Source organism: Chitinophaga jiangningensis (genome assembly GCF_900142605.1).
In the GTDB taxonomy this organism is placed as follows: Bacteria; Bacteroidota; Bacteroidia; order Chitinophagales; family Chitinophagaceae; genus Chitinophaga; species Chitinophaga jiangningensis.
The window spans coordinates 692,056-749,726 of the sequence record NZ_FRBL01000002.1 but is presented as its reverse complement, the minus strand read 5'-3'; the positions used below and the strand labels follow the sequence as shown (position 1 = coordinate 749,726).

Below are 57,671 nucleotides of genomic sequence, written 5' to 3'. Positions count from 1 at the left end.
ATTGGCAAGGGTAACATTGCGCTGCAGGAAGATAGCTCCCACCTGATTACCCTGGAAAATTTAGATCTGCGTGCAAAAAATGGAGCAGATGTTGTTTTTCGTTTGCCCGGTGCCGTTATTAATAGATATACCCTTGAAAAAATCTATGCGCAATATATCACCTCCGAACCCGAAGTTTTGACCAGTGGTATCATTGATTGTATGGTACCCGTAAGCTACAGTAATGAAGGCTTGTACCTGATCACCAGGCGAATGGAGCGGTATGTGGAAACAAAAGATACTTATACCCATGTTAGCCTTAAATGGTATAAGCCAGGTAAGGTAAAGGTTATGCAGTCACTGGATGAGGGGAAAACCTGGCAGCCAGCCCATGCGCGAATGGGGGATTTACAGGCGGAGGTAAATCAGCTTATGCCGGATCGATATTATCGCTTTATGCTGCAGTTCGGGGATGGTAGCCATTCGCCCTACCTGGAATATTATTCCGGTAAACAGGTTTTCCTGCCAAAGGATACGGCTGACTGTACAGATGAACTCAATGCCATGATAGCAGCGTGTTCGAAGGCTGGTGGCGGCACCATCTTGTTTAAACCCGGTACCTATAACGTACGTACTGTTCACCTGAAAAATGATGTATACCTGTATATAGGCAAAGGCGCCACCATCAAAGCTTTAAAAGGAGGCGACGCGCCCGAATCTACCTGGTTCTCCGACAAAGCCTACCGCTCGGGCACATCCCCCACAGATCACGGTCCTTACGATGATCCTGAAAACTACCTCACCAAACAGGATGTAGGTCATCACTATTTCCAGAATGCCATGTTTACCGGCGAACGCCTGGATAACATCAAAATCATCGGCAACGGTCGCATTACCGGCAACGGCAATTTGGTAACCAGCGATAAGGTAATGAATAATGCACCGGATAACCGCAGCGATAAAATGATTTCCCTGAAACTATGTACCAACGTGGAAATCGGCGGTGTTTACCGCAAAGATGATCTCTGGTATGATAAGCAGAAAGATGAGCCTTATTACATCAGCGGTGACCCGGGCACGGATAACATGCTGCATATCGATCAGGCGGGGCATTTTGTGCTGCTGGCCACCGGTACCGATAGCATCTTTGTACATGATACCTATTTTGGTAAGCATAGCCCGAAAAATGCCAGGGATATTTATGATTTCATGGCCTGCAATAATGTAACTGTAACAAATATTTATTCCCGTGTTAGTTCTGATGATATTGTGAAGCCGGGCAGCGATTGCTCACTAGGTTTTACCCGGCCTGCAAAGCATTACAGGGTACGTAATATTATTGGAGATACCAACTGTAACCTGTTCCAGGTTGGTTCCGAAACTGCGGACGATATCAGGGATATTTGTGTGGATAACATTTATGTACTGGGTGCAAACAAAGCAGGCTTCTCCATCTCCACCAATGATGGCGCACATATCAGTGATATCCATCTCAACTGCGGACATACCGGCCCATTGCACCATCGTTCAAAAATGTTGCGTGCTGCGGCGCCGTTCTTTATTTCGATTTCCAACAGAGCAAGGATACTGGGCGCCCAGGCTGCGACCTTCAGTTACAGCGAACATGGTCGTGATCACAAGGAGTTACTGGTTACCAATGTGAGCATAGGTAAGGTGGAAAATATCCTGCTGAATGGGATCGACATTACGGAAGTATACGGCGGCAGTTCGTATAGTGGTAACCGTTGGAAACCATTCGACGGTACACAGCGCCGTTTTGCGGCTATTGTAGCTGGATATGCACTGCCACAAAATATTGGTTTTACCTTGCCTGATGGTCGCGCTACGGGCTATATCTCCAATATTCATTTCACAGATATATACCTCACAGCTAAAGGCGGTAACCCCATTACTGACACTGCACAAGTGCCCCAGGAGCTGGGCGTGGGCCAGTACAATGCGGCTGACCTGAAAATTCAGCCTGCCTATGGACTGTGGGCCCGTCATGTGCAGCAACTGGTAATTAAAAACGCTGCTTTTGCCTTTGAGCAGGCGGATCACCGCTATGGGATTTTTCTGGAAGATGTGGTGGGCGCCACGTTGCAAGGCCTGCGGATTCAAAAAACACGGGAGCAGCAGCAAGCTGTCCGGGTTGTTAACAGCAGCGGCACCCGTTTGTCAAATATTACCACATTCTGAAGAAAATGAGCTAATTTTCGGACTGTCTTTGTTGGGCATGAAAATACGGTATGTATGAATGAAATGGAACCACAGCTTAGGACAGTGCATGTAACCCGCTATATCACTCCATTGCGGGAAGGCGGCTCTATGCCAGGCCTTGCAGAAGCTGACGATGGCTTTATGTATGTGTTGAAATTCCGTGGCGCCGGCCAGGGAGTAAAGGCATTAATAGCAGAATTAATTGGTGGGGAGATAGCAAGGGCCTTGAAATTACGAGTGCCCGAGCTGGTATTTGCCACGCTGGACGAAGCTTTTGGCAGAACAGAGGCAGACGAGGAAATTCAGGACCTGCTGCGCTCCAGCGAGGGACTCAACCTGGCATTGCATTTCCTGTCGGCCGCCGCTACCTACGACCCGGCAGTTACCATCGTAGAACCTATGCTGGCATCGCAAATCGTATGGCTGGATGCACTGCTCACCAACGTAGATCGCACCTCCCGCAACACCAATATGCTGTGGTGGAAAAATGAACTCTGGCTGATAGACCATGGCGCGTCATTATATTTCCACCATACCTGGCAAAACTGGAAGGACCAGGCCGTGCGACCTTTTGCACAAATAGCCAACCACGTATTACTGCCACAGGCTACTGAACTGGAAACCGTGGATAAGCAATATCGTGCTATGCTTACACCGGAAGTGATCCGCGGCATCGTGAATCTGATCCCCGACGTATGGATTACCAGCAGCGGCGACTGGGAAGAAACACCAGACGAAGTACGCAACGTATATTTTGAATTCCTGACTACCAGGATTGCCTCATCAGAAATTTTTGTAAAAGCAGCCCAAGATGCAAGAGAAACGCTTGTTTGAATATGAATATGCGGTCATCCGCATTGTGCCCAGGGTGGAGCGGGAAGAGTTCCTCAATGTAGGAGTGGTGCTGTATTGCCGGCAGAAGAAATTTTTACAGTCGCTCGTAGCGCTGGACGAAGACCGCCTCCGCTGCTTTTCACCACTCACGGATTTAACGCTGATTAAATCCTACCTGGATGCTTTTACCAACATCTGCGCCGCAGCAACAGCCAACAGTCCTATCGCCAAACTGGATGCTGCCGGCCGCTTCCGCTGGCTTACTGCCACACGCAGCACGATGCTGCAAACCTCTAAGGTGCACCCCGGCTTAACCGCCGACCCGGCAGCTACCCTGCAACGGTTACTGGAAACCTTAGTGCTGTAACAGTTCATGTCAACCTAAATCATAAGAACAGTGATACTAAAGAAAACCTTTGCACTTTTAGCTTTCGTTTGTGTGCACCACGCGTACGCACAAACGAAGTGCCCGGTGATACCAATGCCGGCCAGCGCTACTACGTTGGATAATGGAAAAGTTGCCATCTCTGAAAATTTCGAGTCAAATTATTTAATAGAACGTGGTTTCGTGAATAACGAAATACATGATGTAGCCAGGTATCTTGGCAGCGAACGGGCGAAAATTGGCGAATTGTCTGCTGCTAAAAAAGGACCGAAATTATCATTGGCCATCAAGGCACTTCAGAATAATCATCCGGAATACTATGAGTTATCTGTTACGAATAAGGTGATAAAGATTGAAGCAAATACAGGGAAAGGCCTCTTTAACGGTGCTGTTACCTTACTGCAGTTAATTCGCAATGAAAAGGGAAACCTCCATCACTGGATCATCAAAGACGCACCGCAATACGCCTGGCGCGGCTATATGCTGGACGAATCCCGCCACTTCTTCGGAAAAGAAAAGGTAAAATCCCTGCTGGACTGGATGGCCTACTACAAGCTGAACAAATTCCACTGGCACCTGACAGACGAACCCGGATGGCGGATTGAAATCAAACAATACCCTAAGCTGACTACAGTAGGCGGTATCGGTAATTACACCGATCCTAAGGCGCCTGCCACCTACTACACGCAGGAAGAAATCAAAGAAATTGTAAAATACGCGGCAGACAGAAATATCGATGTGATCCCGGAAATAGATATGCCGGGCCACGCCACCGCAGCCAACTATGCCTACCCTGAATTTAGCGGTGGTGGCTCCAAAGGCCATCCTGAATTTACTTTCAACCCCGCTAAAGAAGGCACTTATGCTTACCTCACCAACATCCTGCGGGAAGTAAATCAACTCTTCCCTGCACATATGATTCACCTCGGTGGGGATGAAGTAAGCTATGGCAACGAAAAATGGAATACCAATCCAGATATCCAGGCACTCATGCAACGGGAGCACCTGCCGGATATTAAAGCAGTGGAACTGTATTTTATGCAACGCATGTCCGACTCTCTCTACAAGTTAAACAGCAAGATGCTGGCCTGGGACGAGATGGCAGAAGTTTCCCTGCCAAAGGATAAAACGATCATCTACTGGTGGCGTCATGATAAGCCTAATACGTTGAACACAGCGCTGGAAAAAGGGTATACAACTGTTATTTGTCCGCGACTGCCGCTGTACTTTGATTTTGTACAAGACAGTACCAACAAGCATGGCCGCAAGTGGAGTAAGCAGTATAACGCAATTGAAAGTGTCTATAAATTTAATCCGCTCACCCTGCTGCCATCCGGTGTAAACCCATCGCTGATAGCAGGTATGCAAGGCAACCTGTGGACGGAAACGGTATCTGATACAAAACGCCTGGATTACCTGACCTTCCCGCGCCTCTGCGCCCTCGCGGAAATCTGCTGGACGGCGCCGGACAGGAAAAATGAAGCGGACTTTATGCAGCGCCTTAAACCGCAGCTGAAATTATTTGAAGCAGCAGGCTTGTATTACTATGATCCATTTGATACAAACATACACCCGGAGCCGGTTCCAAAGAAGAAAACTGTAAGTGACTATAAAGACTAAAAAAGTAAGGCATCGGCGAAAGCCGATGCCGTTTTTCATTTGGGGCTAACCGATCATGCATATACTTTAAGTCTTCGCTTTCTGGTATTTCCCGTTGGTGGCTCCCTGATGGAAGTCCACCTGTATTACCTGTGGTGAAGTATATAACTTAACAGGCACCTGTATGAGGTACTGATTATCGGCAATCTCTTCTACCTTCAGTGCATTCCCTTTCGCATCCACAAAGCTGGCCTTGTCCAGCACCATGCCACGCGGTGTGCGCACTTTCAGCAAACCGCTGGATGGCCAGTTAAACACCACCATGTTCAGCTGATTGCTATTTTTCTTTTTCGTGTAATAACCCCAGTCTTCTTTTTTCATACCAGCATAATCACAGTTCCAGATGGCATCACCGTATTTACCCATCCAGTTGCCGATTACCGTAGCAATATCCAGTTCTTCTTTACGGAAATCACCATTGCCGGTAGGGCCAAAGTTCAGGAGGAAGTTGCCTCCCATTGAAGTGGTGTGCACCAGCATTTCCAGGAGTTCCAAAGGCGATTTTACATGGCTTACCGTCCAGTCCTTATGATATCCCCATTGGTTTTCTGGGATGGTCATGCAGGCTTCCCAGTCCCAGCGGGTAACCGCTGTGTCTGTAACAGGATCGGGTAAACGACGTTCGTAACCTGATTCGTAGTCGCCCATGAGCTGCCCGTTGGAATCTTTGTGGCGCTTGCCGTAGTCATCGGCGCGGAGGCGACTGTTTACAATCACACCGGGACTCACTTCCTTCAGCATTTTTTCCACTTCATAGGTCCATTTACCGTTCTTTTTTACGGAGTTATCCCACGTGCCATCAAACCAAAAAGCCTTCACAGTGGGGTAGTTGGTGGCCAGCTCTTTCAGCTGGTTGTAGGCAAAATCGAGATAACGTTTAAAGGCTACACTATCCTGCGGTGATTTAATATCATTGCGCCAGTCGGGATGATGCCAGTCGAGCACGGAATAGTAAAAGTTTACATCAATACCTTCCGCGTTATAGGCTTCCACAAGCTGTTTAAGGATATCTTTTTTATAAGGGCTGCCGGCCACGGAAAAGTCCGTGTACTTACTGGGCCACAGGCAAAAGCCTTCATGGTGCTTGGTGGTGATGGTCATGTATTTCACGCCCATTTTCTTTGCCATTTTAGCCCATTGCTTCGCGTCAAACTTCACCGGGTTAAACTGATACATCAAAGAGTCCCAGGTGGCAGAGGGCACGTTGGCACTGGCTTTCAGAAACTCCGCAGCATAGTTATAGGTTTTCCCGTTCCACACACCACCAGGGATGGCATAAAGTCCCCAGTGGATGAATTGTCCAAATCGGTTGCTGCGCCACTTGTTCATGGCATCGTCTGTACGTTTGCCGCTGTATTGGGCGCCATACTGTAATGGTATGGCGCTGTTTTTCTTTTCCTGTGCGCCTGCCTGGAAAATGCTTCCCAGCAGGGCGGCTGCTATAATTATCTTTTTCATTTTCTTTCAGGGAGATGATATTACCATCCCGGATTTTGGATCAGGTCATTGCTCTTGTTCACTTCGTCAAATGGCAATGGACAGAAGTACATTTTTGGATAGAGGAAAACTGCGTTGAGGACAGCTACCGGCTGATAGGCCCAGGTGTTATCTTGTTGTTTGGTGACCATCATACCCTGTATGGTTCTGTTTTCGGTTACTTCCGCTGTTTTCCATCTACGGGTGTCGTAGTACCAGTGGCCTTCGTAGTTAAATTCCACTTCGTATTCATTGCGGATAATACCACGCATAGCTTCCTTGCTCATACCGGCATCCAGTCCGTACAGGTTATCAGCGCCGGGTGTAATGCCTGCCCTGCGGCGTATTGCAGCAATGATGTTGTATACTTCCTGGGTAGGGCCATTTAGTTCATTGATTGCTTCTGCATATCCCAGCAGTATTTCCGCATAGCGGATTACAGGAAGTACGCGGTTTTGATTGGTGTATCTGCCGGTGCTGTCGTTCGCCATTTTACGGCTATAATAGCCGGTTTTAGTGGAGTATGCCTGTAAGCCGTCGGCGGTGAGCTGTCCCTGCCAGGTTTTATAGATATCCACCGGGTCCATTTTTTTGGTACTGTTGTTAAACACAGTAGCCTGGTTGTAGATAACGGAGCAATAGAAGCGCGGATCTCTGTTGGTATAGGGAAACTTAGGATCGTAGCCGGAACCGGGGGAACTGGTTGCTTTACCGTTTGCCATACCAAAAGCATCCACGAGGTTCTGACTGGGTGTGCTCCATCCGCTGCCACCTCTGGAAACCGGGAAGCGGGAACCTTCGATTTTGGTATTTGGTGAAAACATATATGGCATAATGTATTCGCTGTTTTTACGCAACAGAAACATTTTCCAGTAACTATAGCCAGGGCGTGCGCTGGCATTGGTTTCTGTTTCAAACAGTGTATACTCATTGCTATTGATGATGGCCTTGCAGGCATCCGCCGCTTTTTGCCAAAGCGTTGCATCATAGGCACTACTATAACTTATGAGCGGCTGCAACTGCGGATCGTTCGAAATAGCCCCCCCGTTGAAAAGCGGGCTGGCCGCGTATACCAGCATTCTTGCTTTCAAAGCCTGACACATACCCCGTGTGATGCGGCCATAGTCTGCTGCCGGCTGCTCCATGGCAGATGGCAGGTCTGCAGCGGCTTTATCGCATTCGGCAGTGATGTAATCCACACATTCCTTGAAGCTATTGCGCTTGTATACCATAGGCGTAGCCAGGTCGTAGGCAGTATCGGATACGATCATAACGCCGCCGTATAAACGTACCAGCTGGGAATAGAAGAAGGCGCGCAGGAAGCGGGCTTCTGCAGCTGTGCGCACCTGCATTGCAGGCGACAGGGGCGACTTTTTAACCTTCGCCATGTACTGATTGGCTGCGCGGATTTTGATATAGTAAGTTTTGTAATAGTTATTGGAGAAAAAGTTTTTAGGCGTACTGGCGCCGGTGATAAAGCTGGCCTGCGGGTCACTGTAGTAGGATACAGAGTGGGAGGTCATATCTTCAAAACTGGCGTAGTCATTACCCACCACGGAGGTGATCAGGGTATAACGGTCATGTATAATGTCACAACCGGTATATACATACATATCCGTCAGGAAGCTGAGTGTTTTTGCTGAGTCAGCAAATACCATCTGCTCGGTTAAGCTTTCCGTCTGCCTTTTATCCAGGAAGCTGTCTGATTTTTTGCAGGCGGCAAACAGGGCCAGGGCCATGCATCCTGCGGCGGTATATTTAAGAAGTTGTTGGATCATTTGATAATTTTTGATGTGATAGCTGTGGTTACAGTCCCACCTGGATACCCAGGTTATAGATACGCTGCTGTGGATACTCGCCTATGCTCGACGTTACGGCAGATTCAGGATCAATAGCCACCGGCAGTTTGTTGTATACCAGCGCCATGTTGTATCCGTTGCCATAGATGCGGATGCTCTTAATCAGCTTATGCTTCAGCAGGGAGGCAGGTACGGCGTAGCCGAATTCCACGTTTTTCCACCTTACATAATCACCGCGTCTGAACCAGTAGGTAGAGGTTTGCGGGCTACCCTGACCATCGCCGATGGAAGGATAGGAGGCATCGGTGCTCCATGGCGTCCAACGGCCAAGGTTAAACGGAGTGGATTGTCTTTCAGGGCGACTATAAGCAAGGCTGCCGCGCTGAATATTGATCACATAGTCAAAGGACCCCTGGAACAGGGTACTGAAGTCGAAGCCTTTGTAGGAGAAGCCGAAACTAAAGCCGGTGATATACCTTGGCAGGTTTACACCCATGCCCATCTTATCATTTTCATCGATGATGCCATCGCCGTTGAGGTCCGCGAATTTCAGCGCACCAGGGAACAGGTTTTGCTGCGGGATGCTGGTAACCAGTTTCGGACTTTTGTAGAGGTCTTCAATGTCTTCAAACATGCCAATGTATTTATAGCCAAACTGCTGTCCGATCGACTTACCTGTTTGCGCCATCCATGGATATTTAGCATTGGCCTCGTCCATGTACAGGATCTTGTTTTTAGCGAAGCTCACCTGGCCTCTCATGAAATACTGCACTTTGTGAGAGCGGTTGTTGTACTCGATTTCTACCTCGTAGCCTTTGTTACTTACACGGCCCAGGTTCATCGGTGGCAGGCCGATACCGATCGGTAACGGAACGGTGCCGCGGGTAGACAGGATGTCGTAACGATAGTTGTCGAAGTAATCTGCTACGATACCAATTTTACCATTGAGTAATTTGATATCTACCCCGATATCTGTTTTTCTTTCTTTCTCCCAGGTAACCTCGTCATTACCGAGGTCGCCCTCAACGATGCCGCTGGCGTTGGTAGAGTTTTCACCGAAGTTGTAGCCTTTACCATCTTTATAAATCTGCTCGTAGAGGTATTTGTAGGCACCCACTTTATCGCTGCCTACGAGGCCATAGGAACCACGAATTTTGAACGCATCAATGAATGGAATGTTCTCTTTGAAGAATGGTTCTTCGCTGATGTTCCAACCCACACCAATGGCCGGGAACAGACCATACTTTTTACCGCCTGCAAATCGGTCGGAGCCGTTGTAGCCGGCGTTTACATCCAACAGGTATTTGAGTTTGTAGTTATACCCGATGCGACCTGTAAAGCCACGGAAGTTGTTGGGAATACCGGCATCTACCGCATCAGAACCATTCCAGGAGTTGGTGGTATTGGTGATCTGGTTAAAGAGCGCGAGCGCGGTAATATTATGATCGCCAAAACTTCTGGCATAGTTTAATGATCCCTGCAGGTTTAGTTTTCTGGCGCTGCCGCGATAGCCACCGCCTGCACTGAGGCGGCCCATCCTGTACAGGTTATTTACCGTTGGTTTGTAAGCTTCCGCTACGGCGTCGTAATAGTAGGTAAGGATTTCGTTGTTAGCGCGGGTGAGGCTCTTTTCAAAGGAGTAGTCGCTGGCCAGCGATACCAGCAGGTTAGCGCTCAGTCCTTTGGTTACCTTATCCAGTTTTTGAACGGCAGATGCCACTACGTTGAAGTTATTTTCATAGCTGCGCTTGTAGCCGGAATATTTGAGTACGGCCACCGGGTTCATTTTGGTGCCGGTGGAATTAGCCGCACCAAGGCTGCTGCCGAAAGTACCGTTTTCGTTATACACCGGGTAACCGAAAGAGGACAGTTCCCCGTTCCACATATACTGGAAGGTGGTACCACCACCGTTGAAAGCCTTGTCATTCGGCTCGTTGGTGGTTCCGAATCTACCGCTGAGGTCTACACGAATATGCAGGTCTTTGGTAGGATCGATATCGATATTGGAGCGGAAGTTATAGCGGTTATAAAAGTGATTACTGTTATAGCCTTCACCTTTACTGAAGTTTTTAAAGATACCACCCTGGGTGAGATAACCGAGGGAGATGAAGTATTTGATTTGATCGGAACCGCCGCTGATGTCGAAGTTAGTCCTGTTTTGCAGGCTGTAATCCTTCATGAGCACATCCCACCAGTTTACGTAGGGGTGCAGGTACGGATCGCTGTTATCTTTATAGTATTCCAGGTTATCGTTGGCGAAGAACTGCGGATACTTCACTGCCGGATCACGGAGGCCCAGTGTTTCGTACTCACGCAGGAGGCTCAAGGTAGTATAGCCATCATTCATTTTTGGCGGGCGGGTAGGGGTGAGCGCACCGGTTTCGTTGCGTACGGTGAGCATGGGCTTACCACTTTTACCGCGGCGGGTACTGATCACCATCACGCCGTTGGCGCCTCTGATACCGTATACGGCAGTGGTGGAAGCGTCTTTAAGGATGGAGATGCTTTCAATCTCGTTAGGGTCCAGCTGTGCTACCTGCTCGTACGAAAACTCGATATCATCTACGATGATGAGCGGGTTGTTGGCAGAGTTACCATCAGAGGTATTATACGAGCTGTTACCACGAATAGAAAACACGGCACCATCTTTACCAGGCTGGCCACCACGCTGTTGTGTAAACAGGCCGGGGAGGCGGCCGGCGAGCGCGTTCTGCAAGCTGGCACTGGGGCTCTGGCGGATTTGAGCACCGGAAATGGAGCTGACAGCACCCGTTACAGTAGGTTTTTTGGGTGTGGCATAACCGATGACTACTACATCTTCCATGCCCTTTACGTCAGGACTAAGCACTACCGTGCCCTTGGCCTGTGCAGCAGGTATTTCTCTCTTTAAATAACCTACATAGGAAAAGATAAGGATATGCGATTTACCTTTCAGGTTAAGGGTAAAGCGACCTTTTTCATCTGTAGCCACGCCATTGGAAGGAAGGTCTTTTTCGAATATTGACACCCCAATGAGTGGCTGGGCGCCTTCCGTTACCACACCGCTCACGGAATTTTGCGCGAGCGCAGGCATAGCCAGCATCAGCAGGCAAATGCATAAAACGGGATATATGAATTTTTTCATTGTTAGCCTTTTTAAGTGATTACCAGTTTGGATTTTGGCGCATGTTACCGTTGGAGATCATTTCCTGGTAAGGGATTGGATACAGGTACATGCGGTCGGCGAGGAATTTGGTGGGCGTAACTTCCACTTTGGTATAAGTCAGGCTGCCATCCTGCGCTTTGGTGATTTGTACACCATGGAGTGATCCGTTCAGTACTTTGTCTGCAATCTTCCAGCGGCGTATATCCCAGAAGCGCTGCTCCTCGAAAGCCATTTCCACACGGCGTTCGTGGCGGATGCGTTCCCGCATTTGCTCTTTGGTAAGACCTGCCGGCAGCGTATAGGGGTTGAGTTTAGCTCGCTGGCGAATCAGTTGTACAGCGTCATATACTTCCTTCACCGGGCCACTGGCTTCGTTGAGCGCTTCGGCATAGTTGAGCAGGATTTCGCCGTAGCGGATAATAGGGAAGCAGTGGTCCGCACTGGTGTAGCTACTGGTAGTACCTGCGGTGGTGAGAAACTTACGCATGTAATAACCGGTGCGCGTTTCTCCACTTACGGTATTGCCAAAGCCCAGTGCACGGTCGATGCCACCATCGAATGTTTCCACTGTACGTCCCAGCCACGACATTCCATTATGAAACACTGTATAGTAAAACCTCGGATCGCGACCCGTGTAAGGCTTATTGGCATCATAACCGGAACCAGCTTCCGTAATCATTTTACCATTTGCCATTTCAAACTCGTCCACCAGTTCCTGGGTAGGATTGGTGGCACCGCCATCGCCGCGTTTTGAGCCTACAGGGCCGTTTAGCATTTCTACGGTATAGCCCTGGCCGGTCATATATGCCACAATGATTTCGCTGTTTTTACGCTTCAGGTATACATCATCAAACGCAGCTGGTAAGGTATACAGCTTAGTATCCATCACATCTTTTGCTGCCTGTGCGGCTGCCAGCCATTTTTCGGTGTTGTGCTCAGGGTTATTGAGCTCACTGGCGGCGTATAGCAACACGCGGGACTTCAACGCCATAGCGGCGCCGCTGGTAAGGCGACCATAATACGCAGTAGCATAGGCTGTTGGCAGGTATTTACGTGCCGTATCCGCTTCTTTCACTATGTAGCTCACACATTCGTTATAACTGTTACGGGGGTACGAAATATCGCTGTTGATATCAAACACCTGGTCGCCGATTAGTGGTACACCGCCCCAGCGTTTGGTAAGTTCGAAATAGGCCCAGGCGCGCATCAGCCGTGCTTCTGCTTTCCATTGATCTTTAAGTCCGGCAGTTTTAAGCGGTACCTGGTCTATTTTAGAGAGAAACAGGTTTACCTTCTGGATAATGTTATAGTTCTGTGTCCAGCGGTTATCGGGCAGGTTATACGGGGTCCATTGTCCGTTGGAAAAGTACTGGACAGTGGCCGTGGCATTGTTAGGCACTGCATCGTCTGTACCTGCATCCAAAATGTTACTGGATATGCGGTTGAAGCCACTCGGTAAATCTGCATAAACATTATACAGGTATCTTTCTGCGTAAACACCCAGTGAGTCGAGCTTGTCGAACACGAGGTCGTCGTCAATAAATTCCAGTGGTTCTTTCTCTATCACATCTTTCTGACAGGCGGCAAAGCCAATACAGGCGAGCACTGGGAGTAATAATGTATATTTTCTCATTACTAATTTCGTTTAGAATTACAGGCCAATAGTTATCCCTCCGTTAATGATGCGCTGATTGCTGAGCGGGGTATAGGTCGATTCCGGATCAAGGTCGCCCAGGTGGCTGCTGGTAAACAGATTGTAAGCGTTTACGAATACCCGGAGCTGACTCAGCTTGCTCTGCTGGAAAGCAATGTTTTTGAAATCATATCCCAGCTCAATATTTTTGAGACGCAGGTAGCTGCCGTTCTTAAGCCAAAAGGTGGACAGCTGGCTGTTATTCACATTGCTGCCGAGGGTGAGGCGGGGGAATTCTGCATTCACGTTGTTGGCCGGCGTCCAGCGGTTGAAATGCATTTCCTGCGCGTTGGCGTAAGCCGTGGTGTAGAAAGGCATCATGGAAGAAGGCGACATTATGATCTGGCGATTGGCAACACCCTGAATGAGGAGCTTGAAGTCGAAACCTTTATAGTTTATACCACCTGTTACGCCATAGAATATGGTAGGTTTGGTAGTAACGATTCCTTTTTTATCCAGTTCGTTGATTACACCATCGTTGTTGAGATCTTTATATTTGATATCACCTGGTGCCGGCGTGTAGCCCTGGTAGTTAGCTGTTTTGGAGATGTCAGTGCTGGTTTGGTAAAATCCATCGGCCACTAGCGCAAAGAGCTGGTAATCTGGCTGGCCGGTGCGGTACAGCCATGGATACGGATAGAGCTGATCGCCCGTGTTGATTACTTTACTATAGGCCGCAGAAATGTTTCCTTCCACATAATACTTAAATCCCTGGCGCGCTTCCGGGCTGTAGTTCACCACCGCTTCGATGCCGCTGTAACGGTTGGTGCCAATGTTTTCTAACGGGTACGGCTGTCCGAAAATACCACTGTTTTTACCGCGGGTTTGCAGCAGGTCATAGAATTTGTTGCGGTAGTAGTCTAGGGTTACCGACAGCTGATTATGCAGTAAAGCCGCTTCAATGCCTACTTCCAGCTTCAGTGATTTTTCCCAGGTATATCCCGGGTTAGCCACCTGTGATTTGGTAGCGCCGGAAACCGCGGAGGCAGATTCACCTACGTTGTAGCCGGTGGTATCAATTTTATAATTGGAGAGGTAAGGGTAGTAGTTGTCCGGATCACCGTATGCGTTTTTACCAATAGAAGCGCGGATTTTTAGTCGGTCGATGAGATGACTGCTGAAAAAGCTTTCATTGCTGATCACCCAACCGAGGCCTAATGCTGGCAGGAAAGCGCCACGACTACCAGGCTGGTAGCGGTTCAGCGATCCATATATCAGCGCCAGTTCAGCCAGATAAGTATTTTTCCAGTTATAGTTGGCGTTTACCCCAAAGTTGCTGTACACGGTGTTCAGCTGGTAAAAGCTGGCGATGTTATTATCCTGGTTATAGGTACCTAATACATCCAGCGTGTGTTCGTTCCAGTTATGGCTATAACCCACCATTATATTATAATAGTTCTGGCGGGTTTGGGTGGCTACGCTGGCCCTGCCGGCTTTGACGATTCCTTCGGTATTGTATTGGATATATGAATTCGGAAGTGCGCCGGTACTGGTGTCTGGCTCAAATACAGCATAGGTTTTAGAGCGGTCAATCACTTCGCTATAGAAGTTGTTCATAGAGAGCTGCGCTTTTACCCACATGCCTTTCACAAAATCATCCAGTTTATACTGTAAGCCCATGTCCGCGCTGATGCGGCGCTGCGTGTTCATCAGGTAACCTGAGTTAACGGCCATTGCCATGGGGTTATCCCGGTAGATATTGGTGCCGGCAAAGGAGCCGTTCTTATTATAAATAGGAAAAGCAATGGGAGCAGTATTGGCGATTTTACTCAGCGTTTCGTTTGTCTGCTCACCGGGCTCGTAGCCGGTTGCCAGGGAGCCGAATACATTCAGTGTAAGCTCAATGTCCTTGTTGAATGCCACCGCAGCATTGGTGCGGATATTATACCGTTTGTAATCGTTGTTGGTATTATAGCTGTTCAATGGGGAGGTGGTAAACATGCCTGATTGCCCGAAATGCTCCAGCGAAGCAAAGTAGTGATAGCTCTTTGCTTTACCGCCCATGTTGATGTTGTAGCGTTGCTGGTTTCCGGTAGATTTTGTCACCGCATCCTGCCAGTCTACATCCGGCTGGGTATACGGATCGTTTGTATGATTTTTCCAGGCGTCGAGCATGCTTTGGGTAAAGCGTGGCGTGGTGCCGGGAGCGGTGTTTAGTTGTGCCTCGTTGTAGAGGGAGGCGTAATCGTAGGCGCCCAGGAAGGTAGGACGGTACAGTTGTTCCAGTACGCCATATTGCGCGGTGGCGCTCACCTCAAAGTCCTTACGGCCGCGACTGCGTGTAGTTATCATCAATACCCCGTTGCTGGATCGTTGTCCGTACATGGCGTTGGCCACGGCATCTTTCAGCAGGGTTACGCTTTCAATGTCGTTGGGATTGAATGCGGTAAAGTCGCGCACTACGCCATCGATCACGATGAGCGGCATTTTCCCGCGAAAGATCATGGTGGCTGCATCTTTGCCGGGAGCACCGCCGTATTGTGTGTTGAGCAGGCCGGCGAGGCGACCGGTAAGCACATTTGAGATATCCGCTACCGGTGTGCTTTGTACATCCTGGTGATAGATGGAGCTGGCGGCACCGGTCATGTTGGCCCGGCTGAGCGTTTTATTCCAGAGATACACCGGTTGTGCAAACCAGGCGCTGTCTTTTGCCGGGGTGATTTTTTTGGTAGCCGCGGTGTCCTGTGGCAGTGTTGCCGCGGTGCTGATGCCGGCGGTGGCCATCACGGCCATGCATACACCCGCTGCTTTATATAAGTAATTCATTGATTTAGATTTTAGGGATGTAAATGTTTATCGCAAAGTGCCACGCACCAGTCCATTCGGAAACAGGGTGGAGTGAACGTCTACATACAAAGGGTCCGATTTCAGGGCACGCAGCGGCTCCCCGGTTACGGTCATGTTCAGCTGTTTGTTGTAATCGGCTGCGGTGGTGGTGAGCTTCAGCAGGGAGGCGCCCACGGGTGTATGGATATGTCCTTCTTTCAGCACATCTCCGGACGGTACCCCATTTACATCGATTGCATAATAGAGCACGTTATCTTCTGTCAGGCGCATGGTCAATCTGGCGGAGGCGCTGTTACCGGCGGCAGGTACTACCTGGCCCGGCGTCAGGTTTACGTCCATGGTCCAGGTAATCTTTTTGTCGAGCTGCCCGCGGACGAGGCCGCCGGGGGCCGACTTAGCAGTGATTGTCATGTAGCCGGGTGTTTTCATCAGGCTGTCGGCTACGGCTTTCGGTACGGCCATATTGCCTTTCAGCTTATTACCGGCGAAAGTGCCGTTGATGGTCAGCAGGGGAGTGGCATTGTTCTCCACGGGGCCGCCTATACGAATGTCGATGCCATCAGGCGTAATTCCGGCAGGAAGGGAGTCGAAATAAATATCGTAATACAGTTGGTAATCGTCCCGCAGGTACAGCAGTGCACTGGCACTGGCACCGTTGCCGGGCGTAGCAGGTACCACGTTGATACCTTTCATTTGAATATTCCACAGCTTTTTAACGAATTGATCCGACTCAGGATCTTTTTTACAGCCCACCAATGAGCATGCAAGCAGTAGCACGCAAAAATGGAATAAGGGAATCAGGCGCATTGTTAATTGATTTAAAAAAGTAATGCAATAGCAGGGGCTACAACTGTCCCATGACAGCCGCCTGCAGTTTTTCATTATTCACTTGGAAATAGCCTTGTTGGTGATTTTTCTACATCATGATCGATTCAGGTTGTTATCGAAGTCCTGTAACTTACTTGTGATTTTGGTTCATTTTCCTGTTCGTAAAAATAGGGTCTTCACAGAATCAGGTACCGGTCATATCTGTCTAAACTACCTGTATTTTGTTTCAAAAACAGCGGGTCACCTGTTACAATAACAAGTGACCCGCTGTTTTAAAACATTGATAATCTTTTAATTACGCCCGTACTCGGAAGGCAGCTGGTTAAATTCCTTCTTAAACCATTTGCGGAAGTAGTCCACATCGGAGAAGCCCACCATATACGCCACTTCGTTTACGTTGTACTGTTGGGTGGCCAGCAACCGGGCCGCATGCCGCAGCCGGATGCTGCGTATAAACTCTATGGTGGTTTGATTGGTAAGTGCTTTTAGTTTTCGGTACAGGGTAATGCGACTCATGTTCACCGCTGCCGCCAGGTCTTCCACATTCAGCGTTGGCTCGGCAATATTTTCTTCGATATAGGTCATGACGGTTTTCAGGAAGATGTCATCCGGGCCTGTCACCGGAATCTCGTCCGGCGCCAGGGTGGCCACCTGGCTGTATTTCTCCCGGAGGCGCCTGCGCGAGTCGAGCAGGTTTTGCACCCGTGTAGTCAGCAGCGTTACACTAAAGGGCTTGGTCACATAGTCGTCTGCACCGGTTTCATACCCCTCCTGGATATGCGCCACAGTACTCCTGGCAGAGAGCATGATGATGGGGATATGGCTGGTCCGGTTGTCATTCTTCAGGGTATGGCATAATTCCACCCCGTTCATTCCCGGCATCATTACATCGCTGATGATAATGTCAGGCAGGTGCGTGGTAGCCAGCTCCAGCCCCTGCAGGCCATCGGCCGCCAGATGCAGGGCATAGTGGGTGCGGAACATATCCGCGAGATATTTCAGTACGTCCTTATTATCTTCCACAATCAACATCACCGGCCGGTCATTGTGCTCCACCGGTTCCACCGGCAGCTGCCGGTCTTCGATCACCTCCGGCCGCAGCATGGTTTCCTGGCTGGCTTCCGCCATTTCATCCGCACTCAGGTGCTCATTGCTAACGGGAATGCGTATACTAAAACAGGTATATCCCCTTTCGCTACCGGTTGCTACGCGGCTCTCCAAACTAATGGTGCCGTAATGCCGGGCTACCAACCCTTTTACGAAAGCCAGCCCGATACCGGTACCGCCGGTTTGCAGGTTCTTGAAATCATAATGATTAAACTGCCCGAACACTTTATCGAAGTGCGTTTCAGGAATGCCAATGCCGTTGTCCGCAACCTGCAAAAGCAGCTTGTCGCCTTCGAAATGCAGTGAAACTTCGACTTTTCCGCCCGTTTGTGTGAATTTCAGGGCGTTGGACAGCAGGTTGAAAAGTATTTTTTCCAGCTTGTCGGGGTCAAACCATACGATCATTTCTGGTTGAGCGGCATAAAAAGCAAGGGCAATGTGGCGTGTAGCAGCCAGACTTTCAAAGGCACTCACGATCTCCCTGCAAAACACTACTATGTTGGAAGGAGCGGCCTTCAACGGCATACCACCTTCTTCCAGCCGGCGGAAGTCCAGCAGCTGATCCATGAGTCGCATCAGCCTTTCCCCGTTTTGCTGGATCAGCAGCAGTTGCTGCCGTTCAGCCTTGTCGCTGCCGGTTTGCTGCAACAGCGTTTCCACTGGCGCCATAATAAGGGTGAGCGGTGTTTTAATATCATGGGAAATATTGGTAAAGAAATCCATTTTGTTTTGGGCCAGTTCCCGCTCTTTCTCCCTGAATACCTGTTGCTTCAGGATTTCATGTTTGAGCAGGGTAGTGCGGGCGGTATAGTAATAATACCAGAGCAGCAGGCCGGCCAGCACCAGTACGTAAAACAGGTAAGCATACCAGGTTTTCCAGAGCGGCGGTAATACTTTTATATGGAGAGATGTAGGTATTTTGCTCCATAAACCGTCGTTATTGGCCGCTTTTACCTTAAATGTATAGTTTCCGGGGTCCAGGTTGGTAAACGTGGCGGAGGTTTGATGGCCTACATAATGCCATTTATTATCGGAGTGCAGCCCTTCCATTTTATAGGCAAACTGGTTGGAGGCCGGGTTAATATAGTTCAGTGCGGCGAAGTGCAGCGTAAAATAAGCCTGGTCATGTGTGAGCGTAATATTATCCGTATAGGTAACGGATTGTTTGAGCGGGGAATTTTTATCTGTCACATTCACCGGGATATTTTTGATCAGCATGCCGGTAAGGATTACCTCCGGCCTGGCCGTGTTATTAAACATGGTAGCAGGGTTAAACCGCACAATGCCGTTGATGCCGCCGAAAAGAATATCTCCATTCCGCATTTTTTCGGCAGGATTCAGGTACTCCGTAGTGCCTGCCCAGCTGGCGGCCCCGTAATTGGTAACGGCGAGGCGACTGGTGTCGGTGCCGGGGTTTTCCTGCAGTACCTTCATTATATTATCCTGGCCGCTAAGCCAAAGGTCACCGGCGTCGTCTTCCACAATGCCCCGTATGATAATGTCCGAGAGGCCGGTTTCCGCCTCCAGGCCTTTCAGCATATTTGAAATAGTGTCTACATACATTAACCCAAAATCATGCGTGCCCGCCCAGATGTGCCCATGACTATCTTCCCGGATACAATGGATGTTATTGGGGTTATCGGCCATGCTTACCCAGCGGTTGCTGATCCTTGTAAACCGGTTGCTGCCAAAACGGAGGTAGCAAAGCCCTTCCGTGGTGCCTACCCAAAGGGTACCGTGCGCATCTTCATACAAACAATTTATTTCACCTTTTCTCAGGCTGTTATAGTCTTTAGGGTTATAGTGAAAACTGTAGGATTGCAGCTTTTTATCTAAAAAATACAACCCGTTTTCTGTGCCTACCCACCAGCCGTTTTTACTTTTTTCCAGCGCATAGCAGGCATGGTTTTGCTTCCCGTCCTTATCCCGTATGGATTTCAGCGGTATACGGGTGAAGGTGGCGGAAGGGACATCAAATTGATACAGTCCTTCCAGGCTGCCTACCAGCAAGTGCTGGTCATCTTTTATCAGGAGAGATTTAATGATTTCCGTATTGGCATTGTCCGTGGGTGAGGGTATGCGGAAATATTTAAAGGAATGCGCTACCGGGTTATAATAGTTCAGCCCGGCGGATGTGGCAATCCAGAGGTTGCGCTGCTTATCCTCAGCTACCGCCATGGCAATACGGCTGTTCATTCCGATGCCATCTTTCATCAGCCAGGAGATGTAGTTCATATCGCTGCCGGGGTGCACCTGGCTCACGCCACCCCAGTAGGTACCGATCCAGATGGTGCCGGCCCTGTCCTGGATGATGGAGCATACAGAGTTATAGCTAAGTGATCCCGGATCATATTTATCGTTGGTGTAATGGGCCACCACCTGGCGGTTGCGCAGTACATAAATTCCCTTGCGGGTGCCTACCCAACAATCGTTGCCAATAAATTTCACGGCTTTCACCATTTCATTGGTGATGTTATAGTTGTTATCTCCCGCCTGGTAGTTGATATAGGCAGATGTGGCCGTATCAAACAGGTGAAGGCCGTGGCCCTGGGTGCCCACCCATATTTCACTGTTGTGGAAGGTGATACAATGTATGGTGGATTTTATTTGCAGTTGCGCAGGCCCTGGTTGTGGTATGCCGGTGGCTGGGTTATATTTAAGGAGAGATACACCGTAGCCGAGCCAGAGGTTACCGTCCTTGTCTTCGGCGAGCGCTCGGACAACGGCTGTGGAGCGGTCCTGCTTTAATGGAATGCGCTGCAATTGTTCCGTTGCGGAGTGGTAGCTGAAAAATCTGCTGGCAGCACCCACCCAGATGCGGTTTTTGGAATCCCGGTAGATCGCGCATACATCCTGTACGCCAGGCGCGCCGGTGGCCATGCGGAACACCTCCTTGCGGGTATCGTAAATATTGAGTCCGTTAGCAGTACCAACCAGTATGTTGCCTTTATCATCTTCCGCGAGGGAATAAACGAAGTTGCTGCTGATGGCGTATTTATTGGTTTTGCTGTAACGGAAGATTTTTATTTCATCGTCGCTGTAGCGGCATAAACCATTTTCGGTGCCTATCCATATAAAGCCTTTGCTGTCCTGCAATATGCAATGGACGGTACTTTGTGGCAGGCCCTGTGCAATGCCAAGCCTGGTAAAATTCACCCTGTTTTCCTGCGCCAGGGCAGGCAGGAACCATAAGAGCAGGGTATAAATAAGTAAATATTTCAGCAGTGGGAATCTCCCTACATACATCATAACAGGACGAACAATTTGGTTGATCTACAGGTTGATATTGAAGGTAAGCTGGCCTGATCAATATCAAATCTGCATGATAAGATATTATCAGCAATGGCTAAAATACAGGATGAGTTCCACATTGTGGAAAGAAAAGAAACAAAGCGTAGATAATACACTTGTGCAACCGCATGCTTGAAAACACTAAAATACGCTGTGGACGCAGTTTTTCAAGGATGAGTAAAAAATCGGAATCCAATTTGATAATTAATTAACTGTTGATGCCCGAGATGCTAAAGTGATTAACTGTAACTTTGCGAACCCTGGGAACTATACCATACTCAATCTAAACTATTCTGAAAAATGGAAATTACCTGCTTATTGATTGATGCGGATCAGGACCGCCGCGTACAATATTATTATGCATTGGATCTGTTAGGTAACTGCAAGGCCTGTATCTGTTTTGCAGATATGAACCAGGGGCTGGAATACCTGCAGCAGCATCCCGACTTTCGTCCGGAATATGTATTTGTAAATGTGAACGACAGCTTTCATGCGCGACAATCATTCAGTACAGCCGTGCAGGTGTTGCCCGGCATGACATATGTAAGCATCGTTTTTAGTCAGTACGATGAAGTATATTTCACTTACGACGAATACCGTGTATTTAATCTGATCTCCCGGTTAAAAGTACGCCTGCAGCAGGTGATGGCCCCACGCAGAAAGCCGCTTGCACATGCCGGTTGATCGCTGGTTATAATTTGATAACATACAGGTAACACTAAAAATATTTCTTTGTGCATTGTTTTACATATTTCAGTGTTGCATGTACCGGTTTTGTCAGCTTATAACGATCTTTTTTCTTTCCATCAATGTTGTTGCTAACGCCCAATCCATTCAGGAACCTGCTATTACCGCCGCCATAGCGCTGGGCAGGCAATATCCCGATTCTGCCTTTCAGCTGCTGCGTAATCTTCAGGATGCCGCAGTGAATAAGAAGGACCATCTTACCTCAGCCGTTTGCCTCCAGCAGATGGGCAAGCTTTGTATGGATCAGGGCTACTATTCCAAAGCACTGGAATACTATCAGCAGGCCGAAACCCTGCTGGCCGCATCCGGCAATCGCCGCCTGCATGCCGCCAACCTCAATGAAATGGGGTTGCTGTATTTTCACAATACCAATAAGGCCGCTGCCAAACAGTTGCACGGCCGCGCACTGGCGCTTTATCAGCAAGCTGCCGATACCGCCGGCGTAGCAGCTACCTACGGCTACATTGGCCATCTCTTTGAGAAAAATCAGCAGCACGATAGCGCCTATGCCTACCAGCAACTGGCACTCAAAGCCTATGAAAGCATCCAAGATAATTACGGGATCGCCGGTATCTACGAAAACCTTGGCAGCATCTGCGAGGATCAGGAAGATTACGACTCCGCCCTGGTGCTGTTTCAGAAAGCTCTCGCCATATACGAAGCCAATAACGATAAAACCGGCAGTATAGAGGTAGTGAATAATATCGGCGATGTGTACCGCAAAACCAACCGGTTCCGCCAGGGGATGAGCTACTCCCTGCAGGCACTGGACCTGGCACATGCTACCAATAACAACTACCAGATAGCCGCCGCCTGTAAAGACATTGCCCAAACTTATCACCTGCTGCACCAAAACGACAGCGCCTACCTGTTTATGGAACAGAGCCGAAAGTCGCTCCTTAATATATACTCCGATCAGAACAACCGCCAGATGAACTTCCTCCGCATCATGTACGATGTAAATAAAAAGAACGATGAGATACTCCGCCTGGAAGGGAGTCACCGCATGAATGTAATCATATACAGCGCCCTTGGCGCTGTAGTACTGCTGCTGGGGGTAGTGGGATTATTAGTGATTTCCCGCCAAAAACTCCGGATTTCCGAACAAAAGGCGATCTCGGAGAAGAATGAACAACTACATCTCGCCCAAAAAGACCAGCTGGAACTCAACAGTAAAAAGCTCGCTAACCACACGCTGCAACTCATCCAACGCACACAGTTTATGGACGAGCTAAAGGACAGTATCACCGGCATTGTAAAGGAAGATAAGCGCGATAATAAAAAACAACTTCAACAGCTGCTGCTCAAAATAGAACAGCATCAACACCACGATAAACAGTGGGAAGAGTTTAACAGCATCTTCGGACAGGTGCACCAGGCATTTTTTGATAAGCTCAATGCCTTACATGCTGACCTCACACCCAACGATATTAAACTGGTGGCCCTCCATAAAATGAATATCAATTCAAAAGATATGGCTACCATTTTGGGTATTTCGCAGGACAGTTTACGGGTGGCCAGGTACCGCGTACGTAAAAAATTAAACCTGCCGGAAGGAGACTCCTTAAACACTTTCGCACAGCAAATGTAGGTGTTAACATTCGCTTAATATTGGCTTAACGTAATGGTAATGGTGAATTGTGTAACGGTTAATGTGCTGAAAATTAAATAGTTATAACGTTAATGTATACACGGTTAACGCTTTGTTTACGCCGTTGTTAACGCTGCTAACGATTTGCTTACGCCTGTTTCTTGCCATTTTTGAGGTGCCTCCCCACATTTGCACCGGGTTCGGAAAAACCACCGAAACCTGCAAAAACAACTACCAATGAAATCATTGCTACAAATCTTTCTCTTCGTTTTTCTCGGCATGGCACATGCAATCGCAGGAGGAATCAAAGGGCATGTGTACGACAAAAAATCCGGCGAGTCACTGCCGGGAGTAACCGTTTTATTGCAACCCACCAAACAGGTAGCCGTTACAGGTTTAGATGGCGCCTATGCCTTTAAGGAGGAACCCGCAGGTGATTATACCCTCGTAGTATCACACCTTACCTACAGTTCGCTGAAAAAAGACATTCATATCTTAAAAGAAGATAATCCCCGTTTTGATATTTACCTCAGCGAAAAAAGCAGCAAAGAACTAACGGAAGTAATTATTACCGCCACCGGCAAAGCCTCCTCCGAAAATACGGCCCGTAAAATTGAACAGAAAGCACCGTTTGTGATGAACGCCGTTTCCGGCGCTGCCATTGAAGTATCGCCCGACCTCACCGTGGCCAACGTGATGCAGCGCGTTTCCGGGGTATCCATTGAACGTAGCAGCAACGGAGAAGGACAATACGCCATCCTCCGCGGTATGGATAAACGTTATAACTATACGCTGATTAACGGCGTAAAAATTCCCAGCCCGGATAATAAATATCGCTATGTACCCCTGGACCTGTTCCCGGCGGACCTCCTGGAGCGACTGGAAGTATACAAATCCCTGACACCAAACATGGAAAGCGATGCAATTGGCGGAGTGGTAAATATGGTGATGAAGGATGCTACGCCAGGCCTGCAACTCAACGCAAACATTGCCAGCGGTTACAGCCAGATGACGCACGATAAAGGATATACCGCGTTTACCGCTGATAAGATGAACACTACATCTCCCTATGAAATAAATGGTAAGGGTTACCAGGCCACACCGGGAGATTTTAACAGCGGCACCTTTGATTACAAACGCCGCAACTTTACCCCTAACACCGTAGTGGGCTTCAGTGTAGGTAACCGCTTCCTCCACAACAAACTGGGCGTTATTGTAGCAGCCAGCTACCAGCATAACTTCCGCACCACTACTTCCAGCTTCTACGACCATAGCGTAAATGACGTGCAGCAGTTTGCCGCTATCAACAGTATGAACAACCGCACTTATTATGAACAGCAGCGCCGCAGCGGCTTCCATGGTAAGGTGGATTACGTGTTCAACGACCATAACAAAATCTCTTTCTATAACGCTTTCATGATGCTCACCAACCTCCAAACCCGCGATGGTATCATTACGGAATTTGGTATCGGTGGCTATGATCCGGAGAAAGGGAATGCACAGCTGAAGTATGAAACCCGCACCCGCCGCATCGATCAGCAGATATACAACGGTACCCTGCACGGAGATCACGACCTGCTACCTGGTAAACTGAAGCTGGGATGGTCAGCAGTAGTATCCACCGCCAGAAATGATGTGCCGGATAATACTACCATCACCGTAAACGGTAAACAATCCAATTTTGTATCCACCCGCACCAATGTAGACAGGGCTTCCCGCCGCTGGGAAAGGAATACCGACAACGACCTGGCCGGATACCTCGACCTGACCTATACCACCAAAATCGGAAGCTCCAAAGTAGATTTCAGCGCCGGTGGATTGTACCGCGATAAACAACGCAGCAACTTCTTTAATAACTACACCTTTCTGCCGGCAGTAGCCGCCGCAGCGTATGGCGTGGACTTTACCAAATACACAGACATTAAATGGGATATCCAGAACCCGGGCGGCGCCGTAGCAAACGCGCTGACCTACGACGCTTCAGAGAAAACCGCTGCCGGTTACGGTATGTTTAAGCTGAAGGTAAACGGTTGGGATGTAACAGGAGGTGTGCGTATCGAAAACACCGATCAGGGCTACCATATGTTCTTCCCGCAGGGAGAAAAAAGACCGGTTAACAACCAGGTATATACGGATGTATTACCCAGCCTGAACTTGAAATACGACCTGGGGGGCCATCAGCAGGCGCGCGCCAGCTATTTCCGTTCCGTAAACCGTCCGGGCTTCTTTGAAATTGTGCCGGCTAAAATTGTACTGGAAGATTACATGGAACGCGGTAACGCGGACCTGAAACGCGCCATCGCCGATAACTTCGACGTGCGTTATGAACTGTTTCCCAAGGCAGGTGATCAGCTGCTGGTAGGTGCATTTTACAAAATTATTACTAACCCAATCGAATATACGCTGCAGCCGGATGCTTCCCGTCCGCAGGATTCCTACTACACCCCGGGCAACTTCGGTACTGCCCGTAACTATGGCTTTGAAGCGGATTATATCCACTTCTTCAGCAAACTGGGTGTAAAAGCCAACTATACGTATACCCATTCTGCTATTACTACTAACAAGAGCAAACGAATCCGGGATGAGAAAGGTGACCTGCAAACGATTCAGGTGGATCAAACCAGGCCCATGTATGGTCAGTCGGCGCACATCGCCAACCTTTCCCTGCTTTTCAAGGATGCACGCAGTGGCTGGGATGCACAGCTGGCAGGCGCTTACACCGGCCCGCGTATCAATACTGTTTCACAGTTTCTGGATAATGACCTCTGGCAGAAAGGATTTATACAGATGGATTTGTCGATCGAAAAACATTTCCGCCATCATTTCACCGTATATGCCAAAGCCGGCAATCTGCTGAATACACCTGCCACTATTTTTATTAAAGGCTATAACAAAGAAAATGATGATGTGCCGGGCCAGCCGCTCAACGGCAGGGAAACACTCATCCGCAAAGAAACCTACGGACAAACTTATCTGCTGGGTGTACGCTATAAACTTTAAACATTATAATTATGACTTTCAATAAATATATCTGTTTCCTGTTGCTGGCAGTAATGATGGCCACCGGATGTAAGAAAGCAAATATCGATGTGGATACTACCGGAACGGAAAGCAATACCGAGGGTATTAAAGGTGATGTATACGGCATCTGGACCAAAGGTAGTGTGAAGCGTGTAGTGGGCGACATCACCGTTCCGGAAGGTAAATCCCTCACGATTGAAGAAGGCGTAACGGTTATCATGGATACCCTCGCCAAACCGGAGTTCATCGTAAAAGGAAATCTCTATGCAGTAGGTACACCGGAGTTCCCGGTGAAAATCACCATCGAAGAAGGCTACAGAACGGCTGCCAAAAAATTCGGTAAGCAATGGGGAGGCATCCTCGCGGCGCCTACCTGCCAGGAGTTGCTGCTGGATAATGCTATTATTGAATATGGCGGCGCTACCACTACCGAGGCTTCCGCTTCGGTAAAAGAAGGACTGTACAAGGCGGTGGCCGGCGAAAACCTACCCGCCCTGTGGTTTATCAACAGCAAAGGTAAACTGGTGGTTACCAACTGTATCTTCCGTAACTTCCAGGAAGATTGTACATATATCGAAGGTGGTTCCATCATCTTCTCCAACAACAAATTTTATACAACCGGTTTAACCGGCGGTGAAGGTATTAACATCAAATCCGGCTGTATTGCTGACGTAGCCTACAACCTGTTTTATTCTACCAACACCAACGCTTTAAAGCTCTCTAACTCCGGCGACCGTACGCCGCAGGCGCACGTTGTAGCTTATAACAATACCATCGTTACCACCGGCTGGAGAAGGCCTACCATCAAAGGTGGCAGCGTGTGGCTGGAAGCATCTGTGTATGCAGAGATTTATAATAACCTGTTCGCAAATGCGCGTTTCGGTATTAAACACGATACCAAGAAGCTGGAAGATAGTCGCTCCGTGATCAGTAACAACCTGTACTACGGTTACGATCAAACGACCGTTAACCAGTTTCAGCCGGGCAACGATATTATCGGCGGCAAAAATGAAATCCGCGGTACCAAAGCAGGTGATAATGATCCTAAATTTGTAAACTATCCGCTGTCTACCACCATGAGCAGTCCCGACTTTGACCTTAGCTGGGATTTCCGCCTGCAGTCCGGTTCTCCTGCGATTGGTGCGGGTATTAATACCTTCAGCCGCAACTGGTCGGCCGGTATTGTTATCAATGGTACCCAGTATAGTTCACCGGCGCCATCTGCCAATATCGGGGCATTTGGTGTTAAATAAGCAACTCACGTTTTAAGCTAAAAGCATGAACCATAAAAATAGTATCCTTCTTGCCGGAGCGGCGCTGATACTGGCCGCCGGCTGCAAGAGCGGAAACCGTAATACAGCTGATGCCATCCAGCCTGTAATCGTTACAGAAGCAGTAAAGCATGACTCTGATGATCCTGCTATCTGGATCAACAAGGCCGATCCTTCCAAAAGCCTGGTGATAGGCACTGACAAAGCAGAAGACGGCGCCCTGTATGTATTTAACCTGAAAGGAAAAATTATTCCGGAGCTGGTAGTGCGTGATATTAAACGCCCCAACAATGTGGACATCGCTTACGGACTTATGCTGAATGGCAAACCGGTGGATTTTGCTGTAGCGAGCGAGCGTATGACTGGCAAGCTGCGTTTCTTTTCCCTGCCGGATATGAAGCCCATTGATAACGGCGGTGTGCCGGTATTTGAAGGTGAAACCGGCGAAATGTACCGCGACCTGATGGGCATCGCCGTATATACGTCCCCGGAAGGAAAGCACTATGCCATCGCCGGCCGTAAAAACGGCCCTACCGCAGGTGGCTACCTCTGGCAGTATGAACTCTCCGATGATGGCCAGGGTAAGGTAAAAGCCACGCTGGTTCGTAAGTTCGGGAAATACAGCGGGAAGAAGGAAATTGAGGCAATTGCGGTAGATAATGAACTGGGTTATGTCTACTATTCAGACGAGCAGTTTGGTGTACGCAAATATTATGCAGACCCTGCCAGGGGCGACAGCGAGTTGGCCGTATTTGCCAAAACCGGCTTCACGGAAGATCACGAAGGAATTAGTATCTATAAAACCGCTCCTGATAAAGGCTATCTCCTGGTATCGGATCAGGGTGCCAACAAATTCCAGATCTTCAATCGGGCCGGTAACAACGAATGGTTGAAAACAGTAACGGTGGCCGCTGGCCATAGTGATGGCTCTGATATGGTGAGCACTCCGCTGGATAGTACTTTCAAACATGGATTATTTGTGGTGATGAGCGACGATAAAACATTTCATTTCTATCGCTGGGAAGATATCGGCAAGGACTTGCAGATTAATGAATAGCTTTAGAGACCAGTGCCCGAGGCACTGGTCTCTAAACGTTTCCCAACGCCGAAGGCGTTGGGAAACGTTTAGACATCCATCATAATCTGTTTAATAAACATCGGGTAAGACAACGAATTTGTCGCCGGCAAATTACACTCCGCCACCACACCTGTCAGATACTCCGCATACTCCTGCGGTGCTGCTTCCCCAAACCATTCTATTCCAAAAGTGAAGAATTGCTTGTCCTGAATTTCTAAGGCTGTGTATTCTATCTGGCATCCGCTTTCTAATTTTTGGGAGATGTCAAATACGTTAAAGTCAGCGGTTCCGTTGCGGGTCACCTTCACGCCTGTACGCCGTTTATGCACCCGAACACGCAGATAGTTGTTATTGGTATTTACATCGTCCAGCACGCGATTGGGGATTTCTTTACCGGTCAGCTTTTCCCAGGATTCAATGATGCCCTGTACCGTAGCGGAGAGGCGTACCATTTCAGCAGGCGTCACGCGTCTTTTTAGTTCCATATTACCTTCCCGCAGTTTAATGCTGGAATGATCCATGTTTGGCAGGTAAAAGTAGGTGTCCGTACGCGGTACAGCATCGGAGGGCAGTTTCCCCTGCTGCGCAAACCAGGCGTTGATACCGGGGTCATCTTTAGTAAAAAACCACCTGATTTCCTGGCTGCGGTAGATTGATTTTGGTTGAAAGAAACGGCGGAGGAAGAGCAAAGTCTTTCTCCACCAGGGTATTCGATATGTGTCAAGGGTTTGCATTAGTAATAAGTTACTAAAAAATGCTGATCAATAAAAAAATATTGTTCAGCGGCGTAACGCTGCAAGTGCTTATGAAAAACATGAAAATTGTTGATTGATGGTGGAATACCAGGATACAGTCAATTACGCTGAGATTGTTGATTATCGGTGGAATACTAGCATGCTGTCAATTACTTTGAATTGTTGATTACTGGTGAAATACTAACATACTGTCAATTACATTGATTAGCGGCGTAGAGACGGCTGGCTAGCCGTCTCCTCGAGTCAGTCTCCGCTTAGGTCTTCGATAATGTGAATTGATCATTTGGGAGATTATGTAGTAGATTGAAGCGTAGAGACGGCTGGCTAGCCGTCTCCTCGAGTCAGTCTCCGCTTAGGTCTTCGATAATGTGAATTGATCATTTGCGAGATTATGTAGTAGATTGAAGCGAGGAGACGGCTAGCCAGCCGTCTCTACGCCGCCATGCATTAAATCCTCGTTCCACCTGTCGGTCTACCGCCCTTTCTTATTCAACACACCCTCAATCGGATTCGATCCTTTGATGTCATCATAATTCACCACACCGGTTTTCTTAGCCCAGGCAAAATATGCAGCCGATAGTTCGTTCACCACCTGTGTGTTTTTGGCCGCTACGTCATTGGTTTCTCCCCGGTCAGCTTCCAGGTCATACAACTCCCAGCGATACGATGGATAAATAGATACCAGCTTCCACTTGCCTTTGCGCACGGCCCGGTTGCCTGCCCGCTCCCAGAAAATTGGCTCCACCCGATGGAGGACGCTGTTGTGAAAAAACAATCCTGTCAGGCTCTTGCCAGGCAAAGGATTGGTGGTAACACCGTTATACTGCTGCGGATATTTAACACCAGCCAGGTCATAAAAAGTAGGCGCCAGGTCGATCAGGTGAGCGGTGCCCTGGGAAATGGTGTTAGCCGCTATCTTTCCGGGGAACCATGCAATCAGCGGGGAGCTGATGCCACCTTCGTACATAAAGTTTTTAAACGCACGGAAAGGTGTGTTGGATACATACGACCAGTTTTTCCCCTGCGACTCAAAAGAGCCGGAAGTGCCCACCGGCCCCAGGTTGCGGGCAGCCTTCGCACCGCCATGTGCTACGTCTTCCGCCGGAGCACCATTGTCAGAAATAAAAACGATCAGTGTGTTGTCATCTTTTTTCAGCTCTTTCAGTTTAGCGAGCACCTGGCCTACACTTTTATCCATGTGGTCCACCATGGCAGCGTAGACTTCCATTTTTGCTTTCCAGAGTTGCTTTTCATCCCAGGTGAGACTATTCCATTCCGGAACATCTGCATCGCGCGGTGCCACGGTTTGCCCTGCCGCCAGTATGCCCAGCTGGCGCTGTTTGGCAAGTCGCTCTTCGCGGAGGGAATCCCAGCCGATGTCGTACCTGCCTTTGTATTTTGCGATGTCCTCCGGTAAGGCCTGCAATGGCCAATGCGGCGCGTTGAAGGCGAGGTACAGAAAAAATGGTTTGCTGCTGTTGCGCTGCTGTTCCAGATATTTGATGGCGTGCCCCGCAATCTCATCCGTGAAATAATAGCTATCGTCTGCAGGATGCAGGCGCTTATTATTTTCTTCAATGATCACCGGATACTGGCGGCCAAACAGCGGCATAGGGTTGGCGTTGAAGTAATTGGCGCCACCGCCTATTACCCCAAAAAACTGGTCGAAGCCGCGCTGGTTGGGCCACGACAAGCTATCGTTTCCGATATGCCACTTGCCGGACATCAGGGTGTTATAACCGCCGCTGCGCAGCACTTCCGCCAGTGTGAGGGATTCCCTGTTAAGATATCCCTGGTAGGCTGGCAGGCCAAGGTTTACATCAAAGTAGCCAACACCTGCTTTGTGCTGATACTGCCCGCTCAGCAGCGAGGCACGGGTAGGCGCACAAATGGAGTTGTTGTAAAATTCCTTTAGTCGTAAACCCTCGCTGGCAAGGCGATCCAGGTTAGGCGTGTGTATCTCGGAGCCGTAGCAGCCGAGGTCTGAATACCCCATATCATCCACCATAATCAGGATGATGTTGGGTTTCTTTTGTTGGGCGGTCAGGTAAGCAGGAGTGGTGAACATGCCTGCCATGGCCAGTATCATTAATTTTTTCATGTTGTTATCGGTTTGGTCTTTTATTGTTTTGCGGGGCTGCTGCGGTGTTGGCACCGGTAGGTGCTGCAAAGCCCTGGTTACCCTGTGGTTTTATTTTATCATAGTCCACTACATCATTGGCCTTAGCCCATTGATCATAATCGGCCGCAAGCTCTTTCACTACTTCGGGATGTGCAGCTGCAAGGTTGCGTGTTTCTGCACGGTCAGCGGCAATGTCGAATAACTCCCAATCCTTCGATGGATAAGACGATACTATTTTCCATTTACCTTTACGCACGGCCCGATTGCCAGCCCGCTCCCAGAATAGCGGCTGTGGGCGGCTGATTTCCTGGCCTTCGCGGAAGAGTCGCGCCAGGCTTACCCCTTGCAGCGGATTTGTTTTTACCTGCTGGTAGGTAGCTGGATACTGTGCGCCTGCGAACTCATAAAAAGTAGGTGCCAGGTCGATCAGGTGAGCAGTGCCGGTAGCAATGCTGCCTGCTTTGATTTTATTCGGAAACCAGGCGATGAGCGGGGAACTGATGCCACCTTCATAAGCGCTGGCTTTATACGAACGGAATGGCGTATTGGAAACATGCGCCCAGCTTTGTTCCTGGTAGTCGTAAGAGCCGGCAGTGCCTATGGGGCCTGAGCTGCGTTGCCGCCTGCGGCCGGTAGGAATAAATCCACCCTGCGCGCCGTTGTCGGAGATGAATACGATCAGTGTGTTGTCGTCTTTCTTCAGTGCTTTCAGTGTTTCGAGGATCTTACCTACGCCCTGGTCCATCCGGTCTATCATGGCAGCATATACTTCCATTTTCTTTTGCCATAGTTGTTGCTCATCCCAGGTGAGACTAGCCCATGCCGGTACTTCCGGATCGGGAGCTAACGTACTGTTAGGAGCTATCAGGCCCAGCTGCTGCTGTTTGGCGAAGCGCTCGCTGCGCAGGGAATCCCAGCCAATGCTATATCTGCCTTTGTAGCGGGCAATGTCTTCCGGCTGCGCCTGGAGTGGCCAATGTGGCGCGTTATAGGCCACATACAAAAAGAACGGTTTGTTGGTTTTGCTTTGTTCTTCAAGAAACTGTACGGCGTGGCCTGCAATTTCATCGGTGAGGTATTTGCCCGGTGCGAGGTTGATACGCTGGTTGTTTTCTACCAATGGTACCGGCGGTGCCTTGTCCGTGTAGCCGTTGATGTCATAATAGTTACTGGCGCCGCCAATAAAGCCGAAGAAGCGATCAAAACCGCGCTGGTTTGGCCATGCAATACTATCATCTCCCACATGCCATTTGCCGGACATCAGCGTGCTGTAGCCCGCCTGCTTCAGTACTTCCGCAAGTGTGAGCGATTCCCGGTTCAGGTAGCCCTGGTAAGCCGGCAGCCCGAGGTTGACGTTGAAATAACCTACGCCTGCTTTGTGATTACTCTGCCCCGTGAGCAGGGAGGCGCGGGTAGGTGCACAGATAGAGTTGTTATAAAACTCTTTCAGCCGCAAGCCTTCCGCAGCAAGGCGATCGAGATTAGGCGTACGGATTTCCGATCCGTAGGCGCCAATGTCTGAATAGCCCATGTCATCCACCATAATCAGGATGATGTTGGGTTGTGTTTGTTTTTGTGCAACACTGACAGCACTAAATCCCAGTAGTGCCAGCGACAGGATTTTTATTTTCATATCAGGTAATTGGCAAGGTTAGTAGTTGACCCACAGGGAGTCTTGTTTCAGGTTCGGGTTAAGATTCAGTTCCCGCTGCGGTGTAGGGAAATGTACATGCCGCGGTGCTGCCAGTGTTTTACCGGCGGCCTTCAGCACACGTACATAATAATCCGGTCCACGGCGTACCAGGTCAAACCAGCGCTGGTGTTCATATACAAACTCTTTTCTTCTTTCCTGGAAGATGGAATCGCGGAAGGCATCCACGCCCAACCCTGGGGCCGCATCCGCGAGTTTAGGAATGCCGGCGCGGGTACGTACCTGGTCTATGTACGTATATGCTTCTGCGTTAGGGCCGTGATTAATTTCATTGAGTGCTTCTGCATAAATCAGCAATACGTCCGCATACCGTATAATCGGCAGGTTTACGGAAGATTGCCCCTGGTTGCCTACTACAGCCGGATCGTAGTACTTGTTGAAATGTGGATCAAACGTATACAGCTTTCCATCAACAGGGCTCGTCATCTGCGTAATAAACGTAACCGCCTTACGCGTATCTGTATTACTGAAAGATTCGTATAGTCCTCCCTGTTTGTGCAGGGCATCGGCATAGTCGCCGTTGATGCCGGGTACTTCATTGGCTGCGGACCTGCTACCAAGGCTGTTTCCCTGGTAACCGGCATTGCCCTGGAACTGTGCACTGAAGATGTGCTCTTTCCCGTTTTTCTTATTCACGGCAAACACATCTGCGAAGTTGTCGAACAACGCATACCAGTTTTTGTCGATCACCTCCTTACTTTTAGCGGCTGCCTGCTGCCAGTTTTGTTGTGTGAGGTATACTTTGGCGAGCAGACTTTTAGCGGCACCGCTATTTGCGCGGCCCACACCTGTTGCGGCCGGCGCAGGCAGGTTTTCCGCATCCTGCAGGTCTTTTACGATTTGCGCATATACTGCTGATTCAGTCGATTTGGCCACGTATAGTGCAGATGGATCAAGGGACGCCGGGGTGTGTAAAATCAACGGTACACCGCCAAACCAGCGCACGAGGTTAAAGTAATGTAATGCCCGCAGGAATTTTGCTTCGTTGATAAGGCGTGCCCTGGCATCTTCCGCAATATTTTCTTTTGTTATGGCAGTAATCTTGTCAATAGCCAGGTTGGCGGTGTTAATACCATCATAACTTTGTTTCCAGAGTTGCTCCATGCGATCGTTGGAAGCATCGTGGGTAAGCCCTGAGATAGCGCGTACATGCGCATTGCGGGCACGCGGGCCGGCCTCATAATCATCCGTGGCCATTTCTACACCAATCTGAAACAGGCTGTTGTAAAGGGACTGCCCGGTTTCATATAATTTTCTGTAAGATGCTACCACCGCGGCATCCGCCTGTGCCTCGTTTTTGTAAAAGTTGTCGGATGAAATAATCGCTTTGGGATTTTCATCCAGGCTGGAGCAGGCGGAAAGCACTACAGCCAGCAGGGGAATATGTTTAAGTTTCATGTTGTAAAATTTGAAGCATTAAAGTGTTACACGAACGCCTGCACTCAGCGTGCGGGATACCGGATAAATGCCGGCATCAGTACCCGGCGAAACGTTGCTGCCACTGGTGATTTCAGGATCAAAGCCCGAATAGCTGGTCCAGGTAAGCAGGTTTTGTGCGGTTACATATAGGTTGATGGCAGAGATCTTTCCGGAGATAGCTTTCGGTAGTGTATACCCCAGCGTTACGTTACGCACACGAAGGAAAGAACCATCTTCTATGAAACGATCGGAGAAAACCGGCGCCGGGTCAAGCTTTGCGCGTGGGATGGTTTGACTCGGATGTTCAGGCGTCCACCTGTCGAGTGCGGAAGCCGCAGCGTTTTGCTGGCCGGTAAACAGTTCCAGGTTCTGACGGTTGGTATTCAGGATCTGGTTACCATAGGAGCCTTGCAGGAATATGGAGAGATTAAATCCATGCCATGCAAAATTATTCGTGAGTCCGAAAATAAAATCCGGTTGTGCATTGCCGATAATCGTACGGTCGTTGGCGGTAGTAAAAGTACCGTCCCCGCTGATATCTTTATACAGTCTGTCGCCCGGTTTGGGACTGGCATTGCCGGTATATTTCCCTTTGTCTTTTTCTTCTCCCGTTTGCAGGATACCATCCGTTACGTTGCCATAAAAGCTACCCAGTGGTTCTCCTACTTTAATGATGTAATTGCCGCTGATGTAGGACGATGCGCCGTTGCCGATGGTGAGCACCTTGTTACGATTAAAGGAAATATTGAAGTCGGTGTTCCAGTTGAAATCGCCGATAAAATTCTTACTGTTCACCGTTACTTCCAGTCCTTTGTTGCCTACGGTACCAAAGTTTTGCAGTGAGCTGGCAAAGCCGGAAGTCCATGGTATTTCTACGTTTAGCAGCAGGTTGGAAGTGCGTTTGTAATAGGCATCCAGGGAGATGTTAAGGCGGTTATCGAACAGCCCTACGTCGATGCCACCATTGTACTGATAGGTGGTTTCCCATCCGAGTTGGTCGTTGGGAATACGGGAGGGGGCGAAGCCGGTAACCACGTTGCCGTTAAATAAATATCCCAGGGAATATAAGGTGGCGAGAGACTGGTATTCACCAATTTCCAGGTTGCCCGTGGTACCAAAGCTGGCGCGTATTTTCAGATCGCTGATCCGGCGTGACCATGACTTGAAAAATGGTTCATTACTCACCCGCCACGATGCGGCGGCGGATGGGAAGTTGCCCCATTTGTTGCCTTTTCCAAAGCGGGAAGAACCATCAGAGCGGATGCTGGCAGTTAAATAGTAACGATTATTGTAGTTGTAGTTTACGCGTGCCAGGTAGGAGTGGAGTACCCAGGCCGAAGCGTCGGAGCTGGGGCGGTCAATGGTGGCGCCGCTTTCGAGACTGTTGTAACTCAGGTCGTCCGTTACAAACAGGCGGGAGCCTGCCGTTACCTGCTCCATATTAAATTCCTGTTGGGTGAAGCCCGCCAGTGCATCCAGGTGATGTTTACCGAATGCATGGCTGTAGCTGATGGTATTTTCATTCAGCCAGGAATAAGCGTTATAGGTGCCTCTCGCTGCAATGCCCTTTGTTTGTGAACCTTCGTAGATGTAGGAAGGCGTATAACTTTTTTCCACGGTGTTATTGACATCTGTTCCAAATAGAATTTTAATATTTAAACCGTCGATGATGCTGTATTCTGCGAAACCTGTTGCCAGTAAACGGTTTGCGGTGGATTTATTCTGCGTTTCGTTGAGTGTGGCAATGGGGTTGGCGAAAATATTCTCAAAGGGATTACGCAGCGTATAACTCCCATCCGGTTCATAAATGGTAGCAGTAGGAGGCATGATCAGCAGTGAATTGATAATCCCGGAAGGCGCCACGTTGGCATCGGATTTACTGGCGGTGAAACTGGCACTTATTTTCAGGTTATCTAACGGGTTCGCATCTACGTTGGCCCGTAAGGAAATGCGATCAAAGTCCGTATTACGAATGATACCATCTTGTGTAAAGTAGTTGCCGGACAGGAGGTATCTTGTTTTTGCATTACCGCCGCTGATGCTCAGCTGGTGGTTTTGCGAACCTGCCGTTCGGAAGGCGGCGTCCTGCCAGTCAGTACCGGCGCCAAGCTGGTCTATCTGTTGTTGGGAAAGGTATTGATATTTCCCTTTGGCAGGATTAGTATCATACAAGGCATCGTTGCGGAGAATGGCAAAGTCGTGTGCGTTGAGCACATCCACTTTTTTACGTAGTGTTTGCGAAGCGTAGCTGCCTTCGTACACAATATTATTTCTGTCGGCTTTACCTTTTTTGGTGGAGATGATCACTACCCCGTTGGCACCGCGGGAACCGTAGATGGCAGTGGCAGAGGCATCTTTGAGGATGTCGATGCTTTCAATGTCAGCGGGGTTGATGCTGGCGAGTGGATTGGCAGGTACACCACTGATCACCCCAGCAGTAATGCTGCTGTTGTAGATAGGAAAACCATCGATCACATATAAAGGCTCATTGCCGCCCTGTATTGAGCTGCCACCGCGGATCCGGATGCTCACGCCACCACCGGGCTGGCCGGAAGTTTGCGTTACCTGCACCCCTGATACCGCGCCTTTCAATGCCTGATCAATGGAGCTCACGGGCTGTTTGAGCTGCGCATTGCCTACGCTGGCTATGGCGCCTGTGAGGTCACTTTTCTTTTGTACGCCGTAACCTACTACCACCACATCGTTTAGCTGTGCCTGTACGCTTTCCAGCGCGATGGTGATACTGCCGGTATTGGCAATTATTTCTGCTTTTTTGTAACCGATATAACTAACGATGAGCGTGTACGGAAATTTTTGTCCGGTTACAAAAGCGAAACGTCCTTCTGCATCGGTGGCTACACCGTGGGTAGTGCCTTTGATGTTGACAGCTGCGCCGGGTAAGGGTTCTCTTGTTTTCGCATCTATTACGATCCCGCTTAAATGTGATTTGATAAGGGGAGTAGTGCCTTGTGCCAGCAATAGTGCAGGCAATAGCAATAGCAGTGATAATCCGGTGAATACCAGATTACCGCCATGTATAATTTTTTTCATGGGTGCAATGAGTTTTGTACACGCTGTCTATCCCGGGGTATACGATGGCCGAAGGCCATCGTATACCCCGTTGATCTCACGCGCCTTCGGCGCGTGAGATCAACGGGAATGCTTAACAGCAGCGCCTTAAAAGAATTTATTTATTACAGTAAAATAGTAATGGGAGACAATTACATCTTACAACAACATACAGAACAGCACCTGGCTCCGATAAAGTGGATAGTGAATAGAGTGGTTGACATCTTTTCAATTTTTAATGATAAATCAATGTTGGGGAAACCAGGCCTGCTATAGCGCATTTTATCGGGTGGTGCTAAAAATGTGCTATCGTTCCAGCTGTAAATGGGTACAGTGCCTTTACCTTACAACGTCGCAAAAGTAATACTATTTTTATTAGTACACAATATTTGTGGACTAATAGCAGGAAGAATTATTGAACCTTATCTCCGTTCCATTGTTGTAATGCTGTTGATATTTAACGATGTATGTATGGAAAGCCCCTTATTGGTGGCTGTGATGGAAACGGCCTGTTTTATCCTGGAAGCCTTTGAAATAAACGGAACCTAGTCTATGTTGACCACGATGTATCTGCCGTAAAAGAAACTCTATGAAAAAATGCTACCCGGCCAAACTTTGCTTATTACTATTTGCTTTGCTCCTTGGTATCGTTAATGCATCCATGGCGCAGTCCTGTACTGGCTCCCTGGGTGATCCGGTGTTCCTCGAAACCTTTGGCGACGCAGGTACCACTGTGAAGCCTACACTGGGTGCGCCGCTGCCAAATGGTATCACCAATTATACCTACTATAGCCCGGGTACTGCCGGCCGGCCTACAGGGCCTTATCCCGGGCAGTATACCATTTCCAATACTACCCGTGGTTATAACAATACTTACTTCGTAGATCGCCCGGACCATACTACGGGAACGGGTACTGGCTATGTGATGGTGGTAGACGCGGATGCTAATCCCGGACAATTCTACCAACGCACTATTACAGGTCTTTGTGCGGGTACTACTTTCGAGTTTTCCGCCTGGATTATGAATATCAACCCCCAGCTGACAAACGTAAGTAATCCCAGCCTCCGCTTCGATATCCTCGACGCAAATAACCCAAACGGTGCGCCTATCGCACAGGTTTCCACGGGAAATGTACCGTATCAGTCGCCCGGCACATGGGTGCGGCTGGCAGGTATCTTCCAGATGCCCAGCACCACCAGTTCCGTGATTCTGCGTATTATCAGTAATACGCCCAGCAGCCAGGGTAACGACCTGGCTTTAGATGATATCGCCTTCGCTGCCTGTGGTCCTCCTATCACCTTTACACAAGCTGCCGGAACAGTATGTGCTGGCGGCGATACAGAATTGTCTGTAAGTTTGCCTGCAGGTAGTTATGGTTCCTACTTTTTTCAGTTGCAAAACAGGCAGGTGGGTACCGCGGACTGGAACAATGTTGGCGGTATTATCAATAATGGCGCTAACAATACCTATACCTTCCCTGTTTCCAATGCGCAGGCAGGCATGGAATATCGGGTACTCGCCGCCGGTGGCACTGCAGAAATCAATAATGCCAACTGCCGGGTAACTTCTGATCCGGTAACCCTCAATGTGGTCGATTTCAGCATGTCGATCAACGGCCCATCCAGCATATGTTATAACACCAGTACCACACTCACCGCGGTGGTTACCCCGCGTAATAACAGTAACGTACCTACTACCAGCAGAACATTTATCTGGGAATCAAGTCCGGATGGAAATACCTGGACTACCATATCCGGCCAAACCGGTCCTGCGCTGGCTACTGACCAGTTAACTGCAAATACTTACTACCGGGTAACTGGTATAATTGTAGACTGCCGGGGTGCCGGCGTTTCGCAGGTATTTACCGTCAATGTAATACCACAAATCATTGGTGCCCTGGCGCCACCTAACCCTATCTGTGAAGAGGTGGACATGGCCAGCATCAGTTATGCTATTACTTCCGGAACGGCTAACCGCTATAGTATTACCAGTACTATTCCTGGTTTTACTCCCGTAACAAATGCGATCCTGGGCTCATCACCGTTAACCGTAATTCTTCCTGATAACACAGCTCCCGGTACCTATCCGCTTACCTTTACCTTTAGCAATACTACTACCGGTTGTGTATCTGACCCGGTAAGTACTAACCTTACCATAGTGCCGCTGCCGGGTGCACCGAATGCCGGTAACGACACTACTGTATGTAATGTAACCAGCCTGGCGCTGCAAGGTAATACACCCGTAAACGGAACCGGTCGCTGGACGGAAGCCTCAGGCCCCAGTACGGTGAGTTTTGCCAATAGCGCCAGTCCGAATACCACCGTCTCCAACCTGGTGCCCGGGACTTATACCTTCATATGGACCATCGGTAATCAGGTGTGTTCGGAAGAGTCTGACCAGGTACAAATCACTGTCCTGGCTGCACCTACTACTGCCAATGCCGGCCCTGATCAAACGCAGTTTAATACCGGTGCATTTCTCATGAATGCCAACACGCCGGTAAATGGTACCGGCAGCTGGTCAGTCATCAGTGGTAATGCATCCGTGGCGAATACGGCTGCGGCTAATACCACAGTTACCATTCCTGCTAACAGTAGTGCCACCCTGGTGTGGAGCGTGGCCAATGGCATTTGCCCGCCAAGCACGGATACCGTTGTGATCAACTACATCAGCAAAGCGGATATTCAGATAGTAAAAACCGTTCAGCAGAATGGACCTTACCTGGCTGGTCAGGATTTCGACTATCACATAGTAGTAACGAATGTAGGTCCGAGCAATGCAACCAATGTACGCATTACTGACCTGTTGCCATCCACCTTTATCGCTACCAGTGTAGATGTAAGTACTACAGGTGCGGCGAGGATCGTTACCAATAATTCTACGCTTACCAATATTGATATTACTGCAGATATACCTACGCAAAATGCAAGTGTGGTAATTGTAGTGAAAGGAGATTTGTCATCCTCCCTTAACGGCGATATTACCAACACAGCTGTAGCGGTATCACCGGATGTGCCGGATGATAATGGTGCTACCAGCACTATCACGGTGCCGGTTGTACGTCGTCCGTACCTGAGTAATGTGAAGTCGGCCCCGGCAACTGCTGTGGCTGGTGACGCTATTGCTTTCGGCGTTACGGTGTATAATTTCAGCTTGGGAGATGCCGTGAATACCGTTATCTCCGATGTTGTTTCCCAGAAAGTAACCAACGTCAGCTGGACTGCCGTTGCTACGGGGCGCGCTACCATCAGCGCCGGCGCCACCGGCACAGGCAATAATGTGAGCGTAACTGCCAGCATGCCTGCCGGCGATACAGGTAAAGTATATATCTCCATTCATGGTACCGTTGCCGCAGATGCTACGGATCATATCACCAATGAAGCAATTGCAACACTTACAGAAGACGTGGATCCTATTCCATCCAACATTACCACCACACTGATTAGTAGTTCTCCAGGTTTACTGATTCAGAAAAACCATGTGGGAAATATTGTTTTGATAGCAGGTAAGCCGGTGGAATATGTGATCCAGGTAAATAATAATGGCCCCAGTAACGCTGTGGGTACGGTTATTACGGACGCCATCCCGGCTCAGATTTTAAATCCCACCTGGACTACGGAGGCACAGGGCGCAGCCACCATCAGTTCCGGTGCTAGCGGCAGCGGTAATGCATTAAGCGTAACTGCTGATATACCTGCAGGTAATTCCAACATCGTGCTGATTCATATTAAAGGCACTGTAGATCCATCGTTTAGCGGAAGGCTTTCAAATATTGGTACAGCCACACCTGCAGAACCCGGAGTAAATCCTGTGTCGGACGATGATAATGCCCTGGTGTTGAAAGATGTGAATTTCACGGCTGTGAAAAGTGGTCCTGCCACTGCTGTGGCAGGCGGTCAGGTTGCCTATGTCCTGGATGTAACCAATACGGGTCCTAGTAATTCCACCAATACCAACATTGCCGATCAGGTACCTTCCTCCTTATATAATGTAACCTGGGCAGCAACTGTGGCAGATGGTACGGCAAATATTGTTAGTGGTGCTACCGGTTCAGGAAATAATGTAGCTGTTACCGCAAATCTAAATGTAGGCGCCACCGTTAGGATACTGATCAACAGTTATGTACAGCCAACCACCCTCAATCCGATCATAAATTCGGCGGTGGTCACACCTTCGGAAGTGGGTATTCAGCCTGTTAACTCCAATCAGGTAACTACCATCATTGCAGCACAGGCCAACCTGGCTATTACTAAAACAGGTGTGGATACTATACAGGCAGGTAATACCATTACCTACACCATCTTTGCCACCAACAATGGTCCGAGTAATGCACGCGGTGTTACCATCGCCGATGCCGTGCCGGCAGATATCCAGAACGTTACCTGGGTGGCCAATGCCACAGGTAATGCCAGTGTACTCACTGGTGCCAGTGGCTCCGGAAACAATATCACTGTTACCGGCGATATCGCAGCGGGCACGCTGAATGCTATCCGCATTAATGTTACAGGAACCGTCTCAGCTTCTTACAATGGTAACCTGGTGAATAATGCCATTGTAACACCATCAGAACCTGGCAGCACAGGAGATACTGCTACCAAGGTTACGGTGGTACAGCGCCTGCCGCGACTCTCCGTCACCAAAGCTGCGGTGGACCAGGTGCTGGCTGGCGACAGCTTAACCTACACAATTGAAGTAGCTAACCTGGGCGTGAGCAATGCCCTGGGAACAGTGATCACTGATACCATTCCTGCTGCCATCCTCAATCCTTCCTGGACCACCAGCGTACAGGGGGCAGCAGCAGTGTTGACCGGCGGCAGCGGTACCGGTAATATCATTCGTATTACCGCTAATATTCCAGCCGGTGCCGCTAATAAAATCACCATTACGGTAAAAGGGAAAACCAATCCTGCTGTGGAAGCGTCGACCACTAACACCGTATACGCCACGCCAACAGAGCAGGTACCACCGGTAAGTGCCACCAAAGCTGTAAGGATCCGCAAAATCCCGGTGGTGGCGATTTCCAAATCGGGCCCGGCTACTTTGTCGGCCGGTGAAAAAATAGTGTATACGCTTACCGTTACCAACACCAGTTTGTCTAATGCCGACAACCTGTTGATTACAGATGACATACCTGTTCCGGTGCTCAATCCAACCTGGCAGGCAGTGGCCACCGGTGCGGCACAGGTAACCAACAATGCTACCGGTACCGGCAACACGCTCAGTGTGGCGGGTAATATTCCGGCAGGAACTGGTAATAGTATTGTGATTACCATTGTAGGCCAGGTAAATCCTGCCTTCGCAGGTTCATTTACCAATGGTGCCAGTGCCTTCCCGGCAGAACCAGGTACCACACCAGCAGGAGCTCAACCGGTAACTACTACCGTTACCCAGGAACCGAAAATCCGTATCCGTAAATCCGGTCCGGCTATCGCTAACGCTGGCCAGACAATTACGTATAACCTCACCGTTACCAACCTGGGTCCATCCAACTCTTCCAACACGGAAATTACTGATGCGATTCCTGCTGAGCTTACCAATGTGACATGGACAGCTACTGCCACCGCTCCGGCATTCATTACGAGCGGTAATAGCGGCACAGGGAATGCCCTGCGGGTATTAGCCAATGTACCGGCCGACAGTGGTGCCGTGAATATAGTGGTAACCGGTACCATTCCCGGTGAAAGCACTGCTACATCCATATCTAATACGGCGGTAGCTACGCCGTCAGAGCCAGGCATCCCGCCGGTAAATGCGGATACAGTTATTACTACCATTAACCGCAAACCAGGGTTGCTGATTACCAAAGCAGCACCTTCAGGCGCATATGCAGGAAGCCACATCATCTATGGCTTCCGGGCTATTAACATCGGCCCGAGTGATGCACGCGGTGCCATGATCCGTGATACCGTACCGGCAAATGTCTCCGTTATCAGATGGGGTGCAGTAGCCTCCGGTGAAGCTACCGTGCTCACCGGCGCCAGCGGTACAGGTAATATCATCGATGTTAATGCGGATATTCCTGTAGGTGGTGCAAACGGTGTGATAGTACTCGTAGAAGGAAGGGTGAACCCTGACTTTGAAGGTACGATAGATAATACCTCCTGGATATTCCCGGCAGAAGCCGGCGCCGATACCGCCAGGTCCATCGTGCAAACCACGGTGACCAAACAGGCACGACTGGAAATCAGCAAAGCGGGGCCACCAACAGTAGCGGCGGGTAACCCGATCCAATACACGATCGAAGCGGTGAACAGCGGCCCAAGCAACGCTAAGAATGTTACCATTACGGATGTGATACCTGCGGGCATCCTTAATGCTACCTGGACAGCCACGGCAGTAAACGGTGCATCAATCACTGCAGGTAACACCGGTACCGGTAATATTGCGCTTACCGCAGATATTCCGGATACCACGGGTGCTAAAGTGGTGATAGTGGTAAATGGTACGGTAGATCCAAACTTTACCGGTACCACCCTTGTGAATACTGCTGCTGTCCTTAATCCGGCAGGCATACTGCCTTCTGGTGATACGGCTACAGTATCCACAGCGATTACACGCGAAGCGGATCTGCGGATCGTGAAATCAGGTCCTTCCAGTGGTGCAGTCGGACAGCCTATCCAGTATAGTTTGCGTATTCAGAACTTTGGCCCAACCAATGCAGCAGGGGTAAGTATATCCGATGTGTTGCCGGCAACCATCCTCAATCCTACCTGGACAGCCACCGCTGTAGGAAATATCTCAAATCTCTCCCCAACCACTGGCTCAGGAAATGTAAACCTTACAGCAGATATGCCGGCGGATGGCAGTTATATAACCGTCACTATAAATGGTGTCGTTGACCCTTCAATGTCGAATGGCGCCACATTAACCAATACAGCCACTGTAACTGCACCAGCAGGTATTATAGATCCAATCACCGCGAACAACACCAGCACTGTGGTCGCCTCCATTGATAATGATCCGGTGGTGCGCATCGCTAAGTCTGGCCCTGCGGTGGCTAATATCGGGGATACTATTCACTATACGGTAGTCGTTACTAATGGCGGTTCAGGTAATATTACCAATGCTCTGGTGGTGGATAATGTGCCAGCCACTGTTGGCGTATACAACTGGACGGCCACCGGCACCGGTACTGCTACCATTACCGGCGCTACTTCCGGGGCTACCAATAGTATCTCTACCACAGGAGATATTCCGGTGGGTAATAACTCAATTGTAATAGATATATATGGTGTCATCCTCAACACAGCAGGTACCACCATCACCAACACCGCCTCCGTAACAGCCGGTTCACATAAAGAAACTTCCGTGGTTACCGCAGTGAATAACTCTGTGGATGTGCGCATCGTGAAAAATGCGCCTTCAACAGTAGTAGCAGGTCAGGCGGTCAACTTCATCTTACAGGTATTTAACAGTGGTCCGCGCAATGCGGATAACATCCGTATACAGGATGTGATTCCGCCAGTGGTGACCAAAGTTACATGGACGGCCATTGCTACCGGCAACGCCTCCATCATGGATAGTGTGCGTATCGATAGCAGCGGCAACCTGATCGACCTGCCGGCGAAAATTGCTGCCGGCAGCGGTAACTTCATCACCTTCCGCATCAATGGTGTCGTAGATGGGGCTACTACCGTAGGCAGCATTATTAATACTGCTACCGCACTGGAAAGTGTACTGGTAGATGCAAATCCTGCCAATAATGGTAGCGTAACCAATACCACCATCACCAAGGAATATGGTGTTACGGTAAATAAAGGAGGTCCGCAAAATGCTGTGGCGGGTAACACCATCGCTTACACGCTCACTATCGGTAATGAAGGGCCTTCGGATGCCATCGGCGTTAATATCGCCGATGTGATTCCGCCAATGATTACCAATGTATCCTGGAACGTGCTGGTACAGGGCGCCGCCAGTGTTACCGGTCCGTTCTCCGGTACCGGCAATGTTAATACTACTGTTGATATCCCTGCGGGAGATCAGAATCTCGCGGTGGTAGCCGTAGCAGGATTTATCGATCCGGCATTTAACGGTGACATCACCAACGTGGTATCCGCAGGCAACGCCAGCATACCGGCAATTACCGATACGCTTATTACGCATGTACGCCGACTCACCATATTGGACATCAATAAGAGCGGCCCGGCTAAGGTAACTGCCGGCGAAAGCATGACTTACACTATCCGGGCTACTAATAATGGTCCGAGCAACAGCGCCGGAATCGTGATCAGTGATACGATAGATAGTCGCCTCACTAACCTCAGCTGGACAGCCGTAGCATCCAACGGGGCTACCATCAACAGCGGCGGTTCCGGAACTACGCCACAAATCCTTGTAAACGCTGATATCCCGGCTGGCGGCACCGCTGATGTAGTGGTTACCGTTACCGGAACAATAGCTGCCAATGCTACCGGCACCATCAGAAATACCGCTACCGCCACACCTCCGGATGATGGTGTTAATACACCGGTGGTATCTCCGGAAGTAGTTACGTTGATTGAGAGCAAACCACTGCTCACCATTCGTAAGAGTGGGCCTGCCGTAGCCGATGCAGGTCAGCAAATTAGTTACCAGCTGCTCGTTACTAACCAGGGAATCAGCGATGCGCTGAATGCCTCTATCACGGATGTGGTGCCGGCCGCACTTACAGGCGTTACCTGGAGTTCCCAGGTAGTGACCAAAGATGCTACCAGCATCATAAGCGGCGGTACAGGTGCAGGTAATAATGTGGCCATCACTGCAAACATCCGGGCGAAGGGCAGTATCCTCATCAGCATCACTGGTAAAATTGATTCCACATTTGCAGGTACTATCAGTAACGTAGGCAGGGTAACACCGTCCGAGCCAACAGGCACCGGTGATACTTCCGTGGTAAATACGCTGGTGGTGTTGAACCCCGGACTGGATATCGTGAAATCCGGGCCATCCACCATAGAATCCGGACAGCCTATCAGTTATACCATTACAGCGGTGAACTCAGGCCCAAGTAATGCGCAGAATGCGCTGATCCGCGACATGGTGCCGGCAGCTATCCAAAACGTTACATGGACCGCCGTAGCCGGTGGTGCTGCCAGCATCATCGATGGTGCTAACGGTACTGGTAATACGGTGGCCATGCATGTGAATATACCGCCGGGTGCGGGTAATAATATTACCATCACCGTAAATGGTAGTGTAAACCCTGCCTTCAGGGATACCATCCGCAATATGGCTACCATCACCCCTGCAGAAACAGGTAAAACAGATTCCTCGCAGTTGGTGGAAACGGTAGTTACCGCAGTGCCGGTACTCACTATCGCCAAGGTAGGACCTACCAGGGCTATTGCCGGCCAGCAGGTGTTCTATACCATCACCGTTTCCAATACCAGCTTAAGCGATGCTGTGAACCTGAATATTACCGATGTGGTACCATCTGTCTTAACGAATGTACTGTGGCTGGCTACCTATAACGGCAGGGCATCCATCACCGGTGCCACTAACGGTAGCGGCAATAACATCTCCCTGAATGGTAATATACCAACCGGCGCAGGTAATAATATTGTGATTGCCGTGCAGGGCACAGTAGATCCATCAGCTACGGGTAATATTGTAAACACCGCTACGGTAACACCATCTGAGCCGGAAGCCACGCCTAAATCCTCTACGGTAAACAGTACCATCGTGGTGGATCAGCAGCTGCATATCACCAAAACGGGTCCTGCTGCCATGACGAGAGGCGGCCAGGTGACCTACGTGGTAACGGTGAATAACACTGGCCTCAGTCCTGCAATAAATGCAAATATTTCGGACTCCATACCAACGGTGCTCACCAATGTAACTTGGACGGCTACTGCCAGCCGCAGCGCTACAATTACTGCCGGTGCCACCGGAAGCGGCAATCAGGTAAGCATTACAGGTACCATTCCGGGAACGGATTCCAGCAGTATACAAGTGGTGATCAGAGGTACGGTAAGGCAGGATGCCGCCGCTGGTACGGTAGTGAATATAGCCCGTGTACATACCGCCGCTACTACGGTGGAATCCAATGCGGTGTTTAGTATCATTGGTAGTCGCGCCGACCTGGCCATCACCAAAACCGGTACGCCGCAGGTATACGTTAATCAGCTGATTACCTACCAGCTCACGGTTACCAATAATGGCCCGTCAAACGCAAACGGTGCAGTAGTGCAGGATGTGCTGCCAACCGCCCTGCTGCAGCCAGCCATTTCGGTGGTAAGTACCGCCGGCGGAGCCGCTAATGTGCAGGTGGGCATCACCAATGGTGCGGCCGGGGCAATACTGGGGACATTCCCGGCAGGCGCACAGGCAGTGCTGCGCATCACTGGCATAGCCCAGCAGCCCGGAACCCTGAATAATACTGCCGTGGTAAATACCCCTACCGGTATGCCGGATGCAGATAGTTCCAACAATACGAGCCAGACTGTTGTTACCAGGGTACTTCCAAAGGCACAACTGGATGTGAATAAATCCATCAGTCCGGCAGGACCTTATAAGATCGGGGATCAGGTAACCTACACCCTGTCGGCCACCAATAACGGTGAAGCAGGTGTGAACCCGGTAGTGGTGGTGGATACTTTACCGCCATCCTCCGTATTGGGAAATCCTGTTTACACCAATCCGCCACGTGGCACCGCTACGCTCAGCAATGGGGTGCTCACCTGGAACATCGGCCTGCTGAACGCACATGAAACACTGAACTGGAGTTACAACGCTACGGTAACCGGTAGTGGGCAGATCAGAAATGTGGCCGTAATAACTGGTCCACCTGACGTAACAATTCCGGATACTTCTGTGTTAATTGTAGACAGTGATCGTTATGCAAACCTCAAAGTGACAAAACTATTTAATACGGCATTGCCGTTGAAGGTGGGCCAAACGCTTGAGTTTACGGTTAACGTCACTAATAACGGCCCTGATACAGCCCATAACGTTATCATGACTGATCACCTGGAAAGCATGCTGGGCGCGCCGCTGAGCTTCAACGCAAGTAAGGGCGCCGCTACATTCGATCAAAACGCTGGCAACATTATCTGGGCAATTCCGGAAATGCCAAGCGGCACCACCGAAACACTCACGTTTACGGTTAAACTGATCAATGGTGGGGATGTAGGTAACACGGCTACCGTAACTGGTGATGAAACAGACATAGATCTTTCGGATAATACGTTTACCATAGCACGTGTGCCTGTCACCGGGGAAGACATCTTCATCCCGAATGTGATCACACCAAATGGAGATGGTAAAAACGATACCTGGTTTATTACAGGACTGAGCAGATACCCTGGATCGTCTGTATACATCTACAACAGGTGGGGTAATCAGGTATACCAGAGCAAGGACTATGATAACAAGTGGAATGGCAATGACCTCAATGAAGGCACCTATTTCTATATTCTGAAATTAAACGCTCCAACAACTGGTATACGTGAATACAAAGGTTGGATTGAATTGATTCGTTAAAGATTACTATTGGCATAAAAATGAAACTCCTATGGGAAGAAGTCTAATTAAGGGACTGAGTGCAGTGGTACTATACGCTTCAGTGTATCTGTGGCCCAATAATACCGCTGCGCAGCAAAATCTTCAGTTTAGTCAATATGTATTTAATATGCTTGCCGTTAACCCCGCATATGCAGGCTACAAGGAAGACTTGTTTGCTAACGCCATTTACCGCAAGCAGTGGGTGAGCTTTCCCGGCGGCCCGCAAACAGGCGGTGTTTCCGTGGATGGCGCACTCAATTCTTCCCGGGATGCCAGAGTGGGGCTGGGAGCGCAAATCATGTATGATAAACTAGGCCCCCAGGATGCGACCTCTATTTATGGTATGTACTCCTACCGTATTCCGGTAAATGAAGATGGCGACAAAAGATTATGTTTCGGTATAGGCGCCGGCGTTACCCAATACGCCATTGATGGTTCGGTCCTGGTCTATAATGACGACAATGACCCGAGCATCCCCATGGGCCGGGCTTCTACGTGGGTGCCTGATGCACGCTTCGGGATCTACTATTATACCCCCACCTGGTACGTGGGTGCTTCCGTGATGGACTTATTCTCCCTGTACACGGATGCTTCCAGGTACTACTGGAAAGGATACCAGTATAAAACCATCCGAAAAACCCAGCACCTGTATGTGAATGCCGGAGTGATGTTCAATTTCTCTGATAACCTCAAACTGAAACCTTCCATTCTCATTAAAGAAGATTTCAAAGGGCCTACCAATGTGGACCTCACTGCACTATTCCTGATTGCTGACAGATTGTGGGTAGGTGGTTCCTACCGCACCGGTGTGAAATTATGGAGCAAACCTGCACTGGATAAAAACCTGGAGCAACTGGATGCGGCAAGTGCTATCGTACAGTTTAATGTAACCCAGCAGTTAAGAATAGGCTATGCATATGATCTCACCATCAGTAAAATGGCTTCTTACCAGAGTGGTTCACATGAGCTGTCCATCGGCTATTTGTTCACCGGAAAACGACCAAGGGTAACCAGCCCCCGTTACTTCTAATTCCGCTTGATTCTTAAATAAAGACTATGAGAAGAATTTCAGTTTTACTCATCATATTTTTTTCCAGTCTGGTAGCCCTGGCGCAGGAGCAAAAAACTTTACAGGCGCAGGCGGATATATTGTATGACAAATACGAATATGCCCGCGCAGCCTCCATGTACAAGCGGATTGCAGATAAGAAAAAAGATAAGACCACGACCGCCGTGCTGGTGAAACTGGCAGATTGCTACCGGCAAACCAATAACTACACAGCCGCCGCGGAATGGTATCCTAAATTGCTGGCACATAGCGATGCTCCGCCTGAAAGCCGTTTGTTTTATGCAGATGCGCTGAAGAGCTTAGGCCGCTATGAGGAAGCAAAAACAGCTTATGGACAATATGCACAAAGCAATCCGCAGGCGGTGCTGGTAAATGAAAGAATAGCGGGTTGCGATTCGGCGGTGCTATGGATGCAGCATCCGGTGGATGCGAGCATCAGCAACGTGCAGCGGCTCAATTCCTCGCATTCCGACTGGGGCGCCACGCGTGTGCCCGGAGGAGTGGTGTTTATGTCTGACACGCTGATGAAGAATAAACTGAAACCCGGGAGTAAGTTTAACAGAAATGATTATGGTCGCACAAACCGCCCTTATTATACATTATATGTAGCCGATACCGGAAGTTATGGCAATGTGTTTATTGATGATTATTCACCTTCGTTTAATGATACCCGTTATCACGTGGGGCCCATTGCATTCGACAAGTCTTTTAACAACAGCTTTGTCACCTTCACTTTCCCGGATAAGAAAATGCCGGCGCAAAAATCTGATACCCGTCCCAGAATTAAATATGGTTACAGGCGGCTGGAGCTTTTTACATCACAGAGAGATGCAAACGGCAACTGGAGCGAGCCAAAGCCCTTTCAGTACAATAAGCCTGATCAGTACTCACTGGGCCACGCAGCCCTCAGTAACGATGAGAGCGTACTCTATTTTGCATCTGACATGCCTGGTGGCGCCGGCGGCACGGATATCTGGTATTGTGAAAGACTATCCGGTGGCAGCTGGGGTACACCCGTGAATTGCGGCCCGGCCATCAATACAGCCGATGATGAGGAGTTTCCTACCGTGGCGCCGGATGGTACCTTGTATTTCAGCAGTAAAGGCCATACCGGCATGGGAGGCTTTGATATGTTTAGCAGCGGTGGCAGTAAAGCGCAGTGGAGTACGCCGCAAAACCTGCGCTATCCGTTCAACTCTTCCGCTGATGATTTCTACTATATGAATTATGGAGATAGTGGTGGCTACTTTGCATCCAACCGAACCGGTGGCTTTGGCAGTGACGATATTTACGCTGCTTATGAGATGGAAATCATTCATCGCTATGTGCCGCCCGGACTTACGATACCGTTCACCGGCAAGGTATGCCCGCCATTAACCGGCGCCTGCATTTACATCTATAACCGGCAGCGGGATATGGGCTGGTGCTTTAACGGTGACCCGAACAGGGAGATTCATCTCACCCTGGAAAAAGAAACAGATTACGTGATACGGATAGTGGAAAATGGAGTAAGGGTGGATTCAATAGAATTCAATACGCGCGGTATGCAGGATGGCGAAACGATAGAGAAAATTATTTGTCGTGATAAACCATTAAAAGCTGGTACCAAGTTCGTACTGGAAAACTTCAACTACGATTTTGATAAGTGGGATATTCGTCCGGATGCCGCGCTGGTGCTGGATAGCCTGGCAAATATTCTGCGTGCGCATCCTACGATGCATGTGCGACTGGTATCGTATACTGACAGTCGCGGTTCATCTGCCTATAACCTGCAGCTCTCCAAAAAGCGTGCTGCCTCAGCAGTGGAGTACCTGATTAATCACGGTATCAGCCGGCAACGCATCAGTTCTGCCGGCAGGGGCGATACTAACCTGCTGAATCATTGTAAAAAAGGGGTGAGCTGTACCGATGCAGAACATGAAGTAAACAGGCGAACAGAAGTAGAAATACTAAAAGAATAAATTGAAATACCCCCTACGGAAACGACATGCTGAAGCACTAAAAATCAAAACTGGCTCCTTAGGGAGCCTTTTTTATTAAGCTGCATGATGGACATCGGTTTTATTGCAGGCAGCTATGCTGCGGTTCCGTAGGTTGTAAGTAGTTGAGTAGCTGTCGCCGGTCGGGGCCAGCCTCCGAATTTTCTCTGTCACCTAAGGTGGCAGAGAAAATTCGGAATTGCTATTATCTTTATTCCTCAGAAAGATAAAAAGCAAACATTGAACATATGAAAAAGAGACTGCTTAGTTTGTTGCTGATGGCTGGCCTGGTACATGGTGCCACCGCGCAAAAGCGACCCAATGTAATCCTAGTACTCACGGATGATATGGGGTACAGTGATCTGAGCTGTTATGGTAATCCGCTGATCCGCACACCGTTTCTGGATAATATGGCCCGGAAGGGGGTGAAGTCCACCGGTTACATGGTATCGTCCCCTACGTGTACGCCTTCCCGTGTGTCGCTGATGACGGGCCGGTATCCCACCAGGTCGCAGCTGAACTTCCCTATCCCTCCGGGTTATAAGATTGGTTTGCCGGATGAAGATGTTACCATCGCTGAAATGCTGAAAGGTGTAGGGTATCATACGGCCATGATCGGGAAATGGCATATGGGAGATATTCAACCTTACAACCTGCCTACTGCACAGGGTTTTGAACAGTATTTCGGGATGCTGTACAGCCATGACTACCGGTTCCCTTACGTAGTAACGGATACGACCATAAAGATTTTCCGCAACACTTCGCCGGAGGTGATCAGGCCGCAGGACACCAGTTTAACAGGGCTGTACACCAAGGAGGCGATCAAATACATTCAACAGCAGAAAAAGGATCAGCCGTTTTTCCTTTACCTGGCGCACAACATGCCGCATTTGCCCGTGGATGCTTCCAGTAAGTACAAAGGTCATTCGCCGGGTGGTTTGTATGGAGATGTAATTGAAGAGATTGACGGTGGTCTCGCCCAGATATGGCAGGCGCTGGAACAACAGGGGCTGGCGGATAATACCATCTTTATATTCACCAGTGATAACGGCCCGTGGATAGATTTCCCGGACCGCATGTCTAAGGACAACCATACCAAGCCATGGCATGTGGGTAGTCAGGGTATTTTCAGGGGCAAAAAAGGAGATACCTATGAAGGTGGTCACCGGGTACCATTTATTCTCTACTGGAAAAATCATGTACCGGTGGGTAAGGAGATATCAGATGTATTTACCAGCATGGACGTGCTGCCTACCCTGGCTAAATGGACCAACGCCCCGCTGCCTGCCGGTCGCAAGCTGGACGGTGAGCCGGTGGATGCCCTGCTGACGGGTAAAGTGGAGCACTATACGCATTCTCCGATTTATTATGTCAACTACGGTGTGGCAGAGGCTATCCGGGTGGGCGACTGGAAATTCCGCCGTGGAGGCAGCAAGGTAGCGGATAGTACCGTGGAGCTGTTTAACCTGAAGGAAGATGTGAGAGAGCAGTATAATGTGGCGGCGCAATATCCGGAGAAAGTGAAGGAGTTGCAGGCGCTTTTAGATAAGTATGATGGGAATACGCCCAATTAGTTTCGTTTCTGTATGGCCCCGAAGGGGCCATTCAGAAACGAAAGTTCTCGCCCGGCCTCAGGCCGGGCGAGAACTTTCGACAAAACACAAATCTCCGCTGAACAAGGAAAACTTGCCACTTATACAGACCTGCATCTCCGTTACTCCAAATACGTTAGATTTGTTGGCATATAACTAACCAACCACATGAAATCAAACATGAAACCAGCCTTTTTCCTGACAGCTTCCCTGCTGTCGTCCATGACTTTAATGGCACAGGATTATAGCATTACCGGTAAGGTTCCCGCTGCGCTGAACGGCGAAAAAGTGTTCCTCATTAAAGGGGAAGGCCAAACAATGGCACGCACACCGTTCGATTCGGCAGTAGTTACCAACGGTACCTTTTCCTTCAAAGGTCAGACGGAAGAACCTAAAGTAATGACCGTTTACGTAATGAAGCGTGCTGAAGGCAGTAGCCTGGGCGGTAGAAAGGGACTGATCGTTGATAAAAAAGATCAGGTTAAAATTGAAGTGCCTGAAACAGCCACCGGTACAGCTATCTTCGATGATGCCAAAGCTAAAGTAAGCGGTTCTAAACTGCAGAAAGAGTACGATGGTTACCAGGCTTTGCTGGCACCCGGTAACAAGGGTATGGACTCCCTGCGTAACATCGCGATGACTACCATGCAAACAGATACTACCGGTATGTATGCACTGCGTACTAAATGGGAAGAACTGTATGAGCAGAACGATAAAATCAAGGATGAATTTATTAAGAAGAATACCAACAGCTACATCACCTTATACCTGCTGAGCGGCATGGCTTCCCGCAGGATTGAAGATGTGGAAGGTTTCCAGAAAACTTTTAATGCATTAAACAGCAAATTGCGCGCTACTGAGCTGGGTAAATCTGTTGCCAGCCAGATTGAGAAGTCTGCCAGATTCGCTAAAGGACAGGTAGCGCCTGACTTTGCAGCCGAAACTCCAGACGGTAAAACACTGAAACTTTCTGACCTCCGTGGTAAATATATCCTGATTGATTTCTGGGCCAGCTGGTGCGGACCTTGCCGCGCTGAAAACCCAAATGTGGTAAGCGCATACAACGCCTTTAAAGATAAAGGTTTCGATATCCTGGGTGTATCACTGGACAGACCAGGTGCAAAGGATGCATGGGTAGGAGCAATCGAAAAGGATGGCCTGGCATGGCACCATGTAAGTGAGCTGAAATGGTGGAACGGTGACATCTCTAAAATGTACATGATCAATGGTATTCCTGCTAACTTCCTGATCGATCCGAATGGTAAGATCGTGGCTTCTAACCTGCGTGGTGAAAAGCTGCACGAGGTGCTGGCGAAGGAATTGAATAAATAAGCACATTTTTTACAGGTGCTAAATCGAAACTGGTCCGCCTTTGGCGGACCAGTTTCGATTTAGATGGAGACCGAAGGTCTCCATCTAAATCGAAAATTCATTTGATGATATGAATGTCAACTTATAACCAACCATGATGTCACACTTCAAAACAACCGCCTTTATGACGGCTACGTTGCTGTCGTCTGTATCCTTGTTTGCACAAAACGAATTTAAAATTAGTGGGAAGGTACCTGCTGAGATGAACGGTGAAAAAGTATTTCTTCGCAAGGGGGACATGAAAGCTTCCCGGGTGGTACTAATGGATTCTGCTATAGTAGTAAATGGTGCATTTACTTTCAGTGGTGCACTGGATGATCCGCAAATGGTTACCCTTACCATGCGTAAATATGTTGATGGCGAGTTGATTTACGGCGCCAGAACTTTGTTCCTGGATGTAAAGGATAAACTAAGCATCGACGCTACCGGTAAAACCACTGCCCGCAATATTTTGGAACAGGCGAAAGTGAGTGGCTCCAAACTCACGAACGAATACATTGCCTATAACGCCCTACTGGCACCTGCCAATAAAATTATGGATTCGGCACGTGCGCTGCTGATGGATCGGAAACGTACGGATACCACCGGCAGAGCAGCGCAGATGGAAGTAATGGATGTAGCTTTTGCAAAAAATGAAGCGATCCGTGATGCGTATATCCGTACACATACCAACAGTTACCTGGCGTTATACCTGCTGAGCACACAAACTACCCGCAGGATTGTGGACATTGCACCGATGCAGCAAACCTACAACCGCTTTAACGCGAAACTGCGCAACACTGCACTGGGTAAACAAATAGGGGAGCAGATTGAAAAATCCGCCAGGTTTGCGCCTGGGCAGCTGGCACCTGACTTCGCAGCTGAAACACCTGATGGTAAAAGTCTGAAGCTCTCCGACCTGCGTGGTAAATATGTGCTGATTGATTTCTGGGCCAGCTGGTGTGGACCCTGCCGCGCTGAAAACCCTAACGTAGTGAAAGCCTACAATGCATTTAAAGATAAAGGTTTCGATATCCTCGGGGTATCTCTCGACCGCGCCGGTGCTAAGGATGCCTGGGTGGAAGCCATCGCAAAAGACGGGCTTAACTGGCATCATGTAAGTGAGCTGAAATGGTGGAGCGGTGATATCTCAAAAATGTATATGGTAAGTGGAATTCCTACTAATTTCCTGATCGATCCGGATGGCAAGATTGTGGCTTCAAACCTGCGTGGTGAAAAGCTGCATGCAGTGCTGGCGAAGCAATTGAGCAAATAACGTAACAGATTATGGAATAAAGGGTTGTCCTCGTTTCCGTATTTGAAAATGTATTTATTTGAATTTGTGATTTTGTATAGATTTTCCTAAATTTGTATTAATAACCTGGATGGTACGAACATCCAGGTTTTAAAGTACTAGAAGAATAAATCATATAGTACTTTTAGTTTTAGGGCTAAACTTACCAATTTGATAAGACCATCAAGGATAACTAAAAACCTTGGTGGTTTTGTTTTTTACCAGAACCTATTCAATTAATAAGGAGACCTTCGGTCTCCTTATTAATTGAATAGCGGTCCGCCGAAGGCGGACCGCTGTTAATATATCCAACAAAACACCATCCTTAGCTGCTTACCTGCTTATGCTGCTTTGCGAGCAAAAAAACCCGCTCTACTGGCGCCGAAGGCGCCCAAAGCTAAACAAGTCTTTGCGAGCTTAAAATCCTTCCGCCTCTTTGCGGGAAAAATCCTCACGTTAACGCATCATGAAAAATAACGCCCAGCGAAAACCGCTGCCCGTTATGTACCGTACTTACACCATGTTTCATATTCACCCGGTAATACCCCTGTGTACCTTTTACAGGCCGGTAATTAGTGGCAAATATCAGTACGCTGCCTTTACGTGGTTTCAGCACATTGGCCTTCGACTGCGCCCTTGGTATTTGCTCCGTGATGACGAACTCCCCGCCGCTGTAATCCGCCTCCGGCTCAGTGAGCATAAATACCATTTGTAATGGAAAAAAGATATCGCCATATAAATCCTGGTGCAGCGTATTAAATCCATCCTGTTGATACTTCAGAATTAATACGGTAGGTAACACCTGCTGATGTGCCGCACACAACTCGTGTAACTCCGAAAGTTTCGGAGGGTATCGCGTGTCTGATTTTACCTGCTCCATCCATTGGTTAGCTACCGGCACTATCTGCTCGTAAACCG

28 protein-coding genes (2 of these 28 only partly in view) are annotated in these 57,671 nt (G+C 49.1%); 15 read left to right on the top strand and 13 right to left on the bottom strand.

Going from position 1 to position 57,671, the window contains the following annotated elements; genetic code table 11:
- The 4 genes in view from BUB18_RS07410 to BUB18_RS07395 are tightly spaced (at most 54 nt apart) and all read left to right on the top strand, a layout consistent with a single transcriptional unit that may run on beyond the window.
- A protein-coding gene (locus BUB18_RS07410; RefSeq protein ID WP_073079461.1) for a hypothetical protein crosses the window boundary here: on the top strand, positions 1-2,178 show its 3' portion. Its footprint begins 576 nt before the window's first position; only the last 2,178 of its 2,754 coding nucleotides appear in the window; its start codon lies off the left edge, out of view; its stop codon occupies positions 2,176-2,178.
- Positions 2,179-2,232: 54 nt separating this feature from the next.
- Positions 2,233-3,033, top strand: coding sequence for a HipA family kinase (locus BUB18_RS07405; RefSeq protein ID WP_073079459.1), 801 nt, complete (start codon positions 2,233-2,235; stop codon positions 3,031-3,033).
- The gene (locus BUB18_RS07400; RefSeq protein ID WP_073079458.1) at positions 3,011-3,400 is read left to right on the top strand and encodes a DUF3037 domain-containing protein; all 390 of its coding nucleotides are present in this window, start codon (positions 3,011-3,013) and stop codon (positions 3,398-3,400) included. Before BUB18_RS07405 ends, BUB18_RS07400 begins: the two co-directional genes overlap by 23 nt.
- 30 nt (positions 3,401-3,430) lie before the next feature.
- A complete protein-coding gene (locus BUB18_RS07395) occupies positions 3,431-5,038 on the top strand; it encodes a beta-N-acetylhexosaminidase (RefSeq protein ID WP_218587998.1) in 1,608 nt (535 codons plus the stop codon).
- Positions 5,039-5,104: 66 nt separating this feature from the next.
- Here BUB18_RS07395 and BUB18_RS07390 read toward each other — a convergent pair whose 3' ends face one another.
- From BUB18_RS07390 to BUB18_RS07360, 7 genes are all read right to left on the bottom strand, one after another.
- Complete coding sequence (locus BUB18_RS07390) at positions 5,105-6,535, bottom strand: alpha-L-fucosidase (RefSeq protein ID WP_073079456.1); 1,431 nt, start codon at positions 6,533-6,535, stop codon at positions 5,105-5,107.
- A 20-nt stretch (positions 6,536-6,555) separates the two neighbouring features.
- Positions 6,556-8,331, bottom strand: coding sequence for a RagB/SusD family nutrient uptake outer membrane protein (locus tag BUB18_RS07385; protein ID WP_073079454.1), 1,776 nt, complete (start codon positions 8,329-8,331; stop codon positions 6,556-6,558).
- A 28-nt stretch (positions 8,332-8,359) separates the two neighbouring features.
- Complete coding sequence (locus tag BUB18_RS07380) at positions 8,360-11,476, bottom strand: SusC/RagA family TonB-linked outer membrane protein (RefSeq protein WP_073079453.1); 3,117 nt, start codon at positions 11,474-11,476, stop codon at positions 8,360-8,362.
- A 19-nt stretch (positions 11,477-11,495) separates the two neighbouring features.
- On the bottom strand, positions 11,496-13,130 hold the full coding sequence (locus BUB18_RS07375; protein WP_073079451.1) for a RagB/SusD family nutrient uptake outer membrane protein: 1,635 nt from the start codon (positions 13,128-13,130) through the stop codon (positions 11,496-11,498).
- A gap of 18 nt (positions 13,131-13,148) precedes the next feature.
- Complete coding sequence (locus BUB18_RS07370; protein ID WP_073079449.1) at positions 13,149-15,956, bottom strand: SusC/RagA family TonB-linked outer membrane protein; 2,808 nt, start codon at positions 15,954-15,956, stop codon at positions 13,149-13,151.
- A gap of 27 nt (positions 15,957-15,983) precedes the next feature.
- Positions 15,984-16,784 carry a CHRD domain-containing protein gene (locus BUB18_RS07365; RefSeq protein WP_073079448.1) on the bottom strand — a complete coding sequence of 267 codons (801 nt, stop codon included), beginning with the start codon at positions 16,782-16,784 and terminating at the stop codon, positions 15,984-15,986.
- Positions 16,785-17,096: 312 nt separating this feature from the next.
- The gene (locus BUB18_RS07360) at positions 17,097-21,161 is read right to left on the bottom strand and encodes a hybrid sensor histidine kinase/response regulator transcription factor (RefSeq protein WP_083549504.1); all 4,065 of its coding nucleotides are present in this window, start codon (positions 21,159-21,161) and stop codon (positions 17,097-17,099) included.
- A gap of 342 nt (positions 21,162-21,503) precedes the next feature.
- Between BUB18_RS07360 and BUB18_RS07355 the strand changes: the two genes are divergently transcribed.
- The 5 genes from BUB18_RS07355 to BUB18_RS07335 all read left to right on the top strand — a co-directional run bounded on the left by BUB18_RS07355 (position 21,504) and on the right by BUB18_RS07335 (position 28,890).
- Positions 21,504-21,887, top strand: coding sequence for a hypothetical protein (locus BUB18_RS07355; protein WP_073079444.1), 384 nt, complete (start codon positions 21,504-21,506; stop codon positions 21,885-21,887).
- Between the two features lie 79 nt (positions 21,888-21,966).
- Positions 21,967-23,541 (top strand): tetratricopeptide repeat protein, encoded by a 1,575-nt coding sequence (locus BUB18_RS07350; RefSeq protein ID WP_073079442.1) that lies wholly within the window; start codon positions 21,967-21,969, stop codon positions 23,539-23,541.
- A 237-nt stretch (positions 23,542-23,778) separates the two neighbouring features.
- Positions 23,779-26,541: a TonB-dependent receptor gene (locus tag BUB18_RS07345; RefSeq protein WP_073079440.1), complete on the top strand. Its 2,763-nt coding sequence runs from the start codon at positions 23,779-23,781 to the stop codon at positions 26,539-26,541.
- An 11-nt stretch (positions 26,542-26,552) separates the two neighbouring features.
- Positions 26,553-27,815, top strand: a complete 1,263-nt coding sequence (locus tag BUB18_RS07340) for a right-handed parallel beta-helix repeat-containing protein (RefSeq protein ID WP_073079438.1) — start codon at positions 26,553-26,555, stop codon at positions 27,813-27,815.
- 25 nt (positions 27,816-27,840) lie between these two features.
- Positions 27,841-28,890: a phytase gene (locus tag BUB18_RS07335; protein WP_073079436.1), complete on the top strand. Its 1,050-nt coding sequence runs from the start codon at positions 27,841-27,843 to the stop codon at positions 28,888-28,890.
- A 68-nt stretch (positions 28,891-28,958) separates the two neighbouring features.
- Here the strand turns inward: BUB18_RS07335 and BUB18_RS07330 are convergent, their stop codons facing one another.
- From BUB18_RS07330 to BUB18_RS07310, 5 genes are all read right to left on the bottom strand, one after another.
- Positions 28,959-29,645, bottom strand: a complete 687-nt coding sequence (locus BUB18_RS07330) for a hypothetical protein (protein ID WP_143159858.1) — start codon at positions 29,643-29,645, stop codon at positions 28,959-28,961.
- A gap of 493 nt (positions 29,646-30,138) precedes the next feature.
- Positions 30,139-31,767, bottom strand: coding sequence for an arylsulfatase (locus tag BUB18_RS07325; RefSeq protein WP_073079434.1), 1,629 nt, complete (start codon positions 31,765-31,767; stop codon positions 30,139-30,141).
- A gap of 4 nt (positions 31,768-31,771) precedes the next feature.
- On the bottom strand, positions 31,772-33,421 hold the full coding sequence (locus BUB18_RS07320; RefSeq protein WP_073079432.1) for an arylsulfatase: 1,650 nt from the start codon (positions 33,419-33,421) through the stop codon (positions 31,772-31,774).
- Between the two features lie 18 nt (positions 33,422-33,439).
- Entirely contained in the window at positions 33,440-34,897 is a 1,458-nt protein-coding gene (locus tag BUB18_RS07315) for a RagB/SusD family nutrient uptake outer membrane protein (RefSeq protein ID WP_073079430.1), read from the bottom strand.
- 18 nt (positions 34,898-34,915) lie between these two features.
- Complete coding sequence (locus tag BUB18_RS07310; RefSeq protein ID WP_073079429.1) at positions 34,916-37,969, bottom strand: SusC/RagA family TonB-linked outer membrane protein; 3,054 nt, start codon at positions 37,967-37,969, stop codon at positions 34,916-34,918.
- Positions 37,970-38,576: 607 nt separating this feature from the next.
- Here BUB18_RS07310 and BUB18_RS29315 point away from each other — a divergent pair.
- The 6 genes from BUB18_RS29315 to BUB18_RS07280 all read left to right on the top strand — a co-directional run bounded on the left by BUB18_RS29315 (position 38,577) and on the right by BUB18_RS07280 (position 56,735).
- A complete protein-coding gene (locus BUB18_RS29315) occupies positions 38,577-49,448 on the top strand; it encodes a T9SS type B sorting domain-containing protein (RefSeq protein ID WP_073079428.1) in 10,872 nt (3,623 codons plus the stop codon).
- A gap of 31 nt (positions 49,449-49,479) precedes the next feature.
- A complete protein-coding gene (locus BUB18_RS07300) occupies positions 49,480-50,499 on the top strand; it encodes a PorP/SprF family type IX secretion system membrane protein (protein WP_073079426.1) in 1,020 nt (339 codons plus the stop codon).
- A gap of 26 nt (positions 50,500-50,525) precedes the next feature.
- The gene (locus BUB18_RS07295; protein WP_073079425.1) at positions 50,526-52,499 is read left to right on the top strand and encodes an OmpA family protein; all 1,974 of its coding nucleotides are present in this window, start codon (positions 50,526-50,528) and stop codon (positions 52,497-52,499) included.
- Positions 52,500-52,765: 266 nt separating this feature from the next.
- Complete coding sequence (locus BUB18_RS07290) at positions 52,766-54,091, top strand: sulfatase family protein (RefSeq protein WP_073079423.1); 1,326 nt, start codon at positions 52,766-52,768, stop codon at positions 54,089-54,091.
- A gap of 186 nt (positions 54,092-54,277) precedes the next feature.
- Positions 54,278-55,441, top strand: a complete 1,164-nt coding sequence (locus BUB18_RS30130; protein ID WP_083549499.1) for a TlpA disulfide reductase family protein — start codon at positions 54,278-54,280, stop codon at positions 55,439-55,441.
- 163 nt (positions 55,442-55,604) lie between these two features.
- Entirely contained in the window at positions 55,605-56,735 is a 1,131-nt protein-coding gene (locus BUB18_RS07280; protein WP_073079420.1) for a TlpA disulfide reductase family protein, read from the top strand.
- A gap of 469 nt (positions 56,736-57,204) precedes the next feature.
- Here BUB18_RS07280 and BUB18_RS07275 read toward each other — a convergent pair whose 3' ends face one another.
- Positions 57,205-57,671 carry the 3' portion of a 2OG-Fe(II) oxygenase gene (locus BUB18_RS07275; RefSeq protein WP_073079419.1) on the bottom strand. Its footprint extends 238 nt past the window's final position, so the window shows 467 of its 705 coding nt (coding positions 239-705); its start codon lies beyond the right edge, outside the window — the gene reads right to left on this strand; its stop codon occupies positions 57,205-57,207.

What these genes read in the sequence shown, in the direction of transcription:
- BUB18_RS07380 (WP_073079453.1), bottom strand. Translation starts at nt 11,476, where the DNA reads ATGAAAAAATTCATATATCCCGTTTTATGCATTTGCCTGCTGATGCTG.
- BUB18_RS30130 (WP_083549499.1), top strand. Translation starts at nt 54,278, where the DNA reads ATGAAATCAAACATGAAACCAGCCTTTTTCCTGACAGCTTCCCTGCTG.
- BUB18_RS07320 (WP_073079432.1), bottom strand. Translation starts at nt 33,421, where the DNA reads ATGAAAATAAAAATCCTGTCGCTGGCACTACTGGGATTTAGTGCTGTC.
- BUB18_RS07295 (WP_073079425.1), top strand. Translation starts at nt 50,526, where the DNA reads ATGAGAAGAATTTCAGTTTTACTCATCATATTTTTTTCCAGTCTGGTA.
- BUB18_RS07350 (WP_073079442.1), top strand. Translation starts at nt 21,967, where the DNA reads ATGTACCGGTTTTGTCAGCTTATAACGATCTTTTTTCTTTCCATCAAT.
- BUB18_RS07370 (WP_073079449.1), bottom strand. Translation starts at nt 15,956, where the DNA reads ATGAATTACTTATATAAAGCAGCGGGTGTATGCATGGCCGTGATGGCC.
- BUB18_RS07400 (WP_073079458.1), top strand. Translation starts at nt 3,011, where the DNA reads ATGCAAGAGAAACGCTTGTTTGAATATGAATATGCGGTCATCCGCATT.
- BUB18_RS07390 (WP_073079456.1), bottom strand. Translation starts at nt 6,535, where the DNA reads ATGAAAAAGATAATTATAGCAGCCGCCCTGCTGGGAAGCATTTTCCAG.
- BUB18_RS07340 (WP_073079438.1), top strand. Translation starts at nt 26,553, where the DNA reads ATGACTTTCAATAAATATATCTGTTTCCTGTTGCTGGCAGTAATGATG.
- BUB18_RS07325 (WP_073079434.1), bottom strand. Translation starts at nt 31,767, where the DNA reads ATGAAAAAATTAATGATACTGGCCATGGCAGGCATGTTCACCACTCCT.
- BUB18_RS07360 (WP_083549504.1), bottom strand. Translation starts at nt 21,161, where the DNA reads ATGATGTATGTAGGGAGATTCCCACTGCTGAAATATTTACTTATTTAT.
- BUB18_RS07365 (WP_073079448.1), bottom strand. Translation starts at nt 16,784, where the DNA reads ATGCGCCTGATTCCCTTATTCCATTTTTGCGTGCTACTGCTTGCATGC.
- BUB18_RS07345 (WP_073079440.1), top strand. Translation starts at nt 23,779, where the DNA reads ATGAAATCATTGCTACAAATCTTTCTCTTCGTTTTTCTCGGCATGGCA.
- BUB18_RS07310 (WP_073079429.1), bottom strand. Translation starts at nt 37,969, where the DNA reads ATGAAAAAAATTATACATGGCGGTAATCTGGTATTCACCGGATTATCA.
- BUB18_RS07315 (WP_073079430.1), bottom strand. Translation starts at nt 34,897, where the DNA reads ATGAAACTTAAACATATTCCCCTGCTGGCTGTAGTGCTTTCCGCCTGC.
- BUB18_RS07385 (WP_073079454.1), bottom strand. Translation starts at nt 8,331, where the DNA reads ATGATCCAACAACTTCTTAAATATACCGCCGCAGGATGCATGGCCCTG.
- BUB18_RS07375 (WP_073079451.1), bottom strand. Translation starts at nt 13,130, where the DNA reads ATGAGAAAATATACATTATTACTCCCAGTGCTCGCCTGTATTGGCTTT.
- BUB18_RS07330 (WP_143159858.1), bottom strand. Translation starts at nt 29,645, where the DNA reads ATGCAAACCCTTGACACATATCGAATACCCTGGTGGAGAAAGACTTTG.
- BUB18_RS29315 (WP_073079428.1), top strand. Translation starts at nt 38,577, where the DNA reads ATGAAAAAATGCTACCCGGCCAAACTTTGCTTATTACTATTTGCTTTG.
- BUB18_RS07335 (WP_073079436.1), top strand. Translation starts at nt 27,841, where the DNA reads ATGAACCATAAAAATAGTATCCTTCTTGCCGGAGCGGCGCTGATACTG.
- BUB18_RS07290 (WP_073079423.1), top strand. Translation starts at nt 52,766, where the DNA reads ATGAAAAAGAGACTGCTTAGTTTGTTGCTGATGGCTGGCCTGGTACAT.
- BUB18_RS07280 (WP_073079420.1), top strand. Translation starts at nt 55,605, where the DNA reads ATGACGGCTACGTTGCTGTCGTCTGTATCCTTGTTTGCACAAAACGAA.
- BUB18_RS07355 (WP_073079444.1), top strand. Translation starts at nt 21,504, where the DNA reads ATGGAAATTACCTGCTTATTGATTGATGCGGATCAGGACCGCCGCGTA.
- BUB18_RS07300 (WP_073079426.1), top strand. Translation starts at nt 49,480, where the DNA reads ATGGGAAGAAGTCTAATTAAGGGACTGAGTGCAGTGGTACTATACGCT.
- BUB18_RS07405 (WP_073079459.1), top strand. Translation starts at nt 2,233, where the DNA reads ATGAATGAAATGGAACCACAGCTTAGGACAGTGCATGTAACCCGCTAT.